We start from the raw sequence: 57,671 nt of genomic DNA on the forward strand, positions 1-57,671 counted from the left end.
TGGCTCGCAGCATCAATATCTTTAGCGTCTAAACCAACGTAAGGTAATCCCTCTTCTAAAGAAGTCACATTTGGGTTAAACCAGCAGACTTCTTTCAAATCGATTAACTGCGTCAGGAGGGGAAATTGTTTTTGGAGTTCTTTGGTGTTGTGCAAAGCCATGTTAATCCCATCTTATTCAACCTTTGCAGAGGTAAAGTGCGCAACATGAAAAGTGGTGTGATGTTTGGCTCATCTACCCATGCGTTGGTTAGTTAAACAAAAGCGCCGCAAGTGCGACGCTTTGAGTAGTTCAGTGTTGGTTCAAACTACGCGTACTTTTCTTCGAACTCTTTCATAAAGTCTACAAGCGCCTGAACACCCTCAAGTGTCATTGCGTTGTAGATTGACGCACGCATACCACCTACGGCACGGTGACCTTTCAGAGATTTCAAGCCTTTCGCATCGGCTAGCTCTAAGAAAGTGCTATCAAGCTCTGGCTTCGCTAACTGGAACGGTACGTTCATCAGTGAGCGGTTAGCAGAATGAATGCCGTTACGGTAGAAATCTGACTGATCAATGAAATCGTAAAGCAATTTCGCTTTTGCACGATTCACTTTCTCAATACTCTTAACACCACCTTCCGCTTTTAGCCATTTGAATACAAGGCCAGATAGGTACCAAGCAAATGTTGGAGGCGTGTTGAACATAGACTCTTTTTCTGCAAGTACAGTGAAATCTAGAATGCTCGGCAGTTCTTGTTTTGCCATACCCAATAAATCATCACGTACGATAACGATAGAAATACCAGATGGGCCGATGTTTTTCTGAGCACCCGCATAGATAACGCCGTATTTAGAAACGTCGATCTCGCGCGAAAGAATCGTAGAAGACATGTCTGCAACAATTGGCTTGTCGGTAACAGGCAAATCGTTGATTTCAATACCGTCGATGGTTTCGTTAGGACAGAAATGAACGTAAGCCGCATCTGGTGCAATTTCCCACTCACTTGCAGGTTTTACTGCCAGTTTGCCGTCAATTTCTGTTTTTGCGTCAAAAACGTCTGGTTCACAGTATTTCTTCGCTTCTGCGACTGCGCTTTCTGCCCAGTAACCGCCATCAATGTAAGTAGCAGTTTTGGCTTCACCCAAAAGGTTTAGCGGAACAGCAGCAAACTGAGCGCGAGCGCCACCTTGGCAAAATAGGACTTTGTAGTTCTCTGGAATGTTTAAAAGGTCACGCAGGTCTTGTTCAGCTTCTTCAGCAACTTTAATGAACTCTTTGCTTCGGTGGCTAATTTCCATCACGGAAGTGCCCAGACCTTGCCAGTTTAATAGTTCATTTTGTGCTTGTTGCATAACTGCTTTTGGCAGACCTGCTGGTCCTGCGCTGAAGTTAAATACGATGTCCGTATTTTGTTCCATGATGCTCATTGCTCCTGCTCAATATATGTCGAAATTAATGTACTCAAATAATCTCGAGATGCGGGCCTGGGAAGGCTTTTAGGGTCATCAGCGCAGACACTGTTTATCGCGCGAAAACTCTCTAACAAAGTTCCGATGCCTTCATCTTGATATATGTTGGGTATATCACGTTTTTGCGGCGATAAAAACAAGAAAAGAGGTCCTACGACCTCTTTTTAAACTGAAAACGCCATATGAGCGTAATTAACTAACGATGGCTGTCTATTTTTGCATCAGCGCTGGCATCAATAGCGCGATCAATGGAAACTCGTGTCCGTTCTCGAATTTTAACTTCCCATCACCGATTTGAGCCTTAAGTTGGTAACCACCCTCAACTTTGTCTATTAACTCCATGATTAACAACTCATCTATTCCTTCTTGAATAAACGGATAATGATCAACTAACTCATCGGAGAAATACGTACTTAAAGCGCCGTTAGTTACATTGACTAACTTCATCGGATTCTGGGTGATTTGCTCGGTACCTTGCGGTATAGACAGTTCCCATTCGTTATGGAATTTACCTTCACCAAACGCGAGTGACAGTTCGTTCACTGAAAGATTAAAGCCTTTACTAAACAGCGTATCAATGTGAGGCAATAGGCTGGCCACTTCTTGCTCACTCAGCACTGCAGAGCTCTGATAGATAGACATAATCTCATCGAACGATTGGCTATCGACATCGGCGATGGAAAAGTCGAGCTTAAAGTCGTCAACATCGGTGCCATCCGTCAGCCGCAGGTTTTTCGCCGCCAGATTAAACTGACTGTTCAGCTTTTCGCCCGCCTCATCCGTCGCTGTGTTACCGCTGTAGTTCGCGTTTTCAATTAAGAACACCGGGGTCATAGTAGAATCCACCACATCCAGTTTCTCTAACGAAAATACCTGCTCACCCAACCAGTAACCTTTAACTTGTTTTCCTTTACCCTGCCCTGTCAAACCGTTCAAATGCAGTTCGTCACCGTTGACAAAATCAACCTGAACATAGGGAACCGAAACCTGGTAATTAAGATCGCCTAAAACTGTCACGTTACCCGATACTTTCGCAGGACTTGTCGACACTGAGATATCTTCAGCTTCATTGCGGTAATGCCAGCTGTCTAAGTCCAATGTAAATGCAGTATTACCATTGAGTTGAGTCTGACTTTGCAACGTAAGCGGCAAAAAGTCGTTTTCTACTAATTTTGAATCCGCTGTAAGGCTGGTTAGCCCATGGCTAACATCACTTGTGACATCAAAAGTTGTAGGTATGCTGTCACGCAACAATTGCGTCTTTAACTCCGGGTCAACTACCGTATATCGGGTTCGCACGACCGAAGACAGGTAACCACGCTGATACTCAATCACTTCTCCTTTGATCATTTCATCGTTCATATTCGCGATACCATCTTCAATGATGGACTGACCAATTTGACCAACGGCGAGTGGCCAACAGAGCGCGAGTGAAATTGCACCGCCAATGGCGCCAAGTTTTTTAAGATTTTGCATAACGTCACTTTTCAGGTATTTGTGTTCAGTCTAACCCAAACCCTCGGCGGATAAAACATTGAGATAAATCAGACTATTGTTGCTTATTCTAGACCATTAATCAGGAATCATACTTAGCTCGCACTCATTCCGTCGTTTTATTGATAGGGTTTGGCTGGAGAAGTTTTAACCGGAGCTCAACTACCTGTGAATCGCTACGCTGTATTGTGTCTCGACAACAATCCAATCAGTGCCGAACAGTTTCGATTGGAGCTGTCTGCTTTCTCTAGCAAATTTGATATTTTTTCTGTTGAATCCATTGAAGAAGCACAAAGTGCACTTGAGTATCTCGAACAACAGAAGCAGACTGTCGCACTCGTCATCGCCAGCCACCATGCTCATTTTAATGGCGTGGAATTTCTTATTGGTCTCGACCGGGCACCACATACAGAAAGCGCAAGAAAAATCCTCATTAGTTGCTCCTCGGATATCCAAGCGATACTCACTGCTGTTAACGAAGGTCGATTAGACCACTGCCTGACAAAGCCGCTCCCGGATAAGGTGCTGTTTAATACTGTTCAAAAAGAGTTAACGCAGTTTATTTTACGCAACTGTCATGAGGACTTGCTCGGCTACAGCCAAGTACTGGACCAACATAAATTGCTGCGAGCGCACATTGAGAATCAGATGCAGAAATACCAAGCGGGCTTTCTGCATGACTATCACTCAATGTCCGATGCAGAGCTCGCAGAGCAAGTAATTACCGCCCTGCAACTGTTTTTCAAAGACAGCGATGATACCCATGCCTGCCGTACCTACTCGCCTGAACATTTATTGACGGTTGAAGGTGAACCCAACAACTTTCTCTGGTTTATCACCAACGGAGACGTTGCTCTGTACAAAAGAGATGAGCAAGGCGTTCAAAGAGAAGTCGTTCGCTACACAAAAGGTAATATTGTCGGCAGCATGTCATTTGTGACGGGTGAAAACTCTTTCTCTACCGCACTGACATTATCGAAGACGGAAGTGATCAAACTCGATCGCCAAGTGTTCCACAACGTCATGCAGAGTGACTCTAATCTGCTGCCACTCTTCACCAACTTACTGCTTCGACACTTTAATCGACGTTTGCAACGCAGCATCAATACCAAGTTACAGCTGCAAAAAACACTTGAATCGTTAGAGTCGGCTCATCAGCAACTGATAGAGCGAGAAAAAATGGCCATGCTTGGTCAGCTCGTTGCCGGTGTCGCCCATGAACTCAACAATCCAATCGCAGCTATTTTGCGAGGGGTAGAAAATCTCACGCATACCCTTGAAAGCCTACTGACTGAGCTTCCTAGTTCGGATATCCAGAGCAAGGGCGTGCAACTACTGTCTCAAGCGCAAAATTCTAAACCAGCCTCAACCTCTGAGCTAAGAGCACGAGTAAAACGACTTAGTCCTATTCTGCCGGATCGCTCGTTAGCCAAAAAAATCGTCAATCTCGGCTTAGAGTCAGATGATGCGTTGTTGTCGCAGCTCGCGAAAAAACAGGATAGTGCAGCTCAGACACTTGGAACACTTGAGCAATATCATAAAGCGGGGGCTTCTCTGCGTTCAATTAACGTGTGTGCAGTCCGTATCGCTGACATGGTAAAGAGCTTGAAAGGCTATGCACGTGCCGATGATGAAAGCATGCATTACGCTGATATCCACGAAGGCATCGAAGACACCTTAGTTATCTTTGAAAACAAGTTGAAAATGCACCAGGTTTCAACAGACTACGATAACTTACCGCGAATTCTTTGCCAGCCTATCGCTTTACAGCAGGTTTGGACTAATCTAGTTTCAAACGCCATTGACGCTTTTCCGGATAAAGGTGTGTTAAAAATCCAGACCAGGCTGGTCGAAAAAGATCAAAAGCGATATGCCGTGATTTCATTCGAAGATAATGGTTGTGGTATTCCAGAATCACAGCAGACATCAATTTTCGAACTCAACTTTACGACCAAAAAAGTGGGCAACTTTGGCTTAGGAATCGGGCTTTCTATCTGCCAGCAAATCGTTTCTGCTCACCACGGATGGATTGAAGTGGAATCAGAACTCAACAAATACACTCGTATGACAGTCTGGTTACCGGTCATCGAAGAAGGAGATGAAATATGACAAAGTATCTGATTTTATGCGTCGATGACGAAAGAGAAGTCTTGGATAGCGTGTTGCAAGATTTAGCTCCCTTCGAAGAACATTTTATTTTAGAAGGCGCAGAGTCCGTGACAGAGGCAAGACAAGTAATCGAGGACATGGCGGACGAAGAAGTAAAACTTGCGCTCATTTTGTGTGATCACATTATGCCGGAGCAAACTGGAATTAGCTTCTTGATTGAACTAAGCCAAAGTGCTGACACAAGAAGTGCCCGCAAAGTGCTACTGACCGGTCAGGCAGGATTAGAAGACACCGTAGAGGCAATTAACCACGACAGTTTAGACTATTACATTGCCAAGCCATGGAGAGGAGATGAACTAAGACAGGCGATCCTCTCTCAGCTTACTTCGTTCGTTATCGAACAGGATGATGACTTGTTATCCTGGACAACCGTCCTTGACTCAGAAGCCATTTTAAACGCGATGGCAGAGCGTAGAGCAAGCTTCGGTGAATAAACCAAACCATACAAAGTGCGCCATCATACATGGCGCACTTTTTGCTTAAATTGGATAACAATTAAGTTAATTGACAAAACATCGACACATTTATGTTGGTCGAAGACCTCTCTTTTGATTATGATGTCGGACAAATCAGATTACAGTTCAAGTGCTTGCTTGGACTCATGGAAAAATAAACAAGGTTTATCGTTAGTTATGCGTAAGACACTATTAGCCACAGCCCTATTGTTAGCATCAAGCCACGCCCTAGCTGCAAATGGCAATACGCCTGCAACTATGAGCAACTTTAGCTACGACTACGTCGAAGCTCGCATTGGCGCAAGCCCGATGACATTTGGTGCTGGAGTCAGCAAATCAATCCACCCAAATGCACACGTCGTAGCTCGTATCGATTCTGAGTTTGAAAGCGACTTTGATTCAGCAGCTGGTTTTGGTTTTCACTCACCACTTAATAACTGGGCAGACCTGACAGGCGAAATGCTGATGCGCGTTGTTCAACCATCTCACTCAAGCAGCACTGATGTGGGTATGGAACTAAACCTGGGCGTTCGTCAGTGGTTAGGTCCTCAATTAGAAGTAGGTGGTAAAGTTGGCTATGTTTCTATTGATGACAACGACGACTGGATGGGCTCTGCCTATGCACGTTTCCACTCAACTGAGTTGTTCTCTCTAGGTGCAGAAGCTCGCATTAACGACTTTTACGGTGATCAAGTTATGTTCACTACGCGCTTCAAGTTCTAATAAGCACAAGCGAAAAACAAAAACCGAGGCATTAGCCTCGGTTTTTTATTTGGTAGAAATAACTCGCTCTAATAAAGTGCTCAAAAGTATCAACATCCCTTTTCTACTTTTGATGCTTACTTTTACGAATCGCTAACGCCAGAGTAAAGTCATTCATTAAATAAGCCCATTACGTTAGTTACACAGCTCTAAAAGCTGTTTTTTACGTGGCTCTTGAATGAGTTTCCAGTGCACTCCATCAATCGCACCAGCAAACTTCCAAAGCAGTTTGACATCTACATCGTTACCGTAAGCCTGTCTTACTTTATTGAAAACTTCCACAGGCCCAAGCTCCAAAAATGCTTCAACATCATCAACGCCGGCTTTTTTCACCATACGCTCAAGTGTAAGTTGCATGTTCGGCAAATCCCTTAGCCGTCTACTCGCAGATGATTTTTGGTATTTGCGTTCCTTTACTGAGTACTCTATTGATTTTTTTAACAGTTCATCTAAACCGGAAAAGCCGGATTCAAACAGCTCTGTCACATCATAATAATTAACGGTTGCCGTCGTTTGTCTCTTGACGTGCTTATATTTTTCACAATTTAGTTGCATCAGCTCTTCGTCTAGCTCATTACCGCCACGTAGGTAACAGCAGTCATTACTGACAAGAGCGAACATGGCATCATCGCAAAATAAGCCGATGCCGCCAAACATGGAACGTTTCTGATATTGACTAAAATTGCGTACGTATTTAAAAAAAGCTTGGTCTGTCATGTCCATTGACCTCTTTAATCTGAATAAATTACCCCGATTAGCGATGTCACCAGATAAACAGCAGCTTGTAGCGAATTATAAAATGTCGATTTGTTGGCGATATATTTGTAAATTGTGCTTACCAACTTGCTTAATCATACTTAACGACGAAAAATAAGTTAGGACATAAGTCACATATAAAAAAGTATAAATTCCCCATACGTGATTGATTTCACAGTTATCCTTCTTTGTAGCGGTATTTTTTTGACACCTTGTAGACTGAATCAACAATTCATCATGATATGTTAGGTAATTGAGTATACAGAGAACGCATTTCATTGATAATGCGCGTGTTGAAAGGGTACACTGTACCAAAGATTATAAGTACAACGTCATAATGGAACACCTATCATTTTTTTGGCTACCAAATAACAAAGATAAGCTTTTAAAAGCGCTAGAATCAGAATTCGCACAACTGGTAGAGCAATCTATTACTATCGGTAAGATTTCTTTACCTCCGATACCTGATGCCGTGCTTAAAATTCAGCAATTGTGTCAGGAAGAAAACACAACGATCGCCGATATTGCGAACTGTTTGTTAGAAGATCCTGGGTTAGCAGCCGTTGTGGTGCGGGTCGCGAACTCGGTCATTTTTAACCGTAGAAACATCACCTGCAATGATCTAATAACCGCTGTCTCACGTTTAGGCATTCTGCGCGTGCGTGACATTGTTACCGCTCAAGCAATTGAACAGTTGAAACACTCACTAAATCTAACCAGCGAATGTAACGCGATCATGGTGAAAAGTGCTGCGGTTTCCCGTGAGCTTGGTGCTGTGATGGTGTTAATTGTGCAAGAGTTCCGCAAGCACGATCCTGTGACATATGGACACCTTGAACAAGAAAAAGCATTGTTAGTCGGCTTGTTAGCAGATATAGGCCTATTTTGTCTTATTAATGAGTACAATATGTACCTCGAAAGAGGCAACTATCTGGATCAAGATATCGCGTTACAAATCTTCCAAACACGTTGCGCTACCACCAGTAATCTGGTGCTAGAACGCTGGGGATTTGATAACGATTACAGAGAAGTGTCATCGAACGAAAAGTACGTCACTTCTCGCCCAGATGTCAGTTACTTAGACATAGCCAGAATTGCACACCATCTGTTAATGTTCCGCAATCAAGATGAGCGCATTAACGAACACGAAGTGGAATTCAACCTAACGGGCGCTGAGATACTTTATGAACTCAGCAATATGAGTGATCAGGACTTCCGTCAGGAAATGAACACGGTTTTAACCACCAGTGGCTTGTAGACCTTATTTTTAATCAAAACGTCATCCACAGTAATGGCTCCACTCAAGGTTGAGTGAATGTTGATCTGTGACCAATTTAGGCTTATCTCACAAAGGAATAATTGAGTTTTATGTTCTCAGGGATGCTCTTCATTTTTGCCCCACTCGTTGTCGGGTATTTAATTCCTATTTCTCGCGCCGCTTTACTCGAGAAAATTAATCAATCCACCTCTTACCTTATCTACGTTATTCTGTCGTTGATGGGGCTGAGCCTTGCTGCACTTGATAATCTGGGTAGCAATTTACAAAGCATTCTGCTTTATGCGAGTACTTTCTTTATTTGCTTAAGTGCCTGTAACCTTCTTGCACTGCCTCTTGTCGACAAGATAATTCCTCTAAAGACCGATCAAAGCCACAGCAAGTTACCTCTTTCTTCAATGGCTCTGGAGTCTGCCAAACTGATCCTCGTCGTTGGTGGTGGTTTAGTGGCAGGTTTGATCCTTCCCATTGACTTATCTTGGGTAGACACCGCAAGCGAGTGGATACTGTTCCTCTTGCTGTTCTTTATTGGTATTCAACTGCGCAATAGCGGCCTTACCCTCAGACAGATTTTGTTAAACAAGCAAGGCATGGCCATTGCAGCCGTTATCATCGTTACTTGTATGCTTGGTGGCGTAATCGCTTCATTGGTCTTGGATCTTCCCTTATATAAAGCATTGGCAATGGCGTCTGGATTTGGCTGGTACTCATTGGCAGGTATTTTGATGGGCGATGCGTTTGGTCCGGTATTTGGCGGCGCCTCTTTCCTAATTGAGCTGATGCGTGAATTAGTGGCATTAGTTGCCATTCCACTATTTATCCGCCGTTACCCATGTACCGCGATTGGTTATGCTGGCGCAACAGCAATGGACTTTACTTTGCCAGTCATCCAAACAACGGGAGGCGTGCGTTGCGTACCTGTTGCCATTGTTAGTGGCTTTATTTTGAGCTTGCTCGTGCCTGTGATGATGCTTTTCTTTGTATCACTTGCTAGCTAGATCTCAGGTTTTGCCTTTAACATCCATTACAATACGGCAAAAATTTAAAAACCTAATTAACGTTGAAGTCGTCAATTAAGTAACGACACCTTACTTCGCTATTTGAATCAACAGCCCAAGACTCTCTTAGCTCCAACATGAATTAAGGGTCATTCGTCATAGAATGAGATTTAACGTTAATTAAGGAATAACTATTAGAATAGAAGGAAGAAGAATGAAACGCTTTGTCGTTGCAGCGCTCCTCGCTACAAGCTCAACTTTTACATTTGCCGCAGATCAACAATGTCTGTCTAATAAATACGATGGCTATGTCGATGCTTCACTGCAATGGTATCAAGACCTTGTTGACTTGACCGTCGCTCAATACCCTGATCTCGATGAAGTAAGCCAATGGTTCTTAGATGGCCGTAAGCATCACTTCGAACTCAACCGAGAAGCTGTCCATTATTTTCTTAAAAATGATCCTAGCCGTGTAGCAACTGAGCAGCCAATCGAGGCATGGCTCAAGCTTGAGCAACACGATGTCAAACAGCTGGCAAGTCGCAGTGACAAACTGGGTGAGGCTGCACAAAAAACATTTAGTGATCGCCAATCTACCAATCACGAGAAAAACTACGATCTTCGCTCTGCTTTTGCGGATCTACTAAGCCACCCTCAGAAAATTGACTCGGCTCTTAATAGATATAATCAGTCAATTGAGAAGCTAGAAAAACAACAATGTGAATAGCGCCGATAACCAAATAACCTGAGGTTTCGGTTTGCATGCATTGAGATAGCCTTCGTGACTCGTTTCTATATTGCTTACGAAGGCTCTCTTCTCGCATACAAGCGCGCAGAAACCGCCTACTCGACGTTGTTGGCCTATGACTTGGTTTTCATTCCGTCAACATGGCCTCACAGAATTAAAACGGGACTTTGAACCCGTTTTGGTTTAGATTGTGCCGCTCGCATCACCCAAATTACTACAAATGATTCTTTGCTATGGTTAAGGAACAAAAAACCGCTGACGTTAGTTTTGAGAGCTTATTAAAGATCTTCACTGTCCCTGAAGGTCCGGACTCGACGCTAACAAAAATTGAAGAAGGTCTCTCACGAAACTTGAATCAATTTCTTCGTGAACACATCGTGGCAGAAGAAAAGCCTTTACGTGAAATAGAGAAAGACTTTTCTTCTGCTCAGATTCCTGAGCAACCTGAGTTTGTGTCAGACCATACCGAGCACTTGTTAGACACGTTAGTGTCGCACTCGGTTCATACGTCAGCTCCAAGCTTTATCGGCCATATGACATCGGCATTGCCTTACTTTTTAATGCCGCTGTCTAAAATTATGATTGCCTTAAACCAAAACTTGGTGAAGATCGAAACGTCGAAAGCGTTTACGCCATTAGAGCGCCAAGTATTGGGCATGCTGCACCGATTAATCTACGCTCAGCCGAATACCTTTTACGACCAATGGATGCATAGCGCCAACCATTCTCTCGGTGCGTTCTGCTCTGGCGGCACGATTGCGAATATTACTGCCCTTTGGGTTGCCCGCAATAAAGCATTGAAAGCAGACGGCGAATTTAAAGGTGTAGAGAAAGAAGGCCTATTCAAAGCCATGAAACATTACGGCTATGAAGGCTTAGCTATTATGGTTTCTGAGCGTGGTCACTACTCACTTAAAAAAGCAGCCGATGTACTGGGTTTGGGTCAGGAAGGCCTAGTCGCAGTAAAGACGGATGCAAATAACCGCATTATTGTCGATGACCTTAAAGCGAAAATCAGCGATCTCAAGAAGCAAAATATCAAGCCGATTGCGGTGATTGGTGTGGCGGGTACGACTGAAACTGGTAATGTTGATCCACTCGCTTCGATTGCTGAAGTTTGTCAGGAACACGATTGTCATTTTCATGTGGATGCCGCATGGGGTGGCGCGACATTAATGTCTAATCATCACCGACACCTGCTAAATGGTGTTGAGCTTGCAGACTCAGTGACGATTGACGCGCATAAGCAGCTTTATATCCCTATGGGTGCGGGCATGGTTCTGTTTAAAGACCCAGATGCGATGAAATCTATCGAGCACCACGCTCAGTACATCTTGCGTAAAGGTTCTAAAGATTTAGGCAGTCATACCCTGGAAGGCTCTCGTTCTGGTATGGCCATGTTGGTGTATGCAGCAATGCATATTATTAGCCGACCTGGCTATGAACTGTTGATCGATCAAAGTATCGAGAAAGCACGCTACTTCGCGGATTTGATTAAGAAACAGGACGATTTTGAACTGGTTTCTGAGCCAGAGCTATGTTTGCTCACCTACCGTTATCTACCGCCTAACATCCGTGAAGCCCTAGAAAAAGCAGACGGTACACAGAAAGAAGAATTAAATGAGTTAATCAACGAGTTAACTCAGTTTATTCAAAAGCGTCAACGTGAAACTGGTAAGTCATTTGTTTCTCGTACCACGCTTAATCCTGAGCATTGGGAGCGCATGAGCACTATCGTCTTCCGGGTAGTCTTAGCAAACCCTCTTACCTCTACAGACATCTTTGATGCTGTTTTGGACGAGCAAAGGCTTATTGCTCAACAAGCACCAAACTTAAACGCCAAAATCCAAGAACTGGCTTCTAAGATTTTGGCATCTTGACGATAAGAACGGGTTACATCAGCTTGAAAATTTCTTTCTTTTTGATGTAACTCACTAATCATTATTGGCTAACCTGAGTAACAAACCTGCATTTTCACATTCATTTCTGTAGTTTTCAGAAAATTTTGTTTGAGGTTTGTCAAATTCTCACTAAATAGTAACCGTATTTGGTTTAGCCGAATTAAAGATCAGGTTTATACTGAATCTATGGCGCTGGTAGCTTTCGTTAACGCTCTTCACTGCCGGGAAACTTTTGGGTTTCTATTCGTTAACAGAGCCAGCGAGTTGTTCTCTATACCCTCGTGAACACTATGAATACATTAGAAAAAATTCAAAAAAATCTGGAGAATTTCAGTAAATCTGAGCGCAAAGTTGCAGAAGTAATTATGGCGTCTCCACAAACTGCTATTCACTCGAGCATTGCCACGTTAGCTAAAATGGCCGACGTAAGTGAACCCACTGTAAACCGCTTCTGTCGTCGCCTGGATACAAAAGGCTTTCCAGATTTTAAACTTCACCTGGCACAGAGCTTGGCTAACGGTACTCCTTACGTAAACCGAAACGTAGAAGAAGATGATGGTCCTGATGCGTATACGCACAAGATCTTCGAATCTACGATGGCTTGCTTAGACGTAGCGAAAAACAGCCTAGACGCAATGCAAATTAATCGTGCTGTCGATTTGCTGACTCAGGCGAAGCGTATTTCTTTCTTTGGCTTAGGCGCATCATCTGCCGTTGCCCGAGACGCGCAAAACAAGTTTATTCGCTTCAATATTCCTATCACTTGCTTTGAAGACATCGTCATGCAGCGCATGAGCTGTATCAATTGCAGTGATAACGACGTGATCGTACTGATTTCTCATACTGGTCGTACGAAAAGCCAGGTAGAAATTGCCAACCTTGCTCGTGAAAATGGCGCGACAGTTATTGCGATTACAGCAAAAGACTCTCCGTTAGAAAAAGCAAGCTCTTTGGCGATCACACTCGATATCCCTGAAGACACAGACGTATACATGCCAATGGCAAGCCGCGTTGTACAGATGACCGTGATCGATGTGTTGGCAACTGGCTTTACTCTTCGCCGAGGTACGGGTTTCCGTGAAAACCTCAAACGAGTGAAAGACGCACTGAAAGACAGTCGCTACGATAAATTAACCCAATACTAATTGTCGTGATAAAGGGAGCTAGTGAGCTCCCTTTTTTATTTCATACATCCAGATAAGCGCTCTACTCGTCCACGCTTGTGAGATCTGTTCTCGATGTTTCCAATACTTCGACTGAGCCAACTCTTGGCACGCTTTCAACGTCGATATTACCCCGACAATCACAGACTTGTTTAAGAATGTAGGTAAGACGTTCGTGATTCAACGGTAACGGGTTACCCTTTATCGCCACAGACTTAAGCGCATCACTCGCGACCTGCTCAAATGAAGTCTGACACACACCAAACTGTCCAAGAGAAGGTAACTCTAACTTATCCAGCACCATTTTCACCCAAAGCACGCCATCATGTTCATTCGCATTAGTACGACCTGTAACAAGCTGAGCCAGCTTTCTATAGCGATTAATCACATCTGTCCTACCCGCTTTTTTCGCAGCGTCGATGTTCTCCTGCATAACATGAGGCGCTAAACGCGCGGTTATCACACTATGAGGAGCATCAAGCTTGCCCCCCAGAGCGGCAGCCAGACCATGTGCCGCACCAAGTTTTGCATTCGTGATAGCCATTCCGCCTAGCAGAGCTGCAAATGATAAATCTGATCGCGCTTTATGGTCGTTGTGCTTGCACCCAGCAATGACTGAGCGACTTAACCGACGTAAGCCTTCTTCGCATACCATATCTGTTAAAGGATTGGGTTCTCCACACACATAGGCTTCCATCAAATGGGTAAACGCATCCATTGCACCACGCCCTGATGTATAGGGATCGGTATCGTAAGTTAAGGTTGGATCGACAATCGCAACGTCTGCGAGCATATCCGGACTTCTCAGGCTGACTTTGACTTTATCCTGTCCAGATTTTAATACCGCATTTCGGGTCACTTCAGACCCCGTACTTGCGGTAGTTGGAATGGCGATAAAATGGAGAGGTTTTGCTTTTAACGGTACATTTCTTCCCACAACTTCAACATAGTCATAAACATCACCATGATTTGGAATAATAGCGGCTAACGCCTTCCCCATATCTAGGACGCTGCCACCGCCAATCGCGATAACCATATCCGGCTTAAATTTACGGCCCAGAATCGCGGTCTCTTCCACCATGGTGATATTTGGCTCACCAGTAATCGCAACGTGCTGATAACGCATACCCTGCGCTTTAAGATAATTGAGAATTGGTATTGCTCTTTGCGTGTCCCGACCTGTGACTAACAATACGCTGTAGCCGAATTGGTTGATGATGGATAACGAAGACTGCAGTGCGCCTTCACCAAAAATAATCCTTGTTGCAGTCATGAACTGAAACATACATTTCCTCCCACAAACAATCACTCCCAATAGATTGCTACGATTTGCAGTAAAAAAAGTTGACCAATTCCACCTTGCCATCAATAACCTTATAAAACATATGCTTTTATGCGTTGGTTCACATAGTCATTATGAGAGGATTTTTTGTTCGATAGGTTTCACCTATAAAACCAACAGGCAATTGCTACTTTATTTCCGTAATTGGATCGGGCATAGTTAGCCAAGTGAAAGAGAGCCACTTAACCAACGCGTTTTTGTCTGCTTTCAAAAAAGAATAGATTTAGGAGAAATTAAAATTATGTTCGTTGTTATCTTCGGTCGCCCAGCATGTCCTTACTGTGTTCGTGCAAAAGAGCATGCAGAAACGCTAAAAGCAAAACGTGATGACTTTAACTACCGTTACGTTGACATTCATGCTGAAGGCATCTCTAAAGCAGACCTTGAGAAAACAGTAGGCAAACCAGTTGCAACTGTTCCTCAAATTTTCATCGACCAAGAGCACATTGGTGGTTGTGATGAGTTTGAAGCTTACGCGAAAGAGCACCTAGGTTTATTCGACGTAGCGTAATAAAAAAGTACAGTTTTTTAAAAGCCGCATCTCAGTGCGGCTTTTTTATTATTTTTCATATAGTTATTCCCCTAAGTCAACTAATGGAAAAACATAAAAAAATTCACTTATCTTTTTGCTATATTTAGTTACAATTCGCCACTCTAATCTTTCTTGGCACACACTTTACCGAGCCACACAGTGAACATAGACGTCGTATATCTTCTCGAACAAAACCCAATCCTCCTAATCTTCGTCGTATTAGCCATCGGCCTTGCCTTCGGAAAAATCCGATTTGGTAACTTACAACTAGGTAACTCCATCGGGGTTCTCATCACTTCGCTTATCATGGGCCATTTAGGCTTCTCTTTTAATGCAGAAGCGTTAACTATTGGCTTTATGCTGTTTATCTACTGCGTAGGTATTGAAGCAGGCCCTAACTTCTTTGGTATCTTTTTTAGAGACGGGAAGCACTACTTCATTCTGAGTATGACCGTACTGGTTTCAGCGGTATGTTTAACTTATGGATTAAGCCATTATTTTGGACTCGATTTTGGCCTTTCAGCAGGTATGATGGCGGGCGCATTAACGGCAACCCCTGTACTTGTAGGTGCACAAGACGCGCTTAACTCAGGGTTGGCGACGATACCACGCAATATGGACTTTGCTCTGGTATTAGAAAACTTATCTGTCGGCTACGCAATGGCTTATCTGATCGGCTTAATAAGCATGATCATGTTCGCCAAATTGCTACCAAGACTTCAGAAACAAAACCTGTCTGATTCAGCGCAACAAATTGCTCAAGAGCGTGGGCTTGGTAACTCAGGGCAGAGAAAAGTCTATCTTCCGATCATTCGAGCGTATCGAGTTGGACCTGAATTGATCGACTGGACAGATGGTAAAAACCTGCGTGAACTGGGTATTTACCGACAAACAGGTTGTTACATTGAGCGAATTCGCCGCAATGGCATTCTCGCCCACCCTGATGGTGACGCTATCCTCCAAGAAGGCGATGAGATTGCACTTGTTGGCTTCCCGGATAGCCACGCTAGATTGGATTCAAGTTTCCGTAACGGCAAAGAGGTTTTTGACCGTAACTTGCTCGATTTGCGCATTGTGGAAGAAGAAATCGTCGTAAAAAGTGACGCGATTGCCGGTAAACGCTTGTCTGATCTTAACTTGTCAGAGTTTGGTTGTTTCTTAAACCGAGTAGTACGCGCACAGATTGAAATGCCAATGGATTTGGACATAGTGCTCGCCAAAGGTGACGTGCTTCAGGTCAGTGGCGAAAAAAGCCGAGTACACGGCCTTGCAGAAAAAATTGGTTTCATCTCGATCCACAGCCAAATGGCAGACTTATTGGCATTTTGCAGCTTCTTCATCCTAGGCATTATGTTTGGTCTGATCACGATGACATTTGGCCAGGTGTCGTTCAGTTTAGGTAACGCAGTAGGCTTGTTACTTTCGGGGATTACCTTGGGCTTCTTACGTGCCAACCACCCTACTTTTGGCTACGTCCCACAAGGGGCACTGAACATGGTTAAGGACCTTGGTTTGATGTTCTTTATGGTCGGCATCGGACTCAGCGCTGGTGGGAAAATGTTTGAGCACCTGACACAAGTCGGCCCGAAAGTCATTGGCATCGCCTTTATTGTCAGCGTGGTTCCTGTGGCACTCGCTTATCTTGTCGGGGCCTATGTGCTTAAAATGAACCGAGCATTACTTTTTGGTGCCATTATTGGTGCCCGTACGTGTGCGCCAGCCATGGACGTGGTAAATGACTACGCGAAGTCGACTATTCCTGCATTGGGCTACGCTGGTACTTACGCAATAGCGAATATTTTAATGACGCTCGCGGGTACAATTCTCATCATATTGAGTTGATTTATCAACGTTCAAACATAAAAAAGGCGCTCAATGAGCGCCTTTTTACTATATCAAAACCATTTGCTATATCAGGAATAGGTTCGACCTAAACAATAGCCTTTAGATTTGAATGAAATCTGCTTCTACTGCTGGGTTCACGTCTGCTTCGTAATCCACACCGTCAACACCAAAACCGAATAGCTTCAAGAACTCTTCTTTGTACTCAACGTAGTCAGTCAGCTCTTTTAGGTTTTCAGTCGTAATTTGTGGCCATAGATCACGACAGTGTTGCTGGATGTCTTCACGAAGTTCCCAGTCGTCCAGACGAAGACGGTTCATGTCGTCCACTTCTGCCGCAGAGCCATCTTCTTTGTATAGACGCTGGCTGAACATACGGTAGATTTGTTCCATACAGCCTTCGTGTACGCCTTCTTCACGCATCTTCTTGAACACCATTGCAATGTACAACGGCATCACAGGAATTGCAGAACTTGCCTGAGTTACAACAGATTTAAGAACCGCAACGTTCGCGCTGCCACCAGTTTGTGCTAGCTTCTCGTTAAGTGCTGTTGCTGCGCGATCCAGGTCCATTTTCGCTTTACCTAGTGCGCCATCCCAGTAGATTGGCCAAGTTAGCTCAGTACCGATGTAGCTGTATGCTACTGTCTTACAACCTTCTGCAAGTACACCAGCTTCAGAAAGTGCGTTGATCCAAAGTTCCCAGTCTTCACCGCCCATTACGGTTACTGTGTCTTTGATCTCTTCTTCTGTTGCAGGCTCAACGCTCGCTTCGATGATAACGTCTTTGTTGGTATCAACCGCTGTCGAAGTGTAAGTTTCACCGATAGGCTTTAGAGATGAACGAATCAGTTCACCTGTTTCTGGCAATTTACGTACTGGAGACGCCAGTGAGTAAACCACCATATCAATCTGACCAAGGTCTTGCTTGATCAGCTCGATTGTTTTCTCTTTTGCTTCGTTTGAGAAAGCATCGCCGTTCAGGCTTTTCGCGTATAGGCCTTCTTCACGCGCCAATTTTTCGAAAGCGGCAGCGTTGTAGAAACCTGCAGTGCCTGGCTTCTTCTCTGTGCCTTCTTTTTCAAAGAACACACCGATAGTTGATGCACCGCCACCAAATGCCGCAGCGATACGAGAAGATAGACCGTAGCCACTTGATGCACCCACAACAAGAACGCGTTTTGGAGCGTTTTTAATTGGGCTTTGCGCTTTAGTGTAAGCAATTTGTTCTTTTACATTAGCTTCACAACCAACAGGGTGCGTAGTAGTACAGATAAATCCACGAATTCTAGGTTTGATGATCATATTCAACTTCCTTTAAAAAACCTTGTAAGGATAAAAGTTTCGCTTCGAGTTCGCATCTAATTTCTGTAAAAATGCTTCGAAAATGCAAGTGGTTGGAGCACTAGACTGCTAATTTTTAAACGAGCGAAACAAAAAAGCACCTCCGAGAGGTGCTTTTATCGATATCTTTATTCGCTTGTTAAGCGGCTGAGTTCAGATGTGACTTTTTTGGCGCATCGGTACGAAGTTCCGAAAAGTCATGGCTGAAATGGTCTACTTGAATCGCCTTGTAGCGTAATTTGTCTGCCGCTTTAATCTTATCAACTTCTTCCTGAGTTAAAACGTCAGCGTCGAGAGCTTGCTGTAAACGATCATTCAGCAGACCTTTACGAGCAACCTTACCATCTTTAACGCCCTTGATAAGCTTACGCTCTAAAGGTTTGATATCGTACATCGCAAGGAAAGCTTTCTCCATCAAACCAATATTGTCATCTTTTGCTTTACCTACGTAGCATAGATGCGTCAAGCGATCACGCTGTGCACCAGGTGTCATCATTGCCTCTGCAATACGCATGCTCAGCTCATCGCTAGGCTTGTTGAAGTGGTTGCCCAGTGGGAATAGCAGCCCCTTAAGTACACCACCAACATATTTCACTGGGAAGTTAGTATAAGCTTCGTTTAGTGACTTAGCCGCATTGTACAAACAGTGCTGAACTGCGTAGTGAACGAAGTCTAGATCGCCTTGCTGACGGCCTTCATCTTCGTATTTCTTAAGTGCTGCTGATGCCATGTACAAGAAGCTTAAGCCATCACCTAAACGTGCAGAGATCATCTCTTTACGCTTCAGATCGCCACCTAGTGTCAACATAGCGAAGTCTGCACTTACAGCAAGATCTCGGCTTAGACGCGTGATGTCTTTGTAGTACTTCTTAGTTGGACCGCTCATTTCCGCTTTGATAAAGCGAGAACCTGTTAGTGCGGCACCCAATGCGCCAAATGTGTTGCCTGTCGCATGCTTAATGTGTTTGAACAGCAGATCATCAAACTCTTTCGCACCTTGCTCTGCATCTGGGTTTGCTGCTGCTTCCATCTCTTTTAGTACGTATGGATGACAACGAGTCGCACCTTGGCCAAAGATCATCAGGTTACGTGTCAGAATGTTTGCACCTTCTACGGTAATCGCAACTGGAATACCCACGTAATGCTTCGCCAGGTAGTTCATCGGGCCATCTTGGATTGCGCGACCAGCGTGAATATCGAACGAGTCATTAAGAAGCGTACGTGCTATCTCGGTCATATGATATTTAGCAATAGCAGTGACGATACCCGGCTTTTCTTTCATGTCTAGCGAAGTAGTTGTCAGTGTGCGTGTCGCTTCAAGAAGGTAAGTTAGACCGCCGATGCGACCCATTGCTTCTGCCACACCCTCAAATTTACCGATAGACATACCAAACTGTTTACGAACGTATGCATAAGCACCCGTTGTTCTGGTTGTTAGGTGTCCGATAGCGGCACCAAGCGCTGGCAGTGAAATACCGCGACCAGCCGACAAACATTCAACCAGCATACGCCAGCCTTTACCTGCGTAATCCGCGCCACCAATTAACCAATCCATTGGAATAAAGACATCTTCACCACGGGTTGGACCATTCATGAATGCAGAACCAAGTGGATCGTGACGCTCACCGATCTCAACACCTTCGTGATCGGCAGGAATCAGAGCACATGTGATACCCACATCTTTCTTGTCACCAAGCAGGCCGTCAGGATCCTGAAGTTTAAATGCGAGACCTAAAACCGTCGCTACTGGCGCTAGTGTAATGTAGCGCTTGTTCCAGCTCAGGCGAATACCCAGCACTTCTTCACCGTTATGCTTACCGTAACAAACAACGCCTTGATCTGGGATACCGCCCGCATCAGAACCTGCTTCTGGGCCTGTTAGCGCGAAACATGGAATATCAGTACCGTCAGCAAGACGAGGCAACCAGTAATCTTTTTGCTCTTGTGTACCATAGTGAGAAAGAAGCTCACCTGGACCCAATGAGTTTGGAACCATTACCGATACAGCCGCACTGATGCTTCGAGTCGCAATGCTCGAAACAATCGTAGAGTTAGCATGTGAAGAAAACTCGCGACCGCCATATTCTTTAGAGATAATCAGAGAGAAGAAACGCTCTTTACGTAAGAATTCCCACACTTCTGGAGATAAGTCTCGGTCTTCTTTTACGATCTTTTGATCGTCAAGCATGTCGAGTAGGGTTACGAGCTCATTGTCCATAAAGGACTGCTCTTCTGCTGTTAACTTCGGAGTTGGGTATTGGTGCAGCGTTTTAAAGTTTGGTTTGCCGGAAAATAGCTCTGCATCCCACCAAACACTACCTGCTTCCATTGCTTCTTTTTCAGTGCTGGACAACGGAGGTAGTACTTTTTTAAACATTTTAAATGCTGGGTCACTAATCCATTTTCTTCGTAGAGAGCTCATTGTTCAGATCCTTTTGTTCACGTCACCTTACGGCATAATTTATTATTGGTTTAACTAACAGCTTACTTGTTCGAGTCATTTACTTCGCTGACATTCCTGCTGACAAGTAAGGAATTAACAAATCGACTACAGACTTAATATCGACTTCTTGATCGAATTTACTTTCTGAAAGCTCTAGTAGCGCTTGACTAGATGCCATCGTGAAAACGCACGTTCCGAGCGTGAAATGTAATCGCCAGAACAGTAGCTCTTCCGTTAGCTCTGGGTTCGCTTTCATGATAGAGGTAGTAAATAACTTCAATACTTCGTCGTAACGAGTGGTGATGAACCAACGTAAATGTCCCTGCACATCCGTATAACCGCGGCCCAGCAATAGCATAAACAACGCTGTACCATTTGGTCTTACTTCATTAAGTGTAGCTAGAGGCAATCTCAGCGATTCAAACACTTCTTCCATCGTGTAATTATCGCGCGTGTTCAGTTCGACTAGAGAGGTCTTGATACTCGGCATCAGTGCTTCTAGGTATCGGTCTAAAACCGCCCTAACCAGCGTCTTTTTATCACCAAAATGGTAATTGACTGATGCAAGGTTTACATTCGCTCTGCCAGTAATGGTTCTCAGTGATGTATCATTGAACCCATACTCTGCAAACAACCCTTCTGCGACATTGAGTATTTTTTCTTTTGTTGAAGTTCTTGGGGCCATTTTAATCACTCGTATTAAACAACTGTTTAAAATATACCGCGAACAGCGAGATTAACAAACGATTAACATCACATTTTCAAAACTTATTCTTTCAATAAAAATGTTCAACGTTTAACCAAGATAAATTTTAAACAGAGTAATTTTAGTGCGGTTAAAATCCGCATGGATGAACTCAAGCAGCTCCTTGGATTACTGGCGATAAACTTATGGTGATATTACCCGCAGATACAATGACTTAAATTGACACATCAAAAAACGACATGTTTTAGGAAAATATTTTCCAAAAAAATGGAACTGTTTGGGGAAAGCTCGGTCTGAATATATGTAACAACTAGGGCATTTTAAGTTTCACTGGCCGTCAAACTTTTCCATCTGATTGTTACGTTGCTGCTTTTTTCTTATTAACTCCTATGTTTGTATCCGCCCAGTCAAATTTTCGACTGGGCTTTTTTTCGTCTGGAACATTTCTCTTAGCTCTACCTACAAGATGACAGGCATAAAAAAGCCTCCCTTTTGGGAGGCTTTTCATTGGATTAAGTTTTTACGCTTGTGCCTTTTTTGGTAAAGACAGGTGAAGTAACACGTAACCGATTATCGCTGCAGTTGTTGACCCCATCAAAATACCTAGTCGTGCGTAAGTATCGAACTCCGGACTCACATTGCCGAATGCAAGTGACGAGATAAAGATAGACATCGTAAAACCAATACCACAAAGCACAGACACCGCGAAAATATGTTTGAAGCCGATACCTTCTGGCAGCTTCGCCACACCTAGCTTCACTGCCGCCCAGCTGAAGGTGAAAATACCCAGAGGCTTACCAACCAACAAACCAAGCGCGATACCTAATGGCAACATTGAAGTTAAGCCAGATAAAGATACGCCTTCTAACGAAATACCAGCGTTTGCAAACGCAAACAGCGGAAGAATACCAAACGCCACGTATGGGTGAAGAGCATGCTCCATGTGTTTCAGCGGTGAATGCTCGCCCGGCTTACCTTGAAGTGGGATAGCAAAACCGATCACCACACCAGCAAGCGTCGCGTGAACACCCGATTTAAGAACGGCAAACCAAAGGATGGCACCCACAATCATATATGGTGTTAGTTTGGTCACCTTCTTAGCGTTCAACACGAACAGTAAACCAGTCATGGCAAAACCAACTAGCAAAGCCATTGTCGATAGATCGCCCGTATAGAACAGCGCGATGATAACCACAACACCTAAGTCATCAATGATAGCCAGAGCCAGCAGGAATACTTTCAGGCTTACCGGGACACGTTTACCCAGAAGCGCCATAATACCCAATGCAAATGCGATATCTGTTGCCGCTGGGATTGCCCAGCCAGAAACCGCTTCAGCGTCACTCGCATTAAATGCGACATAAATAAGAGCGGGTGCCAACATACCACCTACCGCTGCAATCGCAGGGAAGATCGCTGTTTCTTTTGATTTCAGTGCACCTTCAAGTAACTCTCGTTTAACCTCAAGACCAATTAATAGGAAAAACACCGCCATTAGGCCGTCATTGATCCAGTGAGATACGGACATACCTAAAACATAAGTATGCAGAAAAGATTGATAAGTTTCGCCCAGAGGTGTGTTTGCAATGGTCATCGCGATCGCCGCTGCAATCACGAGAAGAATGCCTCCTGCGGATTCCATTTTGAAAAAGTCACGAATAGCATCGTTCATACATTAACCCTTATATTTATTATCTTCATAAACGATCGACAAAGAATGATCTGAGTTTATAGCTGTAAGAAACTTTAGAATAATCGCTTGTTCAGAGTATAAACTTCGTTATTTCCGATGTTTGATTTGCAACATATCGTATTTTCCAACAATAACTTTGTAGACGTTACGACCAATTGCATATCGCTTCTTTGCTATTTATTAATCAGTATTACTCATAATTCAGCATAACATGATTAAAATACTTATGATAAACACTGAGAATAATCCTATCTCTATCAAGCTACAGGAACAAAAAAGCCACCTCAAGGGTGGCTATTTAAATAAAAACCGAAGGGTAGTTAGCAAACAACTAGTAGCCAGTTAATTGCATAAATCCCCAAGCCTCGTTAGAGCCCGATGCTAACGTAGGACCTTCCCAATATGGGATAACAAAAGGGAGCCACATATTGGTGTTAACGACACGTGTCGTCAAGTCAATATCGTATTCTGGCACATTGATAACCCATTGTAATGGCAGCCGTTTTCCGTTAGACAAGCTGGTCACTTTTATCGGTTGAAGCGTGATATCTTTCTCTGACAGATTGATCACTTTACCTGAACGTGTTGATAAGGTGCCGAATATATGAGGCATTTGACCGTGATGACGATACCTGCTGACCGTCAGCGCTCTGCCATCATCTAAGTTGAATGTGAACCAGTCCCAACCTTGTTGCCCTTCTCCTATCAGACCACTGCCCCACTCTTTTTGAGTCCAGGCCGTGCCTGATACCGGGATCCGTTGACCATCAATATTCAAACTGCCTTTCACATTAAGAAAAGGAGCACTAAAGCTAAACGAGGCAACCGACTGCAAAGCATGCTTGACCTGAAAGCCTCTGTCGCCATTGACGACAAATGGGCCGTTCGTCTGTGTGTTAAGGTCAACGCTGAATTCATCCGTCGCAACAATAAGTTTGCCAGGGAAAGGCGTTGTGCCAAGAGAGCGCCAGTTCCAATTGTCAATCCATAGACTAAAGGGATGATTCTGCATCCCAGCCTGACCTATGCCACCTCGCGCAACACGTTGCTCTTTCCACACCTGAGAACCATGGCTAATGACGATGTGTGAGATATATAGCTGAGGATTTTGCCAGCCTCTGGTTTCACGTTCATCTGTCGCTACTCTAAAGTAACTCCACTGAACGTTATAAACCCCGCCGTTCTTATCTTGCAGCTTAGCGAAGTAATTCCACCATTCGTGCTTGTATTTGGGATGAAACTTAAAATCGGCTGGCAGTGAAACATGTTCATCAGGCAAAACTGGCTCAAAGATAGTGTTATTCTCTCTGGTCAGTATCGAGTTAATATCACTCTCTTGAGTAACCGTGTCTTCCGACCAAAACGGCAAGTATAGAGAGCCTAGCAGTACAACCACTGCCGCAATAGACAATACTGCTGCTAAGAAGCGCTTTTTGGAGTTCTTTTTTACCACTACAACGCATCCCTCAATGACTTCATTGGTGTACTTTTGATCATTCTAATAACAGGCAAGGCACCTGCCGCCATGATAGCCAGCATTGCCCAAGCGATCGTCTTGGCGTATTCCCATGGGATCGTCTGTAACTCCAGTGACCAGCCAAAAGATTGTCTGATAATAATGTCCACAATCACATGAGCCAGCGCTAAGCCCAGAGGCACGGCGATCAGCGCCGATATCGCCCCAAACGCGAACAGCTGTAAGCCACCGAGTAAAACAAGCTCTTTACCGGACACACCCATGCACCTGAGGAGTGAGAAGTGACGCTGCCGAGAGAGTTCACCTGCCAGGGTCGCAAAGAACAAGCCGAAAACAGCGATGATAAGCGTGATGTTGCCCAGCGTACCCGCGATAGCAAACGTATGATCAAAAACACGCATTGCTTGGTTATAAATATTACTATCATCAAAAATGCGGTCCTGAGATAAGCGGAACACATTTTCTAATCGGTTTTTCAGTCCTTCACCATTGACGTTATCTTCAAGAACGACGCCAAGTCCCACGTTCCCCGTACCTGCAAAAGCATACAGCCAACTTCGGTGAGACATCATTACTTGGTTATAGGGGTTACCATAGTCATAATAAACACCCGCAACTTGCCACCCGTCACCAAGCGGAGCATGTAGATCAATCACATCACCAGGTCGAATGTCGAGCTTTAACGCCATCGACTCACTAACCATGATACTTTTGCCATGGTGTAACTGATACCAGTAACTAGGCACACCCAGCTTAACCGTTAGAGAATCGAGTTCCCCTTCAGAAGCACCAGTGCTCACAACCTGCAGAACGCCTTTATCCGTTGGTAAATCTTTTTCCCAACGCCACCACACAGACTTCACTTCAGGCTGCTGCTGTAACCAACCACTCATGCGAGCCGCATTATTGTTATTTGGGTAAATATAAATGTCCGCTGCCAAGCGTTGGTTAAGCCATTTGTCGGTGGTGTCTCTAAAACTACCGACCATGGTTTCAACGCCAATGTTTGCAGCAAGTGCAAGCATGAATGCCATGCTCGCGACTCCGCGGTAACTCATGCTAGCCGCAGCATCTGCGAAGAACCACCGGACGCGCACCCAGCGCAGTGAGTACGAAAAACTCTGAAATAGATGCCACATGATAAATGGCATTACGAGGGCAACACTTAACATCATCAGCGCGACAATAGTGAAGCCAATCTCCTGTGTTTTTGGTGCTTGATACACGGCGACCGCAGCAACACAAAAAGCACATGCAGCCAACGCTTGCCAAGAGAACTCTCGACCAGCAAAACGCATCAAAGAAAGACGAGACGATAAGCGAATAGGTTGTGATTTAAGTAGACGTATTAACGGCCATAAACACGAAATTAGCGCACCCATCGCTGACATGATTAAGCTGTATATGCTTGACTTCCATGACCAACCGATAGACAAACCGACGTTAGCGTCATACAAATCACTTAAACTTGTCGACACCGTTGGGATAAGCTCATTTGCGAGTATTACCCCCAAAAAGTTGCCACATGCCCAAGCGACCGTCACAAGAATAGACAGTTCAAGTAATAAAGCTTGCGCAAGTTGAGTTCCGCTTACACCCGCTTGGCGTAATATCCCTACTAAGCGTTGTCGCTGAATCAGAGACAGAGACATGGCTTGATAAAAGATAAACAGTCCGACTAAAAACGACAGCATTCCCATTGCCGTTAAGTTCATATGAAACGCTTTAGTCAAAGACTCTAATTCGTTGCGCGTGTTATGAGTCAGCGTCATGCCATTGGGTAGCATTTTTTTCAGTGCCGACAGCTTTTCTTCTGACATTTCACCACACAAAATCGAAGACAAGCCCGAGCTGCGTTTCAACATGCGTAGTAAAGAAATATCAGTAATCAGCCTAGTACCGGAAAGCAAACTATTCTGGTCGACTTGAAGCGGGCCCAGACGGCTGCCATCGTTCATCTCAATAAAGTCACCATCTTGCCATTCCATGTAAGAAGCCAAGTCTTGACTGATCAGAATTGGATAAGGAGGCTTCATTATGGACAGAATCGGCATTTCCCCTAATGATTTTCCTTGCTGAAGAGGAATCATCGCGACAGGATCAATACCGACCAACATCAGATTCATGTCTGACTTAGCGTCTAAATGGATCACATCAAACGGGGCACATTGATTGAAGCCAGCGCGGCGCAGCTGGATATAAAAACCCTGAGGAACTTTATTAGCGGAGTGCTTGGTACTAATTCGGTAAGGCAACGGATTAGAGAAAAGTCTCTCTCCCGTTGTATAGCTCTGTTTTGCATGCTGGTTAATCGAGGTAACGCCAACCAGAAGAGATACGCCTAAAGTTAAACCTAACCAGACGAGAATAATTTGCAGTGGGTAACGACGGTAATGACCGAGTAGTGCCTTAACTACGGGCCATAACATGCAGTTGTCCCCCTTGCAGTCGGATTTTACCTTCCATATGGTCAGCGACCTTCTCACTGTGAGTCACCAACAACAATGTACAATTCAGTTGGCGCGCAAGCGTGGTTAATAAACGCATCACCGCTTCGGCATTTCGTTCATCCAAACTTCCGGTTGGCTCATCGGCCAAGAGAATTTGCGGTTCCATGTAAAGAGCTCGTGCAATCGCAGCGCGTTGTTGCTGGCCACCAGAGACTTCTTCAGGATAACGGCCAAGAAGCGGCATCAAGTCGAGTGCGGAGAGAATCTGACGCCACAAACCTTGATCTTCCGGCAAGCCTTTTAGTTGGCGGCAAAAACGAATGTTATCCGCAATGTTTAGCGTAGGAAGGAGGTTAAATTGCTGGAAAATATTGCCGATGTTATTTCTGCGATAGAGTGTTCTCAAATGCTCCGGAGCATCATGCATCGAAAAACCGACAAACTGAATTTCTCCGGAATCCACCGTGTCCAGACCAGCAATCAAATTAAGTAAGGTACTTTTGCCTGAACCACTCTCACCCATAAGAGCGACTTGCTCACCGCGTTGTAATGTTAATTCTGCCCCTTGTAAAACTGGGTGAAACTCTCCCCCATCTACATAGCCTTTACATAGGTCTGACAGTCTTAACATTAATATAGCCGCTCAACAGGTATTTAAAATTGGGATAAGAATCTACACTAAAATCGGACCAGTAGGAAGTATTTTGAATACTAGATCACATTATCAAACCGCAAATGCAACTCGATTCACTTTCTCAAACTATTTTTGTTGAAATTAAAAGCAAATTCCTACCAGTAATAATCGATTTTCTCCATTTGTATGATTAGCTACCGATTAGGTTTTTCATCCACTTTTTACTTCTCACACGAGGTAAGGAAATCGCCCACTTAACCACTTCCTCGGTCAAAAAGAGTAGGTACACCCATTGCGGTTCCCAACCAAGGTAAATAGCAGCGAAGGCAGCAAGAGGGATACCAATAACCCACTGTGCTATTAAGTCCTGATAGAGGCAGAATTTAACATCGCCGCCCGCCCGAAGAACACCGACAATGACCATCATTGGAATGGAACGTAGTATCACACCAATCGCCAGAATCAGCATAAATTGCTCTGATAACTGACGCGTTTCTGGCGTCAAAGCGCTGAACGCATTCAGTATCCACTGGTTTGAAACCAACAGTAATAAGGCAACCACCACGGCAATAATCAGATTCAAAATCAGTGTTGCCCAAGCTTGGTAGTAAACAGGTTCAAAATTCTTTGCGCCTAACTGATTGCCCACCAAAACGGCAGCTGCGTTCGACAAACCGATCATCATTGCCAACGCTATGGATTCAACGGGGGTCATGACTGAGAGAGCCGCCAAGCCCTGGACGCCCGCTTGTCCCATAATCGCATGATAAACAAATAGTCCACCAGCCCATGCCAGAAAGTTAAATGTCGTTGGTAATGACAAACTAAGAAAGCGCGTAATTTTTTCAAATACTAATCCCGCTCGGATGTCATTCCATCCAAACGCAAGAATATGTTTCTTAGCCCATAAATACCCGAATAGACAGCCCACTTCGATGGCACCGCTGATAACAGTCGCGATTGCAGCCCCGGTAATACCAAGTGCAGGAAAACCCAAGTGACCGAAAATCAACACCCAGTTCAGGAACACGTTCGAGACGATACCAATACCACTAAAGAATGTGCTTAAGCCCGGTTGATGCATCGCTCGCAAACCAACGGCCATACTGGCAACACAGGCAACAGCAAACATACTGGCTGAAGACGCCACCAAATAGTTTGCCCCCAGATCAATAACCTGCTGTGAGTCAGTGGTTAAGCTCATGATTGGATCAGGAAAGACCACAAACAGGAAAACGGCCATTGCAGCAAACACCATTGATATCACCCAGGTAAGAGATGTACTCTCCCTTACGCCCGCTTTGTCCCCAGCCCCCCAATATTGAGCGGTTAACAAAGCTCCACCAGTCGTGACACCCACCAACATAATTGTCGTGACAAACGTAGCTCGGGCGGCCACCCCAACGGCGGCAATTTCAGCCTCACCAAGCTGGCCGAGCATTAATACATCGACCAGGCTGCGGCTGGAAAACATAATGCTTTGAAGAGTGATTGGAAGCGCTATCGCGAACAAACGACGTAAAAATGCCTTATCGGCGTGAATTAAAAGCTGAGAAAAAAAAGACACGAGCACTCCAACGACAACTTATTGAAAGAAATGGAAAAGTGTCTCATGATTATACCTAGTGGTGATAATTCCACCAACAAAAAAAGGACAAAGAATGAAAAAGGTGTTGGTACTTGGCGCGTCTGGATACATAGGCTCTCAACTTCTCCCTCTTTTACTAGATAAAGGTTACAGCGTCACAGCAGCGGCGCGACATATCGATTATTTAGAATCAAGATCGCGCCCTCATCCAAACCTGACGCTGAAATACCTGGATTTAGCCGACGCTGAGGCAACATTATCTATTGTGAATGACTTTGATTTGGTCTTTTTTTTGGTGCACGGAATGGCTCAGGGAGATGACTTTGTCGAATACGAGCTCAACCTTGCACTGAATTTTAAGTTCGCCTTAGAAAAAAGTCGCGTTAAACACGTTATTTATCTCAGTGCAATTCAGCCCCAAACGGGAAATTCGCGCCATTTAGCCGCGCGAAAAGCAACCGGAAAAATCATTCGCCAGTCCGGAGTTCCGGTCACAGAATTGCGCGCTGGTGTGATTATCGGCCCGGGTTCTGCGGCTTTTGAAATAATGCGTGACTTCGTTTACAACCTGCCTGTTTTAGTCACACCAAAATGGGTGGACTCTAAAGCCAACCCGATAGCTCTGCCTAATCTGAATCATTACTTACTCTCCCTTGCGGCAGAACCACCACCGGAGGAAAGTAAGATCTACGAAGTGGGAGGGCCAGATACATTAAGTTACAGAGAACAATTTCGCGTTATATGCCAAGCGACGAATAAGCCATACCGGTTGTGGTCTACCCCACTGCTTACCCCTAAAATGGCGTCGCACTGGCTCGGGCTCATCACTTCCGTTCCATCAAGTATTGGCAAGGCACTACTCGCCGGATTAGAACACGATTACATCGCTGATTCGGTCGCGATTGAGACTCGGTTTCCACAAGAAATGATCAGTTATGAACAATCGGTAACAGAGGCAATTGCACACGAGGGAACGTTTGTACGTAGCAATGTTTGGGGATTTGAGCCAGCGGCACTAAAACGCTGGCAACCAGGATATGGCTACTTTCCTAAGCAAGCAGGAGCCAGCATAAAAACCAAAGCATCTGCTGAGGCGTTGTGGAAAGTTGCTCAGAAAATTGGTAGCCGAGAGAAAGGATACTACTTTGCAAATATTCTTTGGCGAACCCGTGAATGGCTGGATATCTTTTTTGGTGGCGGGAAACCCGTTCGAGTCTCCCCTCTCGGCCCCGAACTCAAAGTGGGCGACTTCATTGACTCTTGGAAAGTCATCCGGTGTGAAGAAAACCAATTCTTATCTCTGTTTTTCGGCATGAAAGGACCCGGGCTTGGGCGCTTGGAAATCAGTATAAAAGATGAAGGAGATGTGCGAGAGCTGGACATAACGGCATGGTGGCATCCGCAAGGTTTTCTGGGGCTGCTTTACTGGTTTGCCATGATGCCGGCCCACTTGTTCATATTTAATGGCATGGTGAAAGCGATGGCTAACCAAGCGGAAGAAAACTCAGACCACTAGGCAGCCATACTTTATACTTATCAGAGCTTTAAGAAGAATCAATTAACCATAGCGGTGGTTTCAACCATTTCTTCTTCGACTTCTTCTGGCTCATCCTCTGGTAACTTGTGCGCTATACCAGCATGACAATCGATACACGATTGATCTCGTGATTCCATCATTTGGTGTCGACGAGCCGTCGTACGACCTTGCGCTTCGAAGTCCATGCGATCAACCTGGTGACAGTATTTACATTGCTTGGACTTATTGGCGACAAACTCCTCCGTTACGATTGCCGCAAGCCTTGGCCGGTGTTCTGACTCAAAGTTTTCCAGCGTAATATCGCCTTTCAATTTATGGAAGATATCCGCTGTCGCGGTGATTTTAACGATCATTTTGGGAATAAACTCTCTCGGAACATGACAGTCACTGCATGTCGCGGCAATCACACCTTTTGAGTTGTTGTAATGTATTGACGCTTGATATTCCTCCACGATCGTATCCATCCCAATGTGGCATCCGAAACAGAAGTCGTTGGTGTTGGAATAATTCATAACGCCATGGTAAGCGCCTAGTGCGCCCACGCCTAAGATAAAGGCGACTACACCACCAAGCGGGATGCCGAGCATCCATTTTTTATTAGGTCGACTCCACCATCCCATATAGTTTGCTCCACCTTGCCAGTGATTGATTTATTGGAAACTTGCGTAATATTCAGACAGTGCAACCAAATCGTCTTCACTTAACCCTTTAACAGCGCTATCCATTTTCTTATCTACAGAACGAGCACCGCTATGGAACTGCTTGAGCGTGGTTAGCAAGTAGCCTTTTTGCTGGCCGGCTAGAATCGAGGTTTCATCCATCGGATCGCTGCCTCCATCCACATGACAGCTGTCGCAATTTTTCTCGTGAATCATTTTCCCTTTATCAGCCAGTGACTGATCGAAGTCTTGTTTCGCACGAACAAATGCAAGCTGTGAATAGTGTGCAGCTAACTCTTCCACTTCTTCTTCGGAAAGCGATTTCACAATAGTCGCCATGTCACCACTTTTGCTCGTATCACCATAAACATGCTTAACGGTATCAGCAGGTCTACCTTCTGCGTACTGCAACATTTGGTCAGTGAAATTAAATTCAGGTAAGCCCGCAATAGAAGGAATATTGGTATTTGTCGATACCCCACCCGGTCCATGGCATGCCTCACATTCCAAACGCTCGATTAATTCTGGAGCGGATGCTTGCACTGACGAAACCAGAAGAAAGTTTGCTGTAATCAACGTCAACGCTTGAGTTATTTTTGTCAAAGAAGAACACATAGGCTGCGATTCCTAAACTTAAATATTATTGAAAGACAGTGAGAACTAGGCGGCTGTATCTAAAATCTACTAGAAAGAAAATGGAATAAACATGACGATTCTCAAGTCAAATCACTGCTAAACCAACGCTTTCTTATAAGCAATTCCAATATCAACCTGTCCAAAACAACATCTCATTTACATACACAATACATATTAGACCACGCTCTTATAATTTGCTGACATTAGAAAGGCAAATTATAACCTTATTTTTTATAAGTCATTGTTATGCATAATAAAACAACAAAATCCATAACATTCAACACTTTGAGCAACATCACAACACTCAAAAAATCTCTTTAGCGAGCTGTGAAGCACGGTTTTATGTCTTTACTCAAAACAGTCGGTGGTAGAGTGGAATGTAAATTTTGACCCGTCGTTGTTCACTCTCTCCAAAAGATAACTAACAAGAATAAAGCAAACTACTTTATATGGGCTCTTTATACTCAGAGCCGAAAATTCAATAAGTTGTATCTAAATTAGTCCCACTTTTATTTAAATCTATTAGGTGAAAGCGAGAGGGAAAATGAACAATATAAAACTACTTTTCATCACAACCCTTGCCATGTTGATGGCCGCATGTGGTCCAGGCGGTAAAAATGATCAAAATACCCCTCCGCCAGATGTCAGTTCATTCAGCGTCGAAATCGAAACTCCGATGCTTATGCCCTCCGACAGTGGTACTGAAACAAAGTTGGTGGTTGACTTTAACGTTCTGGACGGCGCTGGACGTGACTACACGTTCGACACCGATAAAGACTTTAGAATCGCGGTGTTGAAAGCAATGCCGGCACGCAGTGACGTTGAAGATACCAGTGACCCCGCTTACGACTATAACGGGCGTAACGGCAATACCTTCTGGAAAAGTTTCCATCACTCCAGTGATGCTTCAAATAACAGAGCATCAATGGAGAGTGTTTGGGATGGCGATTTAGAGAAAACAGACGACGGCTATCGTTACACCTTTGCAATTACAGACATTTTGAAAGTCGCCGATCCGTATCCTGCCGATTCCGCTGATAATGACGGGTACATTAGCTGGGATGAAGATAAATTGCACCGAATCGTGTTCGCTTATGGCGACCAAGAAGTCGGTTTTACCCATGTTTATGAGTGGGTACCAGGTACCAGTTCAGACAGCACTGTAACGAGGAATGTCATTGAAGACGGAACCTGTGCGAATTGTCATATGAACGAACCGCTTCATCATGGCCCGGGTTATCGTTCAATCGACAACAACATCGCCGTTTGTACGTCTTGTCACAACGATAGTAACCCAGGTGCAGCACCCGCTCGTAGACCTCTTGCGGCCGTTGTACACCAATATCACGGCAATGTATTTAAACTTGGCAGTGACAGAAATGACCTGACTACGTACAAGCAGCCTGTTGATGACAGTGAACAGTTAGTCACTGACATAGACGGTCTTGTCGTTGAGGGCAGCCCATTCCCACAAGATGCGCGCAACTGTACGACTTGTCACTCGAGTGACACAGCAAAAGCCTCGGATGCAAACAACTGGTTTGAACACCCAACCCAAGTTGCCTGTGAAACCTGTCACTTGTTCCGTGATCGCGGAGCTCATGCAAATCAAGTTGGTACTGCATGGATTCGAGACGGTTCCCCTCAAAATACTTGTACCGGATGTCATCGCCCTTATGAGCGTGACGAAAATGGCGACCCAATCATTGGCGAAGACGCAAGCAGAAGCGCTAAAACGGTTCACATGATGCGTTTAGCTAACCTATCAACCGCCAGAGATACGTTAGACGTCTCGATTGAACAAGCGCGTTTCATTGATGATAGCTTCGAAGTTCAAGTACGCATCATGAAAGACGGTGTGGGTATAAGCTCGATGGCTGACATTAGGCCTTATATCAATAATGACGATCACTTCTATCTTCTTCTTAACTGGGATAACGGTGAAGGACCTCTATTGTCATATTTAAGTCCGTTAACTTTCTCGTCACCATCGCCGCTCCCAACCGTTGATCTGAACATGTATGGAGACGGTGCGGTTGGCAATGGCTGTGTTGCAGAAGGCGATGGTATGTTCACCTGTCACAAAGACCTCAGTGCTTCTGATGTCAAACCAACCAGCACTTCGAAACTGACTGTCAACATTGCAGATGTACCTCTATGTGCTGACAGAAGAGAAGGCGTGCTAAGTGAGTGTGTCAACTTTACCGGTATTGATCTAATCAAGAGTCCGTTCATGATTGCAGCAAATAACTCCTCATCAGCCTTCGGCATTGGTGGTGTGGAAATTCCTCATAGTCTTCCAATGGGCGCGGATATTGAGAGCTGTAACGGTTGTCATAAAGAGCTGACAATCCACGCAGACTCTCACGCGGCGACTGATTTCCAGCAATGTAAAAATTGCCATAACTCAGAACGTCCATCTTTTTACACAGGCATACCGGCAGATCTGAAATACCACGTGCACTCGTATCATGCGTTTGGGTCTCATCGTAATGGTGAGGCGGTATTCCCAGGAGCAATTAACAATTGTGAATCTTGCCATACATCGTCTCAATTTAACCTGCCAAGTCAGGAAAATACACGCCCATCATTGGCGATGAATACAGCAGGAGAAACAAAATACTTCAGCCCGGCTCTAGTCGCCTGTGGTGCATGTCACCTTGAATCAGCGCTCGCGGACGCAGATCCAGAAACTGTAGCTGGTGATGCAATACTGAGCCATATGATAAATAACGGCGCAGTCTTTGGTGCTGACACAGCAGCAGAAGCGATGGGCTCTGAGCAATGTTCGACATGTCACGCTATCGGGCAGTCTCAGGGCGTAGATAAGGTTCACAAGGTATATGACTACCGTTGAAAACGTCATTGATCATAAGTAATTAACGATTAAGGATGAAAAAGGAATTGTTATGAGAGCAATCATTCAGCGGTGGTTAGTGGTGTTAATACTCGGGTTTGGGGTAATTTCTTCAGTAAACTCTGAAGACGTTACCGAGCCCGAGGCAGAACCTGAAGCAGCGACCTTATCGAGAGAAGAGATACAGGCCATACTGGATACGAAGTTTTCAGAAGGGAAATACTCTCGTCGTGGTCCTGATGGCTGTCTACGATGCCATGATGACACGTCTGATAAGCCTGCTACGGGTATTTTCGATAATGTACATGGTAAAGCTGCCAATATTCACGGGCCAATGAACGATAAGCAGTGTGAGGCGTGCCATGGCCCGGCAAATAACCATGAACGTAATCCTCGTAAAGGCCAAGTAAGGGAGCCAATGATCACCTTTGGTCCTAACTCCCCTGTTCCTGTAGAGAAACAAAATAGCGTGTGTTTGTCGTGCCACCAAGATGCTAAGCGTTCTACTTGGCACAGCAGTGAGCACGCTTTTGAAGGCCTATCGTGCTCGAGCTGTCACCAGTTGCATCAAAAGGACGATCCTATGATGGTCGCTGAGTTGCAAGCGGATAAATGTACAGATTGCCATATTAAGGCCAAATCTGACATTCATAAGCGCAGCAGTCACCCGGTACTGGATGGTGTGATGACCTGTTCGAATTGTCACAACCCACACCAGACAATCAACGAAGCGAGCCTCAATTGGTCATCAATTAATGACACCTGCTATGAGTGTCACGCGGAAAAACGCGGTCCAAACTTATGGGAACATGAACCCGTTACGGAAGATTGTACAACCTGTCACTCTCCTCACGGTTCAGTTAATAAAGCCATGTTAAACAAACGTCTACCAATGCTATGTCAGGAGTGTCACCGCGTTCCTCATGCTAACGTTGCGATGCCTGAAAACGACTTGAAGGTTCGTGGTGGTAGCTGTATGAACTGCCATACTCAAGTGCATGGCTCTAATCACCCACGCGGTCAGACGCTAAGATATTAAGGAGGGTGGCATGAAACTATCAAAAATCTGTATTGCTATTTCCCTTGCTTTATCTCTACAAGTACACGCAGAGGATTATTCGCTGCAGAATAGCCAAGAGGCTGATACCAGCCGCTGGAATTGTACTGACTGTAGTAGCGATGGTTTGTGGAGTGGTGATGTCAGTGTGGGCGTCGGTTATCTCGATAACGACGGTTCAACACGATTCTATAACTGGAATCCACCTCTTCATGGCACTAGTTCAGACAACAAGCACCTAAATGCAAGCCTGAATGCGGATATTGAACGCTATGAAGATGATGGCTTCTACAATCGCTTACTTGTTGACGACTTAGGGCTACAACGCTTCTTGATTCAATGGGAAATTGGAGAGTATGACGGTTTTCGTTTGGTAACAAGTTACAGCGAAACGCCCTACTACTGGAATCGCTCATCATTAAGTGCCTACCAAGGGAGTGACAACGTACTCACGAGTGGAGCTTTGAGCAAATATGATCACGAAGTTACCCGTGATACCTTCAAGTTTGAGCTCAAGTACACGCCTAAATCACCTTGGCAACCCTATGCATCGATGAAACATGAGCGTAAAGAAGGCACAACGTCCCTCTATTCATCAACCATACCGGGTTATGGCAGTGGCCCCGGATTCATTCCTAAGGCCGTCGACCATGAGACACTCAATACCCAAGTCGGTATGAGCTACGTAGAAGATCTCTGGTTGGTTGATGTTGCCTATCGCGGTTCCTTCTTCCGCAATGACATGTCAGCGCTCTACTATGGCGATACTTCAGACCCGTATGCGAACCAACTTTCTAACGAACCTGACAACGATTTTCATCAGCTGGCTGTGTCCGGTAATTATCGCGTGAACCAACAAACCTTCAATGGCCGGATTTTATGGTCACAAGCTACATCTGAAGGAGGTTTACTACCATTTGCGTTGTCCCCTTCTAACTCAAATACATTTCACGGTGAAACCAGTACTTGGCAAGTCAGTGGGGATTATCACAACAAACTATCACGTGATACCGCTCTGAAAGTGTCTGCTGATTACTCCGACAAAGACGACAAGTCTGATAGAAACGATGTGGTTGGCGCAACGCGCGAAAGCTATGACCGCACCAAAACAAAACTGGAAGCCTCGGTCACTCATCGCCTCAACAGCGATATCAGATTGAACGCGGGCTATGACTACACGCACGACAAACGAGAGTACGCTGATCGTAAAAGTATTGATGAGCAAAGTTTGTATTTCGGAGCTCGTTATCGTCCAGAAGCGCCATGGCAATTAGGCGGTAAATTATCCTACTCATTCCGAGATGGATCTTCTTGGCGAAATTCAAGTAGCGACTCGCCTAATTTACGACAATACTACTTAGCCGATAAAAACCGCATAGAATTACGCGGAGACGGTAGTTACGACATCTCTGAAAACGTACAACTCCTCGCAGAAGTCTGGTACGGCAATGATGATTATGACAAACCGGATATTGGCCTGAGTGAGGGTGAAGACTACGGTTATGATTTAAGCGTCAATTTCAACCTCGCTGAGGGCTTGAATGGACATGTGTTCTATAACCAACAAATCATTCGCTCAGAACAGCAACAAGCAAATTCGGATGTCGTTGGATGGGATAGATACAAAACAAAACTGAAAGACGATGTAACCACCGTTGGCTTTGGGGTCAGTAAAGACGGGCTTCTTGAAGACAAGTTAACCCTCTCTCTGGACTACAGCTATAGTCAGGCAGACAGTAAATCGTCAACAACGGCCAGCGGGTATCAGTATCCGGACAATGAATACAAATCATCGCGTCTTGAAGGTGTTGCAGATTATGAAATCTCAGACAATCAAAGCGTTCAATTCAATGTTCGTTACGAAGATTACTCTGAAGATGATTATCTCTTCAATAATGAAGTAAGTAACATGGGTGACGTTCTGCAAGACTACAACGGCATTTATGGCGGCGTTTATTGGAAGTATCGCTTCTAGCCAATGTGAGTTGTTAAAACTAAAAAAGCATCAGAGACACTACGAATCTGATGCTTTTTTGTTTACGGGGGCAAATTATGCCTGAAAGCTGAGGGGAATCTCTGCTAATTGATTGCCTTCATTCGCAGGAAATATTAGGTACTCGCCGTGGTATTTCACCATCGATTTATAATCTGTTACCTTGTGGACCATAAAGCCCGCCTGCGATGCTTTTTCGACAAACTCAGCATGATTACCGCGCACAAACCAACTCATCGGTTTAACCAGTAACTCACCATCAAAACAGCTTTCACATTGGTCTGCACAGAGTGTTAATGAGTTTTGACCTTCGGTAAATATCTGAACCTTACCGCATCCTACTAACTGTTCTGAAGTAGACACTTCCCAGCCCGCTTGCTCCATGACATCCAAAAAGGCTTCAATATCAGAGTCTTTAATCACTTTGGCTTCTTCGCCTTCAGGGAAGAACTGGGCGTAATAGGCTGAGATACGTTTAAAGATAAACAACAAGCCTGAATCGTTACCCTTTGAACGCCCCGCTTTTTGCCAACGGGTCAAATCATCACCCACTACTCGGCCAAAATTTTGCGATTTCAGTGCTTTTGTTACCCAACGCACCAAGTAATGGTTGTTAGCCACAGGCGCATTCGCCAGCTTACCTGAGCGATGTTCCGCGTCCAAATCTGCCAACGCAGAGTTAACTAGATTCTGAATTTCTTTGGTGTAATCCGACATTACGCCTTTCTTCCTAAAGTCCAATAAAACAGTGCAGACAGCACTGCACAAGCAAACATAACAATGAGCATTGGCCATGCAACGTCACCCGGAAGTGCCGCCACAAACGCACCAATCAACGACCCCATGCCGAACCTTAATGTGCCCGCCAGTGACGATGCGGTACCAGCCATTGATGGGTAACCACTTAAAAGTAGTGCCATAGCGTTACTGCCAATCGTCGATAACGTACCAATAAAGAGCACAACAAAAGGTACCGTGCCCCATAAGCCTAAATCCAACAACCAGGCCACTAACAAACCAATACCGGCCAAAAGCTGAACCGACAGGCCAAAACGAAGCATGGCATGCGACCCCACTTTTTTCACCAAGCGGCCGTTAATGCTGGTCATGATGATCATCGCCACAATATTCAGACCAAACAAGTAACCAAAGTAGTCAGGTCGAACACCGTATATATCAATATAGACAAATGAGCCCGCGGTAAGGAAAGCAAACATTCCAGAGAATGAAAATGCGCCAGCTAACATCAGGCCCAACGCTTCGGAGCTAGAACACAAACGAGCGTAGTTTCTTAGTGTCGTACGAAAGCGTAAAGGTTGACGATTTTCTGGTTTCAATGTTTCCGGAATCTTCCAAAATACGAGTGAAATAACCACAACGGCAAATATCGCCAGTACCCAAAAGATTGATCGCCATCCAAACCAGATCGCAAAGTGTCCGCCAATCATCGGCGCAACTAACGGCGCGATTGTGATGACCAGAGTAACAAATGACATAGTACGGGCGAAGTCTTCACGTTCAAACATGTCGCGAACGACCGCCTGGATAATGACCGCCGCTGCCGCACCCGCAAAGCCTTGCGCGGTACGAACATAAGTAAGAGCGTCAATGCCATTTGTAGTCGCACTCACAACTGCCGCTAATCCAAAGAAAAACACACCTAAAATCAGAACAGGTCTGCGTCCAAAACTATCTGAAAGCGGGCCGTGGATTAACTGTCCGATCGCAAAGCCTGCGGTATATGCCGTTAATGTAATTTGTACCGCGCCAGGAGCGACACCGAGATCTTTCGCGATCGCAGGCATCGCAGGCAAATACATATCAATGGCGAGCGGAGTAAGTGCACCAATCGCCCCAAGAACGATGAATAGTAAAAAGGAGAGTTGGGATTGCGGAGCACTTTGAACTTTTTCTGTCATTCTTTTACCTCTAGTTGTGTCCCAACCACTCGCACCCTGGCTTGGATACAGTGATCAATGAAGCTTCTCGTCACGTTGATTATAGGAATAACAGCGAATCCAAAATCTCGTTTTACAAGGTTCAAAAGGACGAATGGATACCAAGGTGCTGCAAACGACTCAAACAATAAAGCGCATGATAACGATTCAAATTCATACGCTGACGATGAGAGTAAAGAAGATGGGCAATGAAGCTCACTCCACCATTTTTCACCACATCGGATGTTTTACGAGAAAAGTAAGTGTCTTAGATAAACGAGCCTCAGTTAATAACTTGAGGTTTGACACTGACTAAAACTGTCTGGCACTAAATCTATTTGGTAGGAGCCGCCATTTTGAGCGATTTCCTACCAAAAAACCAGTTCCCATTAGGAACTAAATAATTTCCTAGAGCTATGATTAATTCCAGATCGAATCAATTTCTTCTTGAGTCAAATAACGGTAATCACCCGGTTCGAGTGCTTCGTCAAGCTCGATAGAACCAATGCGTTCACGATGTAGATATTCAACTTTGTTACCGAGCGCAGCAAACATGCGTTTCACTTGGTGATATTTGCCCTCAACGATGGTTAGCAACAACTCATTTTCAGCTTCATTCACGATCTCTAAACGCGCTGGTAACGTCGCTTCCTGCTCATTGCGCAGCATGATGCCTTCAGCAAGTTTCTCAGCATAATCAGGCTGAATAGCATCAACTAGCCAAACACGGTAGGTTTTTTCACACTTGTGTTTTGGCGAAGTAATGCGGTGCGACCACTTACCGTCGTCGGTAATGAGCACCAGACCGGTAGTGTCAACGTCCAGACGACCAGCAAAATGTAGATTTTCGATTTTTGGCTCATCTAACAACATGAATGCGGTTTGATTAAAGCCATCTTCATGTGAACAAACGAAATCAGCAGGTTTGTACAACATAATGTAACGTGGCCCCGGCGCAGCAACTACGCGCTCTTCCCACATGACTTCCGCACCTTCCGGCACCTTGAATGATCCACTTTTTTGAATGTCACCATCAACGGTCACTTCGCCACTTTTGATGATCTTTGTCGCCTGCTTGCGCGTCGCACCCAGAGCGTCACACAAATATTTATCTAAACGCATGAATACCTCATTGAATTATACCCAAATGCTCTCCGAATCGTGGTTCTAAGATCACTTGGGTATAAAAGTCAGGTATTATAACGTCCCTGGTTGGAATAGTTGAGCAATTTCACATTTTTTCATGTATACACTTCGTCCCTATCAAGCTGACTCTGTAAAAGCGGTCATTCATTACTTTCGTAAACACTCGACACCTGCCGTGATTGTGTTGCCAACTGGTGCGGGCAAAAGCCTGGTGATTGCCGAATTGGCTCGTCTGGCTAAAGGGCGAGTGTTAGTTATGGCGCATGTTAAAGAGCTGGTTGAGCAAAACCATGCCAAATACGAAGGGTACGATCTCAAAGGCTCGGTTTTTTCTGCTGGCCTTGGACGCAAAGAAACCGATCAGCAAGTTGTGTTCGCTTCTGTTCAGTCGGTGGTAAGAAACTTAGATGCCTTCAAAAACCAATTCTCGCTACTGGTTATCGACGAATGTCATCGCGTGCCAGACGATAAAAACAGCAGCTATCAGAAAGTGATTACTCATTTGCGTGAGTTGAACCCAGGGATTAAAGTTCTTGGTCTTACCGCCACCCCATATCGATTGGGCATGGGTTGGATTTACCAGTACCATACTCGCGGACAGGTTCGAACTGAAGAACCGCGCTTCTTCCGCGACTGCATCTTTGAATTACCAATTCGCTACTTGCTCGATGAAAACTTCCTGACGCCAGCGCGAATGATGGACGCGCCCGTTTTGTCTTATGACTTTTCGCAGTTAAAACCCGCCAATACCGGGCGCTACAAAGAAGCGGAAATGGACATGGTGATCGACAAAGCCAAACGTGCAACGCCGCAAATCGTCGAACAAATTATTCAATACGCAAAAGACCGACATGGTGTGATGATTTTTGCAGCCACGGTTCGTCACGCGCAGGAAATTCATGGTTTATTACCTGAAGGCCAAACCGCAATTGTCATCGGAGATACGCCAACACCGGAGCGTGACGCCATCATCCAAGCGTTTAAAAACCGCGAAATCAAGTATCTGGTTAACGTGTCGGTATTAACCACTGGATTTGATGCACCGCACGTTGATCTGATTGCCATTTTGCGTCCGACAGAATCAGTCAGTTTGTATCAGCAAATCGTCGGCCGCGGGCTACGTCTATCCGAAGGTAAGTCAGAATGTTTGGTGCTTGATTACGCAGGCAACAGTTACGATTTGTATCAGCCAGAAGTTGGCGATCCCAAACCCGATTCCACCAGCGAAATCATTACCATTCCCTGCCCTGCTTGTGGTTTTAATAACAACTTCTGGGGCAAATTGGATAGCAATGGCTTTTTGCTCGAACACTTCGGCCGCCGTTGCCAGGGTTACTTCGAAGATGAAGACACGGGTGAACGCGAGCATTGCGGTTACCGATTCAGAGCGAAATATTGTGGGGAATGTGGTGCTGACAACGACATTGCTGCGCGCATCTGCCACGAATGTGACGCCACATTAGTCGATCCGGACAAAAAGTTGAAAGAAGCGCTTAACCTGAAAGACGCGTTGATATTCGAGTGCACTGAGATGGACTTGTCTGTCTTCAAATCTAATGACGGTAAGTCTCAGTTAAAAGTTACCTACTCGGGAGAACCATACCAAGGTGAAGGGAACGCGTTAGTTCATGAGTTTTGGTCTCTCACTACCAAAAAGCAAAAACAGAACTTCAAAGATCAATTTGTTCGTCCTCATCTCGCGGACAAGCATCGCCCGTTTGAAGAAGCGTCCCCGACTCGAGTCGTGGCAAATCAGCACCAATTTCGCTTACCGCAGTTTGTGATTGCCAGAAAGTCAGGGCGTTTTTGGAAACTGCGTGACAAAATTTTTGATGATGAACTGAAGTAGCTTCTACCAATTCAGACGATTCATTTCAATGCAGGTAACCAGTGAACCTCTCAACTTTCTTGCTGACAGGTTCACCTTCTATTCATATACCGCTGCCTATAATCCTGCCAATTCTTATGAAAAGGTTTTATTATGAACAAATCAACGAATTCTCAGCGTGTTGCGTTGTTTTTAAGTTTGCTACCGATGGTAATTTCGGCACCTACGTTCGCACAACAAAAGGATCTGTTGGCATCACAAGACGGCCATGCGATTGTGCAGGATGTCATAAAACCTGGCACCGAGATTGAATTTGATGAAGACCAGGATGAGGTCTATCGCGCGGTGCAAAATGGTGATATTCGACCATTCTCCGAACTCTACGCAACGGTCGAAAAAGACTTGTTTGGTCGTATTATTAAAGTCGAACTCGAAGAAGACAATCATGCGTGGGTTTACGAATTAAAAATTCTCTTTGACAGCAACGTCCTAAAAGTTGAGTACGATGCAGCAACATTAGAAATGCTCGAAGTGAAAGGTCGTAACTTCAATAAAGCGCTGAAACCACAGCAACAAATAAATGAATAAAAGAAGCCACTATGAAAATACTTGTTGTCGAGGATGATCCTCGCATTGGTGAGCAAATCATCGAGACGTTGGAAAACACTGGCTGGGTACCTGAACTCTCTCAAGATGGGATTGACGCGCTATATCGTGCGACAACAGAAGAGTGGGATGCGATTGTTTTAGATCTCGGCTTGCCTAAGCTGGATGGCTTATCAGTATTGAAAGGCATCCGAGATGAAAACATTAACACGCCTGTCGTTATTCTTAGTGCCCGCGACGCGTTAACAGAGCGTGTTGAAGGACTGAATGCCGGTGCTGATGATTACCTCACCAAGCCTTTTGAGATGGTGGAATTGATCGCCCGTATCCGTGCCCAGCTTCGCAGAGCCTCTGGCAATGCTTCTCCTGTCATGCAAATTGGCGATCTGAGTTTGGATACCCGCACCTCTAAAGTGATGTGGAAAGGTGAGCCGGTTAGCTTAACTGCGCTCGAGTACAAAGTTGTTGCGTACTTTGTACATAATCCCGAGAAAGTGATTTCACGAACAGAACTCGTCGAGCATATTTACAAACAAGATTTTGACCGAGACTCAAATACCATTGAAGTCTTTATAGGTCGTATCCGTAAAAAAATTGCACCGAAAATCATCAAAACTGTCCGTGGCTTAGGGTACCAACTCAATGCCAAATAAATACAGATTGCCACTGTATCCATTAAAGCGTCTGAGTATCAAAAGCCGGCTGGTATTGGCTGCTGTCGTTTGGTTAACCGCGATGATCCTGGCTGCTGGCGTCACCATTCCGACTCAAGTGTACAACTACATGGTGGATGATACCCGATCACAATTGAGCGTCTTCATGGACGAGATCGCCGCGCAGTTAGAAATCGACAAAACCGGCCACTTATCTCTCGCGGCACAACTTTCTGATCCGCGCTTTAACAGACCTTATAGCGGGTTGTATTGGAGTGCTTCGACCAAAACTCACCTCGAACGTTCTCGCTCTTTATGGGACAAAAGAATCGAATATAAAGAGCTCGACAAAGACGCTTATGGCGCTCGCGATGAGAAGCTAATTACCTTGGAAAAGGTACTGTATTTACCCGATTACAATGGCCCGATTCATGTTGTTGTCGGCATCGATGAAGCCCCAATCAAAAATACACTTCAGACGTTAATTGGCCAATTATGGTTAATTTTAGGCTTGCTGTTTGCTGGCGTACTTACTGTTATTCTGGTGCAGATAGCATGGTCTTTAAGCCCTCTGACTAAATTACAGAAAGAACTCGCCGAGCTTAAATCAGGAAATAAAACCAGCCTGGAAGAGACCTACCCTAAAGAGATCTCACCCTTAATCTCTGACCTTAACGCGCTACTCTTTCACTATCAGGAGCTTTTAGAGCGGGCACGAAATCATGCCGGGAATTTATCCCATGCGTTAAAGACACCATTATCTGTCCTGAAAAACGAAGTTCGCACCTTGGATACAACCGTCCAGTCCCGATTGGATGAACCTCTGAATCAAATCCAATCGCACATTGATTACCACTTAGGTCGAGCGAGAATGGCGGGTTCAATGAATATCCTCTCCGTAAAAGCCAATCCAGCGCAGCGAGTCGATGCCATTTCTATGGCCTTTGATAAAGTTTACGCCCAACGTGACATCACTTTGGTCAATGAACTCGACTCTGAATTAAACGTGGCAGTAGAGAAAAGTGATCTTGACGAGATGTTAGGTAACCTACTTGAGAACAGTTACAAGTGGGCAAACCAAATGATCCGTGTCCATTCCACTCAAGATAAGGAAAATATCCGCCTTATCATAGAAGACGACGGCCCGGGAATTCCTCAAGAACAGTTAGAGCGTGTGACTCAACGAGGGTTTAGACTGGATGAAGAAACGCCGGGCTCTGGGTTGGGGTTAAATATTGTCAGTGAAATGGCGCATAGTTACCGCGGACAGTTAGATCTAGAAGCAAGCAAAATGGGTGGGTTGAAAGCCACACTTATATTGCAGAGAAGCCGAGCATGAGCGCTTTATTAACACTCTACTCTCGCGTTAAGTAAACTGGGCAATTTGGTGAAAATAAACGCAAGTGGCACGATTTTTGTCCTACCGAATTAAAATGCCTCTATCAGACACACTTTATTAGCTTGTTTTTGTTGATTTAGATGCAATTTGGGTTGCTGAAGTTCGAGTGGAATGATAGTATCCGCGCTCGCTTGAACAGTTCCTGTTTCAAGCCTTACCACAAACAACAAGGTCGCATTGTTGATTGTGAAAACTTTATTTTTACTAATTTGAGAGTAAATACTATGAAATTCGAAGCAGTAGTACGTACTGAACTAGGTAAAGGTGCGAGCCGCCGCCTACGTCACGCTGGCAAATTCCCTGCAGTTGTATACGGCGGTGAAGAAGCAGCAGTAGCTATCGTTCTTAACCACGATGACATCGTAAACCAAATGGACAAGCCTGAATTCTACGAAGGCATCGTTCTAGTTATCGATGGCAAAGAAGTTAGCGTTAAGCCACAAGACGTTCAACGTCACGCGTTCAAGCCAAAAGTTGAACACATGGACTTCATCCGTATCTAATTCCCTACCAAGGAATTACTCGGATTAAATCCAAACCTTTTGCATAAAAGATAACCGGACTTACCAACCGAACTATCTTAAAAAATTTCAAAGCCCCGGAGACTTACCACCTCCGGGGTTTTACTATTTTGGGCCCTTACTCAGCCTCTGAATAATCAACCGCTACCTTGCCCCACATAAATCGCACTAACTGTCTGTTTCTTGATTGAGAAAGTTACAGAGAAATACAAAATTTCACTCTTACCTGTTTAACATCTCAAAATATGCACCTAATCCCACACAAATAAAGTGCACTTCTATTAACTACCTCACAAAAACTGCCTAAAGAAAATACAAATTTAGCGCTAAAAACCGTTTCTGTTTATTTGTAGACAATGCTTGCAGGCTGACTAACTCACTGATTTGATACAAGTATAAATAAGAGCTTGATCACTAAACTTTCATATTATTTCCGTATATTGCACGCCGTAACAATAACAAAATCACAAACAAAGGTTCTACTTATGCAATTTTCCAAATCTCTATTGGTACTTTCAGTAGGCGCGGTTTTAGCAGGATGTGGTTCAGACAGTGACAGCATCTCTATTACTTGTGAAACGGCTGATTCATGTACGAAATTCACTGTTCTTCATACTAACGATAACCATGGTCGCTTTTGGCACAATAATGACGGCGAATACGGCATGGCTGCACGTCACACTTTAATCCAATCTATTCGTGCAGAAGTGGAAGCGAACGGCGGTGAATCCATTCTTCTCTCTGGTGGTGACATCAACACTGGCGTACCAGAGTCAGACATGCAAAATGCAAAACCAGACTTTATCGGCATGAACCTAATCGGCTACGATGCAATGGCGGTCGGCAACCACGAATTTGATAACTCACTAGACATCTTAGATATGCAAGCTGAGCTGGCAGACTTCCCTATGCTAGCAGCGAATATCTACAAGAAAGATACTGACGGTAATGTCACCGATGAACGTTACTTTGCACCGTACAAAGTGTTCACGATTAACGGCCTAAACGTTGCGGTTGTTGGTCTTACGACAAAAGATACGGCAAAGCTGGTTAACCCGGACAACGTAGCGGACATCTACTTCGCAGATCCTCAAGACGAAATTAAGAAAGTTCTTCAAGAAATAAAAGACAACGAAAATGTCGACCTTGTATTCGCAACGACTCACATGGGTCACTATCACGATGGTAACCATGGCAGTGAAGCACCGGGTGATGTACTGCTAGCCCGCTCTCTTGAAGAGGGTCAATTGGATGCCATCATCGGTGGCCACTCGCAAAATCCTGTTTGTATGGAGCCAGGCACCAACGAGTATGCGGATTTCAATCCGGGCGATGAGTGTACACCAGACCAGCAGAATGGTACTTACATCATGCAAGCGCATGAGTGGGGTAAATATGTGGGTCGCGCGGATTTTGAATACTTTGACGGCAAACTGCATCTGGCCAACTATGAATTAATTCCAGTTAACCTACGCGATGACAACGACGAAGTGATTGGTGAATATTTCGAACCAGACGCAACGGTCCAAGATACGCTTCGTACCTATCAGGAGCAAGGACAAGAGCTGCTTGATGTCGTTGTTTCTAACACCGATGGAAAACTGGAAGGTGATCGCAGCGTTGTGCGTTCGCAGCAAACGAACCTGGGGCATCTTCTGGGCAAAGCATACCGAACATACAACCTAGTTAATGCTGACTTTGGCGTGATGAACTCTGGTGGCGTGCGCGACTCAATTCAGGCGGGCGATATCACCTACCGTGACGTCCTTACTGTGCAGCCATTTGGAAACTTCGTAACGAAAGCGACCATGACAGGTCAGGAAGTAAAAGATTACCTGGACGTTGTGGCAACGAAATCTGCAGGCTCTGGTGCTTATGCTCAACTGGACAACATCACTCTGGATGTCGATTGTGATGCTGGCTCTGTATCAATCACGGATATTAATGGCAAAGGTTTCGACTTATCCGCAACTTACACCTTCTCAGTCATTAGCTTCAGTGCCGCTGGCGGTGATGACTACCCTGTTATTGATGTTGAATCGACTCAAATGACAGATGCTTCTGTGCTAAGAGAGTTCTTCGTAAATAACCCTCAAATATCAGCAGCAGACTACGAGAAGAACCTAGGTAATATTCAGTACTTCAGCAACAGTCAGGCTGTGACAGGTTGTCCAGCAACCAGTAGCTAATTACTGAATTTCATAATTTTTTGTACAGAAGCTAAACGCTCTTACAAGCCGAAGTTTATTTTAAAAAAGCCGGGACGTTTGGGTTCCGGTTTTTTTTATTTCCATAAATTGCTGAAAATTATCCACCTTCACAAACTGTTCAAAAAATGTTCATTTGAGTTGTTGACGCCCCTGTGCTGGGCTTCTATGTTTGATAAGGTCTTTCGAAAATATAGGCTCGTTAATTAGCTTTTCCGAACATTTTAAACGGAAGTGAGAGCGAGTGTTAGAAAGATGGAAATGGCGTTGCAAACACTGCTCTCAAACAATTTGTCTTTGGACTCCAAACTACGGTGACTCGCCTCAACGCGGGCGCCAATGAGCAGCGATTCTAGACGTCAATATGTGTCAAATGCTGCCATCGAGTTCTGGAGGTCAAAAATGAAACGAGCCAGCAATAGCTACCGACTTCAAATGATAAAGGAAGTGGTTACCCGTAGAGAACGAGAAGCCTGTACGGATCCTATGGCGAAATACATCCATAGATTGATGGATGAAAATCCAACGAGCAAATTAGATGTTGAACTTAACCATCGATTTGCTGGAAATCACTTCGACGAACAAGCAGGAGGTTGGGTTAGCGATACTTGGTCCATGAAAATGAAGTAACGCCAGATGCCTGTTTTACAGAGCATAATGTGGATAGGAGCTTCCCGGCTCACAAGACGTTAATGCGGGCCGGGAATAAACACATTAAAGCCCATCTTTTTAAAATAAATCTTGTTGCGGTGAAACATCTTCTTTTGGCTGGTCAGCCTTCCCCTTCCCTGCTAACAGTTTTCTTCTGTACCGCTGACGGCATAACTTGATCACATGAAGCTGCTGAGCAGGTGTGTACTTCTGCCAGTTAAATCGTTCTTCTCGCTTACGCATACACCCTTTGCAGTAGCCTTTTTCATCAGCGCTACAAATGCCAACACAAGGGCTCGAGACGCTAAAAAACTCCAATTGCTCCATGCTAAAACCGTTCTTTAATTGTGAATGTCAAAAACGACTCAAATACAACAATACATTGCTGTTATCTGGCGGTAAACTGCGTTATGTCACGCTTATACGAAACTATTACCGTATGCTGACAAAAAACAGTGTTTTATTAATTACACTTCTTTTCGTTTTTTATAACGGAGTCTATTAAATGAAGCTTAGTCTAAAAACGTTAGTTGCTGCAATCTCCCTTCCTGTTCTGATGACAGCATGTGCAAGCAACGGTGATAATGTGAAAAAAATAACGGCTCAAGACTTACAGCACCACAATTGGGAGCTGGTTCAAATCGATGGTAAGAACATCGAACTTAACGAACGTCAAAAAGCACCTCGCCTGGAAATTGGTGAAAACCTCACAGCTAACGGTAATGCTGGCTGTAATAATTTCTTTGGTCAGGCTGAACTAAAAGATAATCAACTACGCATTGAAAAGATGGGCATGACCATGAAAATGTGTATTGGTGACATCATGAACGTAGAACAAGCGATGTCATCGACACTGTCTGACTGGAGTGACATCACGCTAACTAAAGATGGCTTAGTTCTTAAAAACTCTGAGCATGAATTGACATTTACACTTCGTGACTGGATGAACTAATCCAATACAACGCGTAAGTTAGAAAGCAGCCTATCACGGCTGCTTTTTTGCTTTCGCCACTCAACGTCCTATTGTCCCCTACATGAAGACCAATCGATGTTCGACATTAATACATTCATCTGAAAGAATTTATTACACCGCACGGTCTCTCTTTTCTTGAAATAGCATTCACGTACTCACGCTATATTTTCTCTAATTGACCTCACATTGATCGTAATTCTATTAGTCAATGCGTTAACCCTACGGGCATTCACGTTGATAATAATAATAGATAGCTTACTATCCATGTAAGGGATTGAATTTTATAAGCCTTATTGCACTCATCGAAGTAAAACAAATTGACATAAATCGGATAATGTATGAATAAGCTACTAAGCACCATCGGGATTTTAGCTACGGCTTTTGCTACCAACACGTTTGCCGAAGACTGGCAGTCCATAGAAAAACAAGCTGACGGTCAAACCGTTTACTTTCACGCTTGGGGAGGCTCGCAAGAGATCAACCGCTATATCCAGTGGGCGGGTAAGGAGCTCAAGTCTCGCTACAATGTGACGCTCAACCATGTCAAAGTCACCGATATTTCTGAAACTACCACTCGATTGATCGCAGAAAAAGCCGCAGGTAAAAATACTGGAGGCAGTGTCGATATGGTTTGGATCAACGGAGAAAACTTCAAGTCGATGAAGGACAACCAACTGCTATATGGTCCGTTTGTTGATGCTTTGCCAAACTGGCAATACGTAGACAAAACGCTCCCTGTTAATGTGGATTTTTCTGAGCCGACCGATGGACTTGAAGCGCCGTGGGGCGTGGGTCAATTAGTCTTCATTCATGATACGGAGAATTTGAATAACCCTCCTCACTCTTTTGCAGAAATGCTCAGTTATGCCAATGCGTTTCCCAACCGTCTGACGTACCCTCGCCCACCCGAATTCCACGGTACCAGTTACATCAAAGCGTTATTGATCGAGCTGACCAACAACGATCCCGCATTACAGAAACCAGTCAACGCGGAGACATTTGAGCAAGTTACGCAGCCGCTATGGCAATACTTAGATAAGTTCCACAAAGTAGCCTGGCGTGGTGGTAAACAATTCCCAGCAGGCACGGCAGAAACGTTGCAGTTACTCGACGATGGTCAGATTGATTTAGCCATTACATTCAACCCAAATGCCGTTTTTTCTGCCCAGTCGAGCGGTACCCTTTCTGAAACGACTAAAGCTTATGCGATGGATGCTGGCGCGCTTTCCAATATTCACTTTCTGGCCATTCCGTGGAATGCAAACGCCAATGCCGGTGCGCAAGTTGCGATAAACTTCTTACTAAGCCCTGAGGCGCAGTCTCGTAAAGGCGATATTAATATTTGGGGTGATCCTTCCGTACTGAGCAGTAAGTATTTGACGGGTACGGCAAAGAATACGCAGCAATTTAAATCGCTTAATGAACCACACCCAAGCTGGCAAAACGCGCTAGAGCAAGCGTGGTTAAAACGTTACGGGAATTAGTACGAACAAATGTTAAGAGCGCTGTATCTCGTTATTATCGCAGTTTGTATTTTGCCCACCATCCCCGGCCTGCTAGGGGTGGTGGTTTCTGCGCTCGGCTATGTCCCACCTATCGGTCTGACCCAGTTCTCATTAAATGGCTTTACTGCTGTATTTGATTGGCAAGGGGTCTGGACCTCTATCGGACTCACGCTCTACTCTGCTATTTTCAGCAGTTATTTAGCGTGCGTACTCACTTTCGCTATTTTGCAATCAGCTTGGAACAGCAGATTCTGGCAAAAAATAGAGGTTTTCCTCTCGCCACTACTTGCGATGCCGCATGTCGCTTTTGCGATCGGATTTGCCTTTTTGTTTGCTCCGACAGGCTTGGGCGTTCGTGTGGCGACTCAGTTCTTTGGTTTCGACCCAAACGCACAAACCGTTAATGACTTAGCGTTGCTGATTAAAGATCCTCATGCGCTTGGTTTAATCATCATGCTGGCAATCAAAGAGACGCCTTTTCTACTGCTGATGAGCATTCCAATTTTGCAGCAACTCAATGTTGATAAAATTGAAAAAGTCAGCCATTCAATGGGCTACAGTACAGTCCAGACTTGGTGGAAGTGCATTTTCCCGCAGTGGTTAGCAAAACTCAGGTTCCCAATGCTGGCAGTGATTGCTTATAGTTTATCGGTTGTCGATATCGCACTCATCATTGGCCCAACCAATCCACCAACTTTCGCTGTGTTGGTTTGGCAGTGGTTTAATGATCCCGATCTGGCACTTTGGCCAAGAGCGGCCTCAGGCGCAGTGATTTTATTTGTTATTACCACAGGGTTGATTGGCTTAACTCGTTTTGTCGAATGGTTAGTCACAAAGGGCTTTAAACGTTGGCAATACTCTGGACGATCTGGGCTCAAACTGCCCGGAAAAGTGCTGTTTTCTCTTATCACATTACTGACTTTTGTCATCGTACCTTTGATGGTGCTGTGGAGTTTTGCTCAACGTTGGCGATTTCCGGATCTCTTACCCAGTCGTTACACCCTACGCTTTTGGCAATATGAGTGGGAGAGTATTTTAGGCACGATAGAGCAAAGTATCACAATCGCGGTGATCAGCGCGTCCATTGCTCTAATCCTGGCGTTAATTGCTCACGAATATAAGCTTCGCTATCGCTGGCAGGTTCCGGATTACGTCATTGCCGTCCCTATGCTTATCCCGCAATTGTCGGTACTTTTTGGCATCCAGGTCGCGACTTTGTATTTCAACAGCAATGCCTACTTTTTCTGGGTTTGCTGGGCACATGTTTTCTTCGCCTTTCCGTTTGTCTACTTATCGCTGGACGGCCCTTGGCGCAGCTTCAACAACGGCTTAACTCGTGTCGCCCTTAGCTTAGGCAAAACACCGCTACAAACCTGGCTTAAAATAAAACTTCCAATCCTGCTGCCTGCCATTGTTTTTGCCTGGGCTGTAGGTATCAGCGTCAGCTTAGCGCAATACCTGCCAACGCTGGTGCTTGGTGCGGGTCGAATAAGCACAATCACAACCGAAGCGGTAGCGCTTTCCAGCGGTTTCGACCGGCGCGTTACGGCAATCTACGCGATTTGTCAGGCTCTTTTGCCATTAATGTTCTTCTCTTTTGCAATTTTGCTAAGCCGTTTAAACGGCAAATACCGCCGACTTTCAATGAAAGGTTTACTTAACCATGAGTCTTTGTCTCAAAAACCTCGCCATCCATAAAAACAATGGCTATACACTTTTCTCTGGATTTAACATCACTGTAGAGAAAGGCGAAATTGTTACCCTAATGGGGCCAAGCGGCTGTGGTAAATCTACTCTGTTAGATGCCATTGCCGGACATCTATCGAGCGAGTTCCATTATTCGGGTTCCGTGACACTCAACGATGAAACGCTTGATCGACTTCCTGCGCACAAGCGCAAAGTCGGCATCCTGTTTCAGGATGATATGCTGTTCCCTCACCTGACGATATGGGAGAACCTAGCCTTCGCACTACCAAATGCCATCAAAGGAAACACAAGAAAAGAAAGCGCGATGCAAGCCTTGAAGAATATTTCCTTAATCAAAATTGCAAACTCCTTCCCCGACCAAGTTTCAGGTGGTCAACGAGCACGTATTGCCCTGACACGCATGTTGCTCGCACAACCTAAAGCAGCACTTTTGGATGAGCCTTTTAGTAAGCTCGATAAAGACCTGAGAGTGCAATTTCGCAACTGGGTGGTTGAGCAACTTCAACAAGCCAATATCCCGACGATAATGGTCACCCACGATGAAGATGACATTCCCGAAGGTAGTCGCTGTATAACTTGGCCATGGGAGACAGAGAATGCTTGATCGTTTCAGTATCAAAGTCATCAGATGGCCATTGACTCAAAGTGCGCAATTCGTCGACAAGTTTGGCATCACGGCTAATCAAACCACCCTATTTGGTTTTGCTATTGGTTGTTTAGCCGTACCTGCCCTGATCACAGAACATTATTTAACAGCACTGCTGTTTATCCTGCTTAATCGATTTTGTGATGGACTGGATGGTGCCTTAGCTAGAGTTCAGGGGATTACCGACGCTGGCGGCTTTCTCGATATCAGCTTAGACTTTCTGTTTTATTCACTGATCCCTTTCGGGTTTGTGCTTGCGAATCCGGAACAAAATGCCATTGCAGGTGCTTTCTTAATTTTCTCGTTTGTCGGAACGGGTAGTAGCTTCTTGGCATTTGCGATAATGGCCAGTAAACAGGGTATCGATAATCCGGTTTATAAACACAAATCACTCTACTATATGAGTGGCTTGACTGAAGGCACTGAAACCATAGGCGCTTTCATTGCATTTTGTATCTTCCCGCAACATTTCGCACTGATTGCCTATCTATTTGGTGCTGCCTGCTGGTTCACTACCTTCACACGTATCTATTCCGGCTTTCATACGCTCAAAGACAATTAACACCGTTTGAGAATGCAAATTCCCTCGGGCTCAATTATGGTTAAGTCGCTGTTTTATAGAAACTCTCAGCACATACTAAAATAGGGTATATACTCTTTGAGTATCAAAGCCATTTGGAGGTTATATGAAAAAATACGTCAAGCTAGGCATGTTGCTTACATTTTCCGTAATCGCATTAGGAGGCTGTACCTCTCCTAACCCTTACGGTGATGCATATGGCTCGGCAGACACTCGAAAAGTTCAGCAGGTTTACTACGGAACGGTGGAAAAAGTTGAACCAGTGACCATTGATGCCTCCACGCAATCCAATGCCATCGGGACAATCGCCGGTGCAGCAATTGGTGGTATATTAGGCTCTAAAGTTGGTGGCGGCTCAGGCTCTGATATCGCAGCCATTGGTGGTGGCTTATTAGGTGGCTATGCAGGTAGTAAAACCGCCGAAGCGACCGCAAAACGAAACGGCGTCAACCTAACCATTCGCATGGAAGATGGAAAAATCATCTCTATCGTTCAAGAAGCGAACCCAAACATGATATTCCAGCCGGGTCAGGCGGTACAAATCAACATGTATGGTAGCGAAGCAAGGGTCGTACCTCGCTAATCTGGACTTATGGAATAGGAGTCATTCCTCCGAACTCTCGACTCGAATTCAGAATCCGCGCAAGCATACTTAATAACGTTATGCTTGCGCGTTTCTTTTGAGATCAAACTTGATCGTCGTCAATGGAACATCAAACTTCTGGCGTTTTCGATGTGAAAATGACATCAACTTGCTAGCATGGCCGCATTCACCTGTTTCCGAGCTTGTTATGACACCGACTATCGATCACGTTTTACTCAATATCGCATTAAACCTCAGCTCTAATCGCTCCCATGAGCAACAGTACCAAAGTCTTATTGATGGTGTGGCACAAGTATTTCCATGCGATGCTACCTGCCTGTTTATTTTTGATGAAGATGGCTTCCTCACACCTGTTGCAGCGAAAGGGCTATCAAGCTCAGTATTAGGTCGTCGTTACTTTCCCAAAGCTCACCCACGACTCGAAGCCATCATTCAGAGCAGAGATCCTGTTCGGTTCGATGCCCGTTGTCCACTACCCGATCCATTTGACGGTACACTGTTAACCGAAGACCAATGTATTGATGTTCACGATTGCATGGGATTTAGCTTGTATGTAGAAGGTCAACTCGTTGGCGCCCTGACGATGGATGCTTTGGCAGTAGGTGCGTTTGATGATATCGACCCTGTAGCAATCGAAACCTTTGCGGCTTTAACCGCAGCAACGCTACGTAATATCGCTCAATTAAAAGCACTCAAAACTCAAAACCAAAAGCAGAAAAATGTTACTCAAACGCTTATCCAACAAGCTCGTTCACAAAAAGGAGAGATGATTGGATTGAGTCCGCAAATCACTCAACTACGTAACAACATCGCCACGGTAGCTCAATCTGATTATGCAGTTCTGATTACAGGTGAAACGGGTACGGGTAAAGAGCTGGTCGCGCATTCGGTGCATGCACAATCTCACCGCAGCGATAAGCCAATGATCTACGTGAACTGTGCTGCCCTGCCTGAAGGTCTGGCTGAAAGCGAACTGTTTGGTCATGTCAAAGGCGCATTTACTGGTGCCAATAGCCACCGCGCCGGTAAATTTGAACTGGCCGATGGCGGAACGATTTTCCTTGATGAAGTGGGCGAACTGCCTTTGATTTTGCAGGCAAAACTGCTGCGCGTTATTCAGCAAGGCGAACTTCAGCGTGTAGGTAGCGACCAGCATTTGATGGTTAACGTTCGCATTATCGCTGCAACCAATCGACAACTGGAAAAAGAGGTCGAAGCTGGTACATTTCGCGCAGACCTTTTCCACCGTTTAAATGTATTCCCAATTCTAGTGCCGCCACTGCGCGCTCGTGACGGTGACATTCCTGTTTTAGCGGGATATCTTCTTGAAAAAGTACGCCAGCAGTTCAACGCGCCTAATTTACACGTTCACCCTAAGGTATTGACTCAACTAGAATCTTTACCTTGGTACGGGAACGTCCGCGAGCTCGAACACACGTTAACTCGAGCGGCTTTGCACGCAATTCAACAAACTGCTAGCACAATCATGCTGAGCCATTTTGACACCTCGCTTGCACTTGACGATGTAAAAAACACATCACACTACCTGCCGAAAGAAAGTCAGCCCATGCGAGAGTTAGTCGAAGGCTATCAGCGTGATTTGATTGAACATGCTTTAAACCAAACCGGTGGAGTTTGGGCAAAAGCAGCGGAGTTTTTACAAATGGATCGCGGTAACTTATATCGAATGGGTAAAAAATTTGGGATCAATAAATAGGCACACATAACAATGCGATGTAATTAAGACATCAAACACGTTGTCTTAATTACATCACCCCGCTCCTCAATAACACAAAAAATCTTTAGTAATCAATAAGATATTAATTGGCACGCATTCTGCTCTCTAGTGGTCATCATCACGACTATTAAAACAAACACTGGAGAACCCAATATGTTCTGTATTCAATGTGAACAGACAATTCAAACCCCTGCTGTTAAAGGTTGTTCTTTTGCACAAGGTATGTGCGGTAAAACATCTGACGTATCTGACCTGCAAGACGTGTTGGTTTACACACTACAAGGGGTTTCTTTTTGGGCATCAAAAGCACTTGAATTCAACATCATTAACGATGAAATCAATCAATGGGCACCAAGAGCATTCTTCTCTACACTCACTAACGTAAACTTCGACCCTGAACGTATCCTTGAGCTAACATCTCAAGCCGCCGCTTACAAAGCACTACTCAAAGAACAAGTACTGTCTGCTGCGACTTTGTCAGACACCGACCTTACTGACATTCCTGCCGTTGCCAACTTCGAGCTACCAAACAGCGCTGAAGCTATCCTGGAATTTGCGCCTCAAGTCGCGGTTAACCGTGGTAAAGACCAAGTGCATGAAGACGTGATTGGTTTGCGTCTACTTTGCCTGTACGGTCTTAAAGGTGCGGCTGCGTATATGGAACACGCACGCGTACTTGAACAAACCAACAACGACATCTACGCCGAATATCATGAAATCATGGCGTGGTTAGGTACCGACCCGAAAGATCTTGGTGCACTGCTCGATTGCTCAATGCGCATTGGTTTGATGAACTACAAGGTAATGGAAATGCTAGACCAAGGTGAAACGACGACCTTTGGTCATCCAGAGCCAACAACGGTTAACGTCAAGCCGGTAAAAGGCAAATGTATTCTGGTATCTGGTCACGATTTGCATGACCTGGAAAAGATTCTGCAACAAACAGAAGGCAAAGGCATTAACGTTTACACCAACGGTGAAATGCTACCTGCACACGGCTACCCT

At 44.8% G+C, this 57,671-nt stretch carries 48 protein-coding genes (2 of these 48 running past the window's edge); 29 read left to right on the top strand and 19 right to left on the bottom strand.

What is annotated here, in order from left to right; genetic code table 11:
* The 3 genes from dsdA to L9Q40_RS12570 all read right to left on the bottom strand — a co-directional run.
* On the bottom strand, positions 1 to 161 hold the beginning of the coding sequence (gene dsdA, locus L9Q40_RS12560) for a D-serine ammonia-lyase (RefSeq protein ID WP_498793465.1). 1,177 nt of this gene lie to the left of the window's left edge; the window shows 161 of its 1,338 coding nt (coding positions 1-161); it begins with the start codon at positions 159 to 161; its stop codon lies off the left edge, out of view.
* Between the two features lie 146 nt (positions 162 to 307).
* Positions 308 to 1,411, bottom strand: a complete 1,104-nt coding sequence (gene serC / locus L9Q40_RS12565) for a 3-phosphoserine/phosphohydroxythreonine transaminase (protein WP_031779177.1) — start codon at positions 1,409 to 1,411, stop codon at positions 308 to 310.
* Positions 1,412 to 1,663: 252 nt separating this feature from the next.
* The gene (locus L9Q40_RS12570; protein WP_498793467.1) at positions 1,664 to 2,929 is read right to left on the bottom strand and encodes a DUF945 family protein; all 1,266 of its coding nucleotides are present in this window, start codon (positions 2,927 to 2,929) and stop codon (positions 1,664 to 1,666) included.
* 186 nt (positions 2,930 to 3,115) lie between these two features.
* Between L9Q40_RS12570 and L9Q40_RS12575 the strand changes: the two genes are divergently transcribed.
* The 3 genes from L9Q40_RS12575 (at position 3,116) to L9Q40_RS12585 (ending at position 6,294) form a co-directional block, all read left to right on the top strand.
* Complete coding sequence (locus tag L9Q40_RS12575; RefSeq protein ID WP_498793546.1) at positions 3,116 to 5,056, top strand: ATP-binding protein; 1,941 nt, start codon at positions 3,116 to 3,118, stop codon at positions 5,054 to 5,056.
* A complete protein-coding gene (locus L9Q40_RS12580; RefSeq protein ID WP_020333008.1) occupies positions 5,053 to 5,550 on the top strand; it encodes a response regulator in 498 nt (165 codons plus the stop codon). The genes L9Q40_RS12575 and L9Q40_RS12580 overlap by 4 nt, the downstream gene beginning before the upstream one ends.
* 198 nt (positions 5,551 to 5,748) lie before the next feature.
* The gene (locus L9Q40_RS12585) at positions 5,749 to 6,294 is read left to right on the top strand and encodes a hypothetical protein (RefSeq protein ID WP_020333007.1); all 546 of its coding nucleotides are present in this window, start codon (positions 5,749 to 5,751) and stop codon (positions 6,292 to 6,294) included.
* A 174-nt stretch (positions 6,295 to 6,468) separates the two neighbouring features.
* Here L9Q40_RS12585 and L9Q40_RS12590 read toward each other — a convergent pair whose 3' ends face one another.
* Positions 6,469 to 7,056 carry a TfoX/Sxy family DNA transformation protein gene (locus tag L9Q40_RS12590; protein ID WP_014231574.1) on the bottom strand — a complete coding sequence of 196 codons (588 nt, stop codon included), beginning with the start codon at positions 7,054 to 7,056 and terminating at the stop codon, positions 6,469 to 6,471.
* A 370-nt stretch (positions 7,057 to 7,426) separates the two neighbouring features.
* On the opposite strand from L9Q40_RS12590, the gene L9Q40_RS12595 reads away from it, so the two are divergent.
* The 5 genes from L9Q40_RS12595 (at position 7,427) to L9Q40_RS12615 (ending at position 13,157) form a co-directional block, all read left to right on the top strand.
* Positions 7,427 to 8,347, top strand: coding sequence for an HDOD domain-containing protein (locus tag L9Q40_RS12595; protein WP_020333006.1), 921 nt, complete (start codon positions 7,427 to 7,429; stop codon positions 8,345 to 8,347).
* 110 nt (positions 8,348 to 8,457) lie between these two features.
* Positions 8,458 to 9,363: a LysO family transporter gene (locus L9Q40_RS12600; RefSeq protein ID WP_498793473.1), complete on the top strand. Its 906-nt coding sequence runs from the start codon at positions 8,458 to 8,460 to the stop codon at positions 9,361 to 9,363.
* A gap of 214 nt (positions 9,364 to 9,577) precedes the next feature.
* The gene (locus tag L9Q40_RS12605) at positions 9,578 to 10,090 is read left to right on the top strand and encodes a hypothetical protein (RefSeq protein WP_014231571.1); all 513 of its coding nucleotides are present in this window, start codon (positions 9,578 to 9,580) and stop codon (positions 10,088 to 10,090) included.
* 254 nt (positions 10,091 to 10,344) lie between these two features.
* Entirely contained in the window at positions 10,345 to 11,991 is a 1,647-nt protein-coding gene (gene panP, locus L9Q40_RS12610) for a pyridoxal-dependent aspartate 1-decarboxylase PanP (protein WP_268669617.1), read from the top strand.
* A gap of 311 nt (positions 11,992 to 12,302) precedes the next feature.
* Positions 12,303 to 13,157: a MurR/RpiR family transcriptional regulator gene (locus L9Q40_RS12615; protein WP_014231569.1), complete on the top strand. Its 855-nt coding sequence runs from the start codon at positions 12,303 to 12,305 to the stop codon at positions 13,155 to 13,157.
* A gap of 61 nt (positions 13,158 to 13,218) precedes the next feature.
* Here the strand turns inward: L9Q40_RS12615 and L9Q40_RS12620 are convergent, their stop codons facing one another.
* Positions 13,219 to 14,460 carry an iron-containing alcohol dehydrogenase gene (locus L9Q40_RS12620; protein ID WP_420658670.1) on the bottom strand — a complete coding sequence of 414 codons (1,242 nt, stop codon included), beginning with the start codon at positions 14,458 to 14,460 and terminating at the stop codon, positions 13,219 to 13,221.
* Positions 14,461 to 14,758: 298 nt separating this feature from the next.
* Between L9Q40_RS12620 and L9Q40_RS12625 the strand changes: the two genes are divergently transcribed.
* A complete protein-coding gene (locus L9Q40_RS12625) occupies positions 14,759 to 15,028 on the top strand; it encodes a GrxA family glutaredoxin (protein WP_014231567.1) in 270 nt (89 codons plus the stop codon).
* Between the two features lie 180 nt (positions 15,029 to 15,208).
* A complete protein-coding gene (locus tag L9Q40_RS12630; RefSeq protein WP_014231566.1) occupies positions 15,209 to 16,891 on the top strand; it encodes an aspartate:alanine antiporter in 1,683 nt (560 codons plus the stop codon).
* A 102-nt stretch (positions 16,892 to 16,993) separates the two neighbouring features.
* On the opposite strand, the gene fabV is transcribed toward L9Q40_RS12630, so the two are convergent.
* The 8 genes from fabV to L9Q40_RS12670 all read right to left on the bottom strand — a co-directional run bounded on the left by fabV (position 16,994) and on the right by L9Q40_RS12670 (position 29,205).
* Entirely contained in the window at positions 16,994 to 18,196 is a 1,203-nt protein-coding gene (fabV, locus tag L9Q40_RS12635; protein ID WP_498793478.1) for an enoyl-ACP reductase FabV, read from the bottom strand.
* A gap of 178 nt (positions 18,197 to 18,374) precedes the next feature.
* Complete coding sequence (locus tag L9Q40_RS12640) at positions 18,375 to 20,657, bottom strand: acyl-CoA dehydrogenase (protein ID WP_498793480.1); 2,283 nt, start codon at positions 20,655 to 20,657, stop codon at positions 18,375 to 18,377.
* Between the two features lie 79 nt (positions 20,658 to 20,736).
* Positions 20,737 to 21,363, bottom strand: coding sequence for a TetR family transcriptional repressor PsrA (gene psrA / locus L9Q40_RS12645; protein ID WP_014231563.1), 627 nt, complete (start codon positions 21,361 to 21,363; stop codon positions 20,737 to 20,739).
* Between the two features lie 541 nt (positions 21,364 to 21,904).
* Positions 21,905 to 23,056 (bottom strand): Na+/H+ antiporter NhaA, encoded by a 1,152-nt coding sequence (nhaA, locus tag L9Q40_RS12650; RefSeq protein WP_020333000.1) that lies wholly within the window; start codon positions 23,054 to 23,056, stop codon positions 21,905 to 21,907.
* Positions 23,057 to 23,408: 352 nt separating this feature from the next.
* Positions 23,409 to 24,530, bottom strand: coding sequence for a lipocalin-like domain-containing protein (locus L9Q40_RS12655; protein ID WP_498793483.1), 1,122 nt, complete (start codon positions 24,528 to 24,530; stop codon positions 23,409 to 23,411).
* Positions 24,530 to 26,983, bottom strand: a complete 2,454-nt coding sequence (locus tag L9Q40_RS12660) for an ABC transporter permease (RefSeq protein ID WP_020332998.1) — start codon at positions 26,981 to 26,983, stop codon at positions 24,530 to 24,532. The genes L9Q40_RS12655 and L9Q40_RS12660 overlap by 1 nt, the downstream gene beginning before the upstream one ends.
* On the bottom strand, positions 26,964 to 27,635 hold the full coding sequence (locus L9Q40_RS12665) for an ABC transporter ATP-binding protein (protein ID WP_014231559.1): 672 nt from the start codon (positions 27,633 to 27,635) through the stop codon (positions 26,964 to 26,966). The genes L9Q40_RS12660 and L9Q40_RS12665 overlap by 20 nt, the downstream gene beginning before the upstream one ends.
* A 193-nt stretch (positions 27,636 to 27,828) precedes the next feature.
* Positions 27,829 to 29,205, bottom strand: coding sequence for an MATE family efflux transporter (locus L9Q40_RS12670; protein ID WP_422832306.1), 1,377 nt, complete (start codon positions 29,203 to 29,205; stop codon positions 27,829 to 27,831).
* Positions 29,206 to 29,299: 94 nt separating this feature from the next.
* Between L9Q40_RS12670 and L9Q40_RS12675 the strand changes: the two genes are divergently transcribed.
* The gene (locus tag L9Q40_RS12675) at positions 29,300 to 30,742 is read left to right on the top strand and encodes a DUF2867 domain-containing protein (protein WP_498793486.1); all 1,443 of its coding nucleotides are present in this window, start codon (positions 29,300 to 29,302) and stop codon (positions 30,740 to 30,742) included.
* Between the two features lie 38 nt (positions 30,743 to 30,780).
* Here the strand turns inward: L9Q40_RS12675 and L9Q40_RS12680 are convergent, their stop codons facing one another.
* Together L9Q40_RS12680 and L9Q40_RS12685 are read right to left on the bottom strand one after the other, a co-directional pair.
* On the bottom strand, positions 30,781 to 31,383 hold the full coding sequence (locus tag L9Q40_RS12680) for a NapC/NirT family cytochrome c (RefSeq protein WP_041170211.1): 603 nt from the start codon (positions 31,381 to 31,383) through the stop codon (positions 30,781 to 30,783).
* A 30-nt stretch (positions 31,384 to 31,413) separates the two neighbouring features.
* Positions 31,414 to 32,025 carry a c-type cytochrome gene (locus L9Q40_RS12685; RefSeq protein WP_236614638.1) on the bottom strand — a complete coding sequence of 204 codons (612 nt, stop codon included), beginning with the start codon at positions 32,023 to 32,025 and terminating at the stop codon, positions 31,414 to 31,416.
* A gap of 577 nt (positions 32,026 to 32,602) precedes the next feature.
* Between L9Q40_RS12685 and L9Q40_RS12690 the strand changes: the two genes are divergently transcribed.
* Genes L9Q40_RS12690 through L9Q40_RS12700 form a run of 3 tightly spaced genes read left to right on the top strand, consistent with a single transcriptional unit; the run spans position 32,603 to position 37,947 of the window.
* Entirely contained in the window at positions 32,603 to 34,915 is a 2,313-nt protein-coding gene (locus tag L9Q40_RS12690) for an OmcA/MtrC family decaheme c-type cytochrome (protein WP_498793489.1), read from the top strand.
* A 52-nt stretch (positions 34,916 to 34,967) separates the two neighbouring features.
* Positions 34,968 to 35,954 (top strand): DmsE family decaheme c-type cytochrome, encoded by a 987-nt coding sequence (locus tag L9Q40_RS12695; RefSeq protein ID WP_498793492.1) that lies wholly within the window; start codon positions 34,968 to 34,970, stop codon positions 35,952 to 35,954.
* Positions 35,955 to 35,964: 10 nt separating this feature from the next.
* Positions 35,965 to 37,947: an MtrB/PioB family decaheme-associated outer membrane protein gene (locus tag L9Q40_RS12700; RefSeq protein WP_498793494.1), complete on the top strand. Its 1,983-nt coding sequence runs from the start codon at positions 35,965 to 35,967 to the stop codon at positions 37,945 to 37,947.
* A 75-nt stretch (positions 37,948 to 38,022) separates the two neighbouring features.
* Here L9Q40_RS12700 and L9Q40_RS12705 read toward each other — a convergent pair whose 3' ends face one another.
* The 3 genes from L9Q40_RS12705 to rsuA all read right to left on the bottom strand — a co-directional run bounded on the left by L9Q40_RS12705 (position 38,023) and on the right by rsuA (position 41,024).
* A complete protein-coding gene (locus L9Q40_RS12705; protein ID WP_498793495.1) occupies positions 38,023 to 38,682 on the bottom strand; it encodes a DUF2913 family protein in 660 nt (219 codons plus the stop codon).
* Positions 38,682 to 39,884, bottom strand: coding sequence for a Bcr/CflA family multidrug efflux MFS transporter (locus tag L9Q40_RS12710; protein WP_020332991.1), 1,203 nt, complete (start codon positions 39,882 to 39,884; stop codon positions 38,682 to 38,684). The genes L9Q40_RS12705 and L9Q40_RS12710 overlap by 1 nt, the downstream gene beginning before the upstream one ends.
* A gap of 438 nt (positions 39,885 to 40,322) precedes the next feature.
* A complete protein-coding gene (gene rsuA, locus L9Q40_RS12715) occupies positions 40,323 to 41,024 on the bottom strand; it encodes a 16S rRNA pseudouridine(516) synthase RsuA (protein WP_330470438.1) in 702 nt (233 codons plus the stop codon).
* 121 nt (positions 41,025 to 41,145) lie between these two features.
* On the opposite strand from rsuA, the gene radD reads away from it, so the two are divergent.
* From radD to L9Q40_RS12750, 7 genes are all read left to right on the top strand, one after another.
* Positions 41,146 to 42,897, top strand: a complete 1,752-nt coding sequence (radD, locus tag L9Q40_RS12720; RefSeq protein WP_498793498.1) for a DNA repair helicase RadD — start codon at positions 41,146 to 41,148, stop codon at positions 42,895 to 42,897.
* Positions 42,898 to 43,029: 132 nt separating this feature from the next.
* Positions 43,030 to 43,464 (top strand): PepSY domain-containing protein, encoded by a 435-nt coding sequence (locus tag L9Q40_RS12725; RefSeq protein ID WP_014231546.1) that lies wholly within the window; start codon positions 43,030 to 43,032, stop codon positions 43,462 to 43,464.
* Between the two features lie 11 nt (positions 43,465 to 43,475).
* The gene (locus L9Q40_RS12730; protein WP_065299476.1) at positions 43,476 to 44,135 is read left to right on the top strand and encodes a response regulator transcription factor; all 660 of its coding nucleotides are present in this window, start codon (positions 43,476 to 43,478) and stop codon (positions 44,133 to 44,135) included.
* Positions 44,125 to 45,474 (top strand): ATP-binding protein, encoded by a 1,350-nt coding sequence (locus tag L9Q40_RS12735; RefSeq protein ID WP_020332986.1) that lies wholly within the window; start codon positions 44,125 to 44,127, stop codon positions 45,472 to 45,474. Before L9Q40_RS12730 ends, L9Q40_RS12735 begins: the two co-directional genes overlap by 11 nt.
* Before the next feature lie 284 nt (positions 45,475 to 45,758).
* A complete protein-coding gene (gene rplY / locus L9Q40_RS12740; RefSeq protein ID WP_014231543.1) occupies positions 45,759 to 46,037 on the top strand; it encodes a 50S ribosomal protein L25 in 279 nt (92 codons plus the stop codon).
* Positions 46,038 to 46,540: 503 nt separating this feature from the next.
* Entirely contained in the window at positions 46,541 to 48,244 is a 1,704-nt protein-coding gene (gene ushA, locus L9Q40_RS12745; RefSeq protein ID WP_498793503.1) for a bifunctional UDP-sugar hydrolase/5'-nucleotidase UshA, read from the top strand.
* A 420-nt stretch (positions 48,245 to 48,664) separates the two neighbouring features.
* On the top strand, positions 48,665 to 48,892 hold the full coding sequence (locus L9Q40_RS12750) for a hypothetical protein (RefSeq protein ID WP_014231541.1): 228 nt from the start codon (positions 48,665 to 48,667) through the stop codon (positions 48,890 to 48,892).
* 99 nt (positions 48,893 to 48,991) lie between these two features.
* On the opposite strand, the gene L9Q40_RS12755 is transcribed toward L9Q40_RS12750, so the two are convergent.
* Complete coding sequence (locus L9Q40_RS12755) at positions 48,992 to 49,240, bottom strand: DUF1289 domain-containing protein (protein ID WP_498793505.1); 249 nt, start codon at positions 49,238 to 49,240, stop codon at positions 48,992 to 48,994.
* A gap of 178 nt (positions 49,241 to 49,418) precedes the next feature.
* Between L9Q40_RS12755 and L9Q40_RS12760 the strand changes: the two genes are divergently transcribed.
* The 8 genes from L9Q40_RS12760 to hcp all read left to right on the top strand — a co-directional run.
* Positions 49,419 to 49,865 carry an META domain-containing protein gene (locus L9Q40_RS12760; protein WP_020332982.1) on the top strand — a complete coding sequence of 149 codons (447 nt, stop codon included), beginning with the start codon at positions 49,419 to 49,421 and terminating at the stop codon, positions 49,863 to 49,865.
* A 359-nt stretch (positions 49,866 to 50,224) separates the two neighbouring features.
* On the top strand, positions 50,225 to 51,370 hold the full coding sequence (locus tag L9Q40_RS12765) for an ABC transporter substrate-binding protein (protein ID WP_498793507.1): 1,146 nt from the start codon (positions 50,225 to 50,227) through the stop codon (positions 51,368 to 51,370).
* A 9-nt stretch (positions 51,371 to 51,379) separates the two neighbouring features.
* Entirely contained in the window at positions 51,380 to 53,089 is a 1,710-nt protein-coding gene (locus L9Q40_RS12770) for an ABC transporter permease (protein ID WP_498793509.1), read from the top strand.
* The gene (locus tag L9Q40_RS12775; protein WP_498793510.1) at positions 53,055 to 53,702 is read left to right on the top strand and encodes an ATP-binding cassette domain-containing protein; all 648 of its coding nucleotides are present in this window, start codon (positions 53,055 to 53,057) and stop codon (positions 53,700 to 53,702) included. Before L9Q40_RS12770 ends, L9Q40_RS12775 begins: the two co-directional genes overlap by 35 nt.
* Positions 53,695 to 54,306, top strand: a complete 612-nt coding sequence (locus L9Q40_RS12780) for a CDP-alcohol phosphatidyltransferase family protein (RefSeq protein WP_498793511.1) — start codon at positions 53,695 to 53,697, stop codon at positions 54,304 to 54,306. The genes L9Q40_RS12775 and L9Q40_RS12780 overlap by 8 nt, the downstream gene beginning before the upstream one ends.
* A gap of 124 nt (positions 54,307 to 54,430) precedes the next feature.
* Positions 54,431 to 54,907 (top strand): outer membrane lipoprotein, encoded by a 477-nt coding sequence (locus tag L9Q40_RS12785; protein ID WP_014231534.1) that lies wholly within the window; start codon positions 54,431 to 54,433, stop codon positions 54,905 to 54,907.
* A 208-nt stretch (positions 54,908 to 55,115) separates the two neighbouring features.
* On the top strand, positions 55,116 to 56,645 hold the full coding sequence (gene norR / locus L9Q40_RS12790; protein WP_498793512.1) for a nitric oxide reductase transcriptional regulator NorR: 1,530 nt from the start codon (positions 55,116 to 55,118) through the stop codon (positions 56,643 to 56,645).
* Positions 56,646 to 56,819: 174 nt separating this feature from the next.
* Positions 56,820 to 57,671: the 5' portion of a hydroxylamine reductase gene (hcp, locus tag L9Q40_RS12795; protein ID WP_498793513.1), read on the top strand. The gene runs 810 nt beyond the window's last position; only the first 852 of its 1,662 coding nucleotides appear in the window; its start codon is at positions 56,820 to 56,822; its stop codon lies off the right edge, out of view.

The organism is Allocatenococcus thiocycli (assembly GCF_921292965.1).
GTDB lineage: Bacteria > Pseudomonadota > Gammaproteobacteria > Enterobacterales > Vibrionaceae > Vibrio > Vibrio natriegens.

Bases quoted from the DNA above. Each gene is read 5' to 3' on its own strand.
- L9Q40_RS12725 (WP_014231546.1), top strand. From the start codon at position 43,030: ATGAACAAATCAACGAATTCTCAGCGTGTTGCGTTGTTTTTAAGTTTG.
- L9Q40_RS12620 (WP_420658670.1), bottom strand. From the start codon at position 14,460: ATGTTTCAGTTCATGACTGCAACAAGGATTATTTTTGGTGAAGGCGCA.
- psrA (WP_014231563.1), bottom strand. From the start codon at position 21,363: ATGGCCCCAAGAACTTCAACAAAAGAAAAAATACTCAATGTCGCAGAA.
- panP (WP_268669617.1), top strand. From the start codon at position 10,345: ATGGTTAAGGAACAAAAAACCGCTGACGTTAGTTTTGAGAGCTTATTA.
- L9Q40_RS12750 (WP_014231541.1), top strand. From the start codon at position 48,665: ATGAAACGAGCCAGCAATAGCTACCGACTTCAAATGATAAAGGAAGTG.
- L9Q40_RS12755 (WP_498793505.1), bottom strand. From the start codon at position 49,240: ATGGAGCAATTGGAGTTTTTTAGCGTCTCGAGCCCTTGTGTTGGCATT.
- L9Q40_RS12605 (WP_014231571.1), top strand. From the start codon at position 9,578: ATGAAACGCTTTGTCGTTGCAGCGCTCCTCGCTACAAGCTCAACTTTT.
- ushA (WP_498793503.1), top strand. From the start codon at position 46,541: ATGCAATTTTCCAAATCTCTATTGGTACTTTCAGTAGGCGCGGTTTTA.
- rsuA (WP_330470438.1), bottom strand. From the start codon at position 41,024: ATGCGTTTAGATAAATATTTGTGTGACGCTCTGGGTGCGACGCGCAAG.
- L9Q40_RS12570 (WP_498793467.1), bottom strand. From the start codon at position 2,929: ATGCAAAATCTTAAAAAACTTGGCGCCATTGGCGGTGCAATTTCACTC.
- L9Q40_RS12705 (WP_498793495.1), bottom strand. From the start codon at position 38,682: ATGTCGGATTACACCAAAGAAATTCAGAATCTAGTTAACTCTGCGTTG.
- L9Q40_RS12590 (WP_014231574.1), bottom strand. From the start codon at position 7,056: ATGGACATGACAGACCAAGCTTTTTTTAAATACGTACGCAATTTTAGT.
- L9Q40_RS12735 (WP_020332986.1), top strand. From the start codon at position 44,125: ATGCCAAATAAATACAGATTGCCACTGTATCCATTAAAGCGTCTGAGT.
- L9Q40_RS12675 (WP_498793486.1), top strand. From the start codon at position 29,300: ATGAAAAAGGTGTTGGTACTTGGCGCGTCTGGATACATAGGCTCTCAA.
- L9Q40_RS12770 (WP_498793509.1), top strand. From the start codon at position 51,380: ATGTTAAGAGCGCTGTATCTCGTTATTATCGCAGTTTGTATTTTGCCC.
- L9Q40_RS12580 (WP_020333008.1), top strand. From the start codon at position 5,053: ATGACAAAGTATCTGATTTTATGCGTCGATGACGAAAGAGAAGTCTTG.
- fabV (WP_498793478.1), bottom strand. From the start codon at position 18,196: ATGATCATCAAACCTAGAATTCGTGGATTTATCTGTACTACTACGCAC.
- L9Q40_RS12760 (WP_020332982.1), top strand. From the start codon at position 49,419: ATGAAGCTTAGTCTAAAAACGTTAGTTGCTGCAATCTCCCTTCCTGTT.
- L9Q40_RS12730 (WP_065299476.1), top strand. From the start codon at position 43,476: ATGAAAATACTTGTTGTCGAGGATGATCCTCGCATTGGTGAGCAAATC.
- L9Q40_RS12585 (WP_020333007.1), top strand. From the start codon at position 5,749: ATGCGTAAGACACTATTAGCCACAGCCCTATTGTTAGCATCAAGCCAC.
- radD (WP_498793498.1), top strand. From the start codon at position 41,146: ATGTATACACTTCGTCCCTATCAAGCTGACTCTGTAAAAGCGGTCATT.
- L9Q40_RS12665 (WP_014231559.1), bottom strand. From the start codon at position 27,635: ATGTTAAGACTGTCAGACCTATGTAAAGGCTATGTAGATGGGGGAGAG.
- norR (WP_498793512.1), top strand. From the start codon at position 55,116: ATGACACCGACTATCGATCACGTTTTACTCAATATCGCATTAAACCTC.
- L9Q40_RS12690 (WP_498793489.1), top strand. From the start codon at position 32,603: ATGAACAATATAAAACTACTTTTCATCACAACCCTTGCCATGTTGATG.
- nhaA (WP_020333000.1), bottom strand. From the start codon at position 23,056: ATGAACGATGCTATTCGTGACTTTTTCAAAATGGAATCCGCAGGAGGC.
- L9Q40_RS12695 (WP_498793492.1), top strand. From the start codon at position 34,968: ATGAGAGCAATCATTCAGCGGTGGTTAGTGGTGTTAATACTCGGGTTT.
- L9Q40_RS12600 (WP_498793473.1), top strand. From the start codon at position 8,458: ATGTTCTCAGGGATGCTCTTCATTTTTGCCCCACTCGTTGTCGGGTAT.
- L9Q40_RS12660 (WP_020332998.1), bottom strand. From the start codon at position 26,983: ATGTTATGGCCCGTAGTTAAGGCACTACTCGGTCATTACCGTCGTTAC.
- L9Q40_RS12785 (WP_014231534.1), top strand. From the start codon at position 54,431: ATGAAAAAATACGTCAAGCTAGGCATGTTGCTTACATTTTCCGTAATC.
- L9Q40_RS12595 (WP_020333006.1), top strand. From the start codon at position 7,427: ATGGAACACCTATCATTTTTTTGGCTACCAAATAACAAAGATAAGCTT.
- L9Q40_RS12680 (WP_041170211.1), bottom strand. From the start codon at position 31,383: ATGGGATGGTGGAGTCGACCTAATAAAAAATGGATGCTCGGCATCCCG.
- serC (WP_031779177.1), bottom strand. From the start codon at position 1,411: ATGAGCATCATGGAACAAAATACGGACATCGTATTTAACTTCAGCGCA.
- L9Q40_RS12640 (WP_498793480.1), bottom strand. From the start codon at position 20,657: ATGAGCTCTCTACGAAGAAAATGGATTAGTGACCCAGCATTTAAAATG.
- rplY (WP_014231543.1), top strand. From the start codon at position 45,759: ATGAAATTCGAAGCAGTAGTACGTACTGAACTAGGTAAAGGTGCGAGC.
- L9Q40_RS12700 (WP_498793494.1), top strand. From the start codon at position 35,965: ATGAAACTATCAAAAATCTGTATTGCTATTTCCCTTGCTTTATCTCTA.
- L9Q40_RS12765 (WP_498793507.1), top strand. From the start codon at position 50,225: ATGAATAAGCTACTAAGCACCATCGGGATTTTAGCTACGGCTTTTGCT.
- L9Q40_RS12625 (WP_014231567.1), top strand. From the start codon at position 14,759: ATGTTCGTTGTTATCTTCGGTCGCCCAGCATGTCCTTACTGTGTTCGT.
- L9Q40_RS12615 (WP_014231569.1), top strand. From the start codon at position 12,303: ATGAATACATTAGAAAAAATTCAAAAAAATCTGGAGAATTTCAGTAAA.
- L9Q40_RS12780 (WP_498793511.1), top strand. From the start codon at position 53,695: ATGCTTGATCGTTTCAGTATCAAAGTCATCAGATGGCCATTGACTCAA.
- L9Q40_RS12775 (WP_498793510.1), top strand. From the start codon at position 53,055: ATGAGTCTTTGTCTCAAAAACCTCGCCATCCATAAAAACAATGGCTAT.
- L9Q40_RS12710 (WP_020332991.1), bottom strand. From the start codon at position 39,884: ATGACAGAAAAAGTTCAAAGTGCTCCGCAATCCCAACTCTCCTTTTTA.